This is a genomic window from Shewanella piezotolerans WP3, assembly GCF_000014885.1.
Taxonomy (GTDB): Bacteria; Pseudomonadota; Gammaproteobacteria; order Enterobacterales; family Shewanellaceae; genus Shewanella; species Shewanella piezotolerans.
In genome coordinates this window covers 2,122,292-2,179,962 of record NC_011566.1, presented here as the reverse complement: position 1 = coordinate 2,179,962, position 57,671 = coordinate 2,122,292, and the positions used below count along the sequence as shown (strand labels likewise).

Sequence of the window (57,671 nt, the reverse complement as noted above, 5' to 3'; positions counted from 1 at the left end):
CCTTACTGATGAGTGGCGGCTTGATGCTAGTGGGCTACCAGCTTAGCGGCTATTTCCTTAGTTAGCTCAGTCATAGACCATCATAGCCACTTAGCTTCATGCGATTCGCGAGATAAATAATTTTAGGAACAACAATGAAAAACCAACCAGAGAGCAACACCATAGATATCCCAGTTCACTCCAATATCACTTTGCTAAAAGCGAGCATTGCCGCTACCGTTATTGCCGCGGTGGTGCTAGTCACTGCAATTTTACCCGCAGAGTACAACATAGACCCTACAGGTCTTGGCAAGTCACTCGGCTTAACCAAAATAGCGACGGCGGCAGAAGCCAGCCTCCCCAGTGACAAACCGATGACAAATATCATGGCAACTACCGATGCTATCATCATAGCTCAAGCGCCTGCTGTTGCTGAGATTAAAGACCTTAGAGCCAAGGTTGAGGGGCTACGCCAAGACACTGTTGAGATAGTGATCGCTGCAGGTAAAGGGCTGGAGTACAAACTGCTACTCAATGAGGGAGAGCACCTAGAGTATGAATGGCGCACCGACGGCCAACCGCTGTATTTTGATTTTCACGGTGAGCCTCAAGGTGACAAAACAGGCTTTTATGAAAGTTTTACTATCACCACATCCGATCAAGTGAAGGGCACATTAACCACACCATTTGCGGGATCTCACGGTTGGTACTGGAAGAATAAAACCGACGAGCCGATTACAGTGACACTCTCAACCAAAGGTGCCTATCTAATTAAAGGCTAACCAGAATTTTGAGCAATAAAAAGCCCGCTACGATTGACCACGTTGCGGGCTTATATTGTCATAAGTCAAAGCGTGTTATTGGATAGACTTGTTGTCAGTCTCTTTATCTTCAACTTTAGCGAACGTGAGAATCTTCTGCTCTATCGCTTCTTTTTCGGTTTTATCTTTCAAGCGATAGATTCGCTTTATCTGCGCTTTCAGTAGTGGGTCCTGCGGAGTTGATACCGTATCAAAGCCAACCTCAACTTTACCTAAGGTTGATGTGACCAACAGCCCTTGTGTAAAATTCAAATTGTTCAAGCCACCACTCAGTACCAATAAGTAACTTTCTCGCGGTATAGAGTTAACGATTACCGTATATTTGTCGACCTCTTCCCAGCCATCCATTCGAAAGTTATCAATTGAATTAACTCGCTCTAACTCGGGAAAATTATATAGTGCTTCATGCTCCTTTGCCTTTTCTGTTGCTGCACAGCCAACTAAAGTAAGTGCAAAGCCTAGCATAACGATATTCCATATCTTCATGATTATCTCCTTATGATGAAGAACTTAAACCTAGCAGCAAACAGTAATTCTTGCAAACATCACTAATTACTGAACTAAGTAGTCGCTCGTCGCCCCTGTATCAATAGCAAGATAAAATACAGCCCACCGACAACTGACACCACAGTTCCAGCGGCAACTTGCGAAGGATAGACTACATTTTGTCCTATCCAATCCGATAGCACCATTAAGCCCGCGCCAATTATTGCGGCAGCTGGTAACTGCAATTGTACTTTTTTAGCGCCTAGAATTACCGCCATGTGCGGTGCTAGCAAACCAACAAATGCCACTGGCCCCATAGTGGCGGTCACCACACCACATAGCAATGCTACGCAGCAAAGTAACAACATAAAGGCTCTAGGCACATTTAATCCACGCGCCTTGGAAAATTCACGTCCGGTCGAGATTAACGTTAACCAGCGCGAAGTGGCAAGTGCAAAGGCAATCAGTCCTAACACACTAATGATTAACACCACTGCGGCGCTCGGCGATACCCGATAGGTTGAGCCTGCTAACCAACTCAAAATGGTGTAAGAGGTTTCATCACCACGAGCCAACGCAAATTGCACCATCGCATCAATCAGAGCCGTCAATGCGATACCGGTTAAGATCAGCATTGATGGTGCATAGCGATGACGTTTACCAAGCAAGAGCAATAAACCGAGCACAGTCATACTGCCCAAAAATGCGATAGCTGGCGCAGCATCAAAAATATTCAGCCCGACAAAGATGCTACCCGCTACTAACGCGCACGTTGCGCCTGCTGAGATCCCTAAAATATCGGGGCTCGCTAGCGGGTTATAGATGAGTCGCTGCAATAACACCCCAGCAACAGCCAACCCAGATCCAGCTGCAACAGCAGTCATAATTCTTGGCCACTGGATCTGCCAGGAAAATGCATCTGGAATTGTCCATAACCACACCGTCGCGTCATTCACTGTCGATTTGGAAAACAGTAAAACCAAAGCAATCATGGCAAAAAGGCTCAACAACATACCTAGTAAAGTGTGCGCATTCATCTGAAATCGGCTTTTAGGTAATGAGAAAGATACCTGATCTTGCGCCCCCATTTTACGGCGCGTAAACCAAATAAGCGCAGGAGCACCGATTAGTGCGGCAGCAGTGCCAGAGGGCACTAAATCAAAGGTTAGTATGCTCATCGCAATCGCTAAGGCATCAGTTATCACGAGAACAGCCGCGCCAAGCAACATACTAAAACAAAGCTCATCACGCGGAGTGCGGGCACCTAATTGCCGTGCAATATTTGGCGCGAGTAGGCCAATAAAACTGATGACCCCCACAGCGGTGATAGAGGTTGCCACCAGCCATATGCCCAAAGTAAACAGCGCTAAAATAGCGGGGATAATATTCAAGCCCCTAGCGGCAGCACCGGCCTGCCCCATTCTGAGTAACGCCAGTATTCGCGGAGCCAACAGTAAAATAAGCACAGAGACACTCAATTTAGGTAACAACCATTGCACCTGTTGCCAACCGTTTTGAGCCAGATCGCCCGCGCCCCATATAAACAGGTTTTTAGCGTATTGATCGTTGAGTAAAATAACCGCCGTCGCGATAGCACCTAATAGAATATTGACCGCCATCCCCGCAAGTACCACAGGTAAACCTGATAGATTCCGCAGCCCAGCGATCAGAATCACTAACGCCAGTGTTAACATGGCGCCAACGGTCGCTGCCACCGACGCATATTGGCCCACAAGCGAGGGGAAAAACACATTAAGCAGCACTAACGCCAACCACGCACCAGATGCAGTACCCAGTGTCATCGGTGACACCAAAGGGTTTTGGGTCAATTGCTGCATTAAGCTGCCAACAAGACCCAGCATTGCGCCTACCATCACAGCCATCACTATGCGAGGCAGTTGTGATTCGGTAAACATAATCGCCTCAAAGTTTGTGGCTAATGCCTGTCTATCGACAAAATTTACCAACAAATACCACTGCTGCGACAGAGTCATTTGGGTATCGATTTGCGCTGAAATAGTGGCAAACGTTAGCAAAGTAAGCACGGTGAGGCTGTATCGTATAAAGGTACTACTAGGCATTACTGAGATGACTCTCTGGCTGGATTAATCGGTTTATCAGGGGCGATTTCGAGCAAACTTTCGGTCAACGCTTGCGCCATGTATTCAATCGACACCGCGCCGCCATAATTCCAAGCAGGCTTAACGCTATTCATTTTTTGATGACGAACAAAGGGCATAGCGTTCCACATGACACTGCCCTTCAACTGTGACTCTTGAGCAAAAGGCTCAAAATAGAGTGCAACACCATCATCAATGTTATGCAGCTCTTTGAGGCGTTTTTGCTTAACACCCCATTGTGTAGGTGCCTGCTCAATCGCTGGCTCAATACCTAATAAAGACAAGGCATATTGCGCAGTAGAGTTATCACCAAACTGATAGATTGAGGTGACACTCGCAAAACGAAAAGTGGTCACTTTGGGCAACTGTCCTAGGTATGCTGCCAACAAATTGGTTCGCATCTGTGCAATATTTTGCTGCATCTTAACCAATCTCAGCTCTGCCTGAGCTTCTTTACCAAGCGTCTGCGCAATTAACTTAAAGTTGTCAATTGCAGCCTGACTATTATCATGATGCTCGCTGTAGGTGTGATAAAACAAAACTGGTGCGATTTTTTCGAGTCGAGGCAATAGGTCCAGTTGCGGTGAAGCGATAATAATGACATCGGGTTTAAGCGATGCTAAACGCTGCAGATTAGGCTCTACCCGGCTGCCAATATCCAATACCGAATCTGGTACTTCTGGCTGCATGACCCACTCACGATAACCGCTGATATCAGGCATAGCGACGGGGATCACCCCAAGCGCTAAAACCTGTTCGGCAATATCCCAATTAAGTGTCGCGACTCGCTTTGGTGTTGCAGTTAACTGTTGTTCTCCCCGACTGTCTATTACCGTTTTAGCGACGACGGTCCCCGTAGCAAAGACCATGCTTGGCAACGACAGCAGCAGCACAAAGGTGACACGCTTTAGCATACAATAGCTACCTTATGGTTCTGCTGTGGATGGTCAATCAAGGTCACTGGCGTGGCATATAAATCTGTTAAGCGCTGCTCATCGAGTAACAGGTCGGCATCGCCACTAAAAGCAACCTTTCCCGCTTTTAACGCGACGATTTGAGTCGCAAAGCGCAGGGCAAGATTGAGATCATGTAAAATCACAATCACCCCTTTACCGGTACTCTTGTTAAGGTTACTCAGCAGTTCCATCAACTGATATTGATGATGAATATCGAGTGCAGAGGTGGGTTCATCCAATATTAATAACTCAGCTTGCTGAGCAAGCAACATCGCCACCCAAGTGCGCTGCCTTTCACCACCTGAGAGTTGATCGGCCAGCGTATCTTTAAATGCCGTGACCCCAGTTTCCTCCATCGCTTGCGCGATGATCTGCTCATCTTCTTTACGCCAACGGCCTAACGTACCACGCCAAGGGAAACGGCCTAAACGCACTAACTCTGCCACATTAAGCCCTGCCACCTCTGGCAGCTTTTGCGGTAAATAAGCCACGGTTCTTGCCAGCTCTTTAGCGCTATAGTACTTAATGGGTTGGCCAGCTAGCGTCACCTCGCCCTCTTCTGGGTTGAATTGGTTTGCCAGCAGATTAACCAGAGTGGATTTTCCTGAGCCGTTATGTCCCAGCACCACAGTCAAAGCATGTGGATCGATATTAAGTGACTCTATATCTAGAATGGTGCGTTGATCTCGAATGACTTTGACCTGCGTCAATTGGTACATGATTTACTCTTTTGTTTAAGCCGCGGACAATTCGCGCACTTTGTGCCAGCTGTTGTTTTGTAAACACAGCAACAACTAGTGCGATTCAATGACAATTTGTTGTCCAGCTTGGAAAGACATAATGACTGTATATGTATATCTGAAAAATTGAGTGCTTCTAGCCACAACTTAGCATGGCGGCGAATAAAATTATCACTCATTTTTGGATTAGAGCGCTGCATCTGTAACAGCTTAGCAAACAGTGCATCGGCGATCAGGTGCTCAGTAAAGCGGGGACGACAACGCACCCTTTGATCCAACTCCTTACGGTAATGTTCAAACAGTTGTGACAGCTGCTTTCCCGCTTGTTTGATCAAGCATTCATAATCACCGCTTGCACAATCGGTGCAGTTAAAGCGAAAACCAGCGACTAAACCATTGTCGTGGTGCTGCTGCATATTATTCAGATCCGGCAAAATACGCAGTTGATAGATAGCGGTAAGCGTTAGATAGAGCGGCTGCCAAGTGAGCAGATCCCAGCTTCGAGTTAGCCAATAACTTCTACCAGCTTCAGGTGACTGCTGCATCAAACTACTATGTAGAGACTTAATAACAGTGATATTGGATTGATTAGCTGAAATTAACTCCTGAGTGGGATCAGAGCCTTCGTCGACAAACTCCCCTTTTAGATAAGGGGAGATCTGCTGGCACTCTTGATAGATTTGCTTAAAAACAGCCTGACTCATTAATAGATTAACCTTAACAAATACAATGAAGAGATCTCATTGATTGAGATCTCTCGCTGATACCAACAACTAGAAGTTATACTTGAAGTTAAGCTCGATATTACGCTCCGCGCCATACCAACAATTCACTGTGTCATAGCAGGTATAGTACTCTTCATTAAAGAGGTTGTTTGCCACCAAGTTAACGCTGGCGCCAAGTAGGCTGCCACTGAGTTCGCTCAAGTCATAACCTAGCGACAGATCAACCAATGTGTATGCCTCAACGGTGTCAGTATTCATGGCATCTATCTGCATTTCGCCTACGTAACGTACCCCCCCACCAATACGCATCCCCGCTAACGCACCATCTTCAATAAAGTAGTTAGACCAAAGCGATGCCGCATGTTTTGGCACATAGATAGGACTCTTGCCTTGTAAACCATTGCCGCTATCTCTGGTGATCTCCATATCGATGTAAGTGTAGTTAAGCGCCACATCAAAGTTATCTGTCATGTACCAGTGACTTTCAAATTCAGCACCGCGCGATTCAATTTCACCAATCTGCAGTTTATCGCCCCAAGGGTCATTTGGATCCGCCATTAGCGCATCACTTTTCACTATATTAAATAGCGAAACCGCCATGGTCTTGCTTTGATCATCAGAGCTGTATTTAACCCCAAACTCTAGCTGTTCAGCGAGTTCAGGTTTGTAGGTCGAACCATCTTTTTTAGTTCCCGCTACTGGCTCGAAACTGGTGGCATAGCTGGCAAATGGAGAGAAACCACTCTCGAACTCGTACATGGCGCCGACACGGTAAGAGAAGTTGTCATGATCAGCGGCATTATTGGTGTCGCCATAGGAGTCAGAGTATTCACTTGATGAGCTGTAATCATCGAATCGGCCACCAGCAATGATAATCAAATTGTCGATACGCATTTGATCTTGGAAGTAGAGGCCGAGTTGCTCCACTTGCACATTATCTCGGGCATCGTAAGTCGAGTTCAGCGCATCACGCTCAATCATGTCGTTGTTTGGGTTAAAGATATTAAAATCACCAAACTGACTGGTGGTGCCAAATTCAGAATAAGCGGAAACACCATCAAGCTTTTGATAATCAAGACCGAACAACACGTTGTGCTCAACTTTTCCGGTACTGAATGAACCAGACAGTTGGTTATCTATGGTGTAACCCGTTGAGGTTTCATCGGTGCTATAGATATTTCTATCAAGCGATCCTGTTACAGGGTCAAAACCCGACTCTAAATGGTAAGTGTTTTCTTGATAGAGCTTGGCATCCATATAGCGGAAGTTCTGTAGGAACGACCAAGTATCATTGAAATCATGATTAACTTTATAGCCCGCTAGCAGGAACTCACGCTCGAACGTCGACCAGTTTTTGTCGCCCGCGAAGGTTGACGGGCTAGTGCTGCCAGCAGGGTTATCTGAAATCATACCTGAAGAGGGTAAAGATGAGTTCATCCCCATCGCAGGATCATTTTGGTAGTAAAGGTTAAAGTTGATGTAAGTGCTGTCAGAGACATTCCAATCTAATGACGGTGCAAACACAAAACGCTCTTCTTCGGTATGATCAACTTGACCATCTTTACTGCGTGCCAATGCAATAATGCGGTAGGAAAAATCGCTATCACCAATCTGCCCAGTAGTATCAATTGACGCTTCTACTAAATTATTTGTACCAGTGGCAAAATTGACTTCTGTGCTGTCGGTTGCTTGTGGTGTTTTGGCAATCATATTGACCATGCCACCTGGCGGCATTGAGCCGTAAAGTACAGAGGTCGGCCCTTTAAAGACTTCGACCTGCTCTAATGCGATTGGGTCAATTTGCGGCTGCAAGTTCCAACCGTTTAAGTACTGTAGTACCAAGCCATCATAGTAGCTTTGGTTAACGTCGAAGCCACGAATATTAAAGGTGTCATACATGGTGACCGCGCCACCTTTTTGTTCAGTCGTCACACCTGGTACATAGCGCAATGCTTGGTTAAGTGATTTAACCCCGCGCTCGCTTAGCAGTTCGCTGTCAATAACGGTTACACCTTGAGGTGTTTCCATCGGCGTCAGAGAGGTTTTAGTCGCCGTATTACGATAGGCTTGCCCTAATACAGTGATGGTCTCCATCGGCGGAATTTCAACCGTTAACTCCTCTGCATCCGCGGCAAGAACTTGCGATGAACAAAATAACGATGCGCTATAGCGGTAGCAACTACTGTTAAGTGAAAAGCCTTATTACCCTGAACTGAGACCATACTGTCCTCTATATACCCTAATGTGATCCCAAACATGTTCGACTTTGAACTATGGAATACTAATGAGAATGATTATCAAACGCGATGGTATAGTCTTTTTTGGCGCGATATTTAACAATTTGGTGCAAAAGAGGAAGAAATAAACAGGAAATTTAGTTTATGCGAAAGCTGTCACTATTTAGATTTTACGAACTCTGTCACTTAGCTTTTATCGGTAACCAGTACTCCATATGTTTAAGGTCGGTAATGGTTGAGGTGATCTTACCGTAGCTTTCGAGTTCGTAACCATCGAGGCTCACAAAGCCTGATTCCGGCAGCCAATCACAAATAAGCCATTCCACTAACTGAGAAAATTCGTTGACTGTGCCGCTGTATGCAACAACTGCATACTCTTGTGAAGGTATCGTCAGTGAGCAAAGCTTCTCTTCCGTCAATAACGTTTGCAAAGATTGTCGCTGCTCAGCGTCAAGCTCTAATCCAGCCCAATAGCGAATACTCTGTTGTTCAGTTTTGAGTGAGAGTGTATCAACCACTCCCAGCATATTGCCGGCCAATGGCAACACCCCATCAATAATGTCGAATAAACGCAACCAAGTATCTGGCACTATTGAGGAGAAATCTGGGGCGTCAGATAACACACCCTTTATCGGAGAGGATAGACCATACACAGTAAACGCCTGACGATGTTCAATATGAGTCTGTAAGAAGGTAGTATCTATTTTTTTGTTGGCGGTAAACTCTGGCCGTATCGCTATGGGGTTTCTAAGGCCGACACGTATGCCTCTGCGCTGATACTCTCTCGGACTCACACCAAATAGCTGCTTAAAAGAACGACTAAAGCTAACTTCTGAGTTAAACCCCAGTTCATAAGCGATATCTAGCATGCGTGATTGACCAGAGAGTACTTTGTCAGCCGCAATACTAAGCTTAAGCTCCCGCACATATTGCGCCACATTTAAGCCGGTTTGTTGCTGAAATATCCGCTGTAGTTGCCACCGTGAACATTGACTATGTTCCGCTATATCTTCCAGCGAAAGAGGTTGATCTAAATGTGTGTGGATAAAGTTCAATACCCGCTCAATGCGAGAGAAAGATGAACGTATTGCCATAATTCAGCCCCCAAGCGAGTTATTTAGATATCAATGAAGTAAGCTCAGTTACAACTTAACATAGTCTTAGCACTGATATAAATCTTAGCGTGAACATTTACCTAGGTAAATCAGTACAGGCACTCATGTCACAACCACAATAGCTAAACCTGCCACAGCGTATATTTCGCAGGCTAAGATGCATTCTTTTCATCTCTAGTACTAGTACCAATTGCATTTCTAAGGCCTCTGAGCCTAGCGCTCATCACTTTCAATTGTTGCCCATAAAAAATGCCGCGATAAAGCGGCATTCTTATAATATAACAAGGTAGAACTAGTCGCGTAAATGCGATGCGTGAAAACGCATATGCTGCTCAATAAAACTGGCGATGAAGTAGTAACTATGATCATATCCATCATGCATATTTAGCGTTAATGGATAACCACTCGCTTTAGCCGCAGCTTGTAGCATCTCAGGCTTTAGTTGCTCAACTAAAAAGTTATCGCCTTCGCCTTGATCAACCAATGCAGGCACAAATTCTGTTGCTTTACGCATTAATAAACTAGCATCGTATTCAGCCCAATTATTGGTATCGCGGCCAAGATACGCCGTCAGTGCTTTCTTACCCCAAGGGCAATTAACCGGATTACTGATTGGACTAAAAGCTGATACCGACTGGTAAGAAGCGGCATTACGCATAGCGATAACCAACGCTCCATGCCCGCCCATGGAATGACCAGCAATAGAGCGCTTGTCACTCACAGGGAACATAGATTCAATCAGTCTAGGCAGCTCATTAACCACGTAGTCATACATTTGATAATGGCGACTCCAAGGTGCTTGGGTTGCATTCACATAAAAACCTGCACCTTGACCTAAATCGTAACCATCATCATCAGCCACATCTTCGCCACGAGGGCTGGTATCAGGCGCAACAATCGCTATGCCCAATTCAGCGGCAATGGCTTGCACGCCAGCTTTTTGCATAAAGTTCTCGTCAGTACAGGTTAGGCCTGACAACCAATAAAGCACCGGCACTTTTTGACCATTTGATGCCTGAGGCGGTAAATAAATAGCGAATCGCATGGCACAGTTTAGCGACTCTGATTGGTGAGTATACTGCTTGTGCCAGCCACCAAAACTCTTATTTACACTGATATTTTCAATTGTCATTAATTACCGGTTCCTTAAAGGGTTACAAATTAGCCTGTCGACTAGTGCACAAAAACAGGCGCCCGCAGGCGCTTGTTAGCGAGTGCAAATAGTTACTTATCGAAATGGATAACAGTACGAATACTCTTACCTTCATGCATCAAGTCAAAGGCTTCATTGACTTGATCAAGACCCATGGTGTGAGTAATAAAGTCGTTTAGCTTAAACTCACCCGCCATGTAACGCTCTACATATTCAGGTAGCTCAGAACGTCCCTTAACACCACCAAATGCACTGCCTTTCCATACACGACCAGTCACTAACTGGAATGGTCGGGTTGAGATCTCTTGACCTGCACCGGCAACACCGATTACCACTGACTCGCCCCAACCTTTGTGACAGCATTCAAGTGCACTACGCATAACATGCACGTTGCCGATACATTCGAATGAGTAATCTACGCCGCCGTCAGTAAGCTCAACAATCACGTCTTGAATTGGCTTGTCGTAGTCTTTTGGATTGATGCAATCTGTCGCACCTAACTGACGTGCAAGCTCAAACTTACTTTCATTAATATCGATAGCAATAATGCGTGATGCTTTAGCCATCTGTGCGCCAATAACTGCCGACAGACCAATACCGCCCATACCGAATACAGCAACTGTCGCGCCCTCTTCAACCTTGGCGGTGTTCATTACTGCGCCCATACCAGTTGTGACACCACAACCTAATAAGCAAACCTCTTCTAGCGGTGCTTCTGGATTAACTTTAGCGAGCGAAATCTCAGGTAATACCGTGTATTCAGAGAATGTTGAAGTCCCCATGTAATGGAAGATATCAACCCCATCTTTAGAGAATCGCGTCGTACCATCCGGCATTAAGCCTTTACCTTGAGTTTCACGGATCTTCTGGCAAAGGTTAGTTTTGCCAGACTTACAGAATTTACATTCGCCACACTCTGGAGTGTAAAGCGGGATGACATGGTCACCGACTTGAACGCTAGTGACACCTTCACCGATAGACTCAACAATACCGCCACCTTCGTGACCTAAGATACATGGAAAGATCCCTTCTGGATCATCGCCAGACAATGTGAACGCATCGGTGTGGCAAACACCTGTCGCAATCATCTTGACGCGAACTTCACCTTTTTGCGGTGGCATAACATCTACCACTTCCATCGTCAGTGGTTCACCTACGGCCCAAGCCACTGCTGCTTTAGATTTAATAGTCTGTGCTGTCATCTGTAATACCTACTTTAATATAGAGTTGAAAACGGTCTTATTCAGTTCAATGCCGTCATGAATATGCGAGCATTATAGCGAGACACCCAAAAATGATAATCCCTCTAATATGCAATTAACTTTTACCGTCTGGTAATAATAGAGCTAATACTTACACTACTGTTACTACAACCTTGCTAGGGCCGTGATATGTCACTCCAAGCGCCCGCTTTAGCGCAACTGACTATCTTTGCTGCCTCTTCGATTAAATAAACTCACTTTTTTTTGCTGCTCATCCAACTCGCTTTGACAAGTCACACAAAAGCGTACACCTTGGATTGCCTGTCGACGCGCTTCAGGGATCGGAGCTTCGCACTCTTCGCAAAAAAACAGGCTCGCAGCCAAGGATAATTCACTTCGAATATGCGCAACGCCATCGGCGACGCTATTATCAATCTGATCTTGCACCGCACCATCGCGTGCCCAACCACCAGCCATATCGACTCCTCAATCCAGCACGTAATGCATGGCCCTTAAGACTTAACATGGCAAACGCGGCAGAGTTAAAGTTTAGAAGAACATGACCGAATTGCCATGCTGCTTAGATTGATTGAATTATACCCAGGCCATCGATAATGATAATCCAGTTAACGTGAAAGTTTCTTTTACCACACAGTAATAATTTGCCATGGATAGGCTAGATCACTTTGCATTTCAGCCAGAGTTGGTAATAATTGACGTCATTAGAGAGTGACAATAGTAGAGAGCGTATATGTTTAACTGGGAAGGCGTGAGTGAGTTTGTTGCGGTGGCAGAAACCGAAAGCTTCACTAAGGCCGCTGGGCGCTTAGGTATCTCTACAGCGCAGGTCAGTCGCCAAGTAAGTACACTCGAGACTCGTCTCGCAGCCAAGTTATTTCATCGTACTACGCGCAAAGTGTCAGTCACTGAAGTTGGCCGAATTTATTACCAGCACTGCCGCCAAGTCTTAGATGGCTTAGATGAAGCAGAGAGGGCGATTACTAATTTACAGACCACCCCGAGAGGCTTACTAAAGATCACCGCACCCGTCACCTACGGCGAGAGCATGATTGCGCCGCTCATTAATGATTTTATAACTCAATATCCTGAGCTTGAAGTACAGATAAACTTGAGCAACCTTAAAGTCGATCTCATTGACGAAGGATACGATCTGGCCATTCGTTTAGGCCAGTTAGAAGATTCAAGCATGATGGCGAAACGCTTGGGTTCTCGTACACAACATGTTTGTGCCTCCCCCAGCTATGTTTCTACCTATGGTTTACCACACACACTATCTGAACTTGAGCAGCACAACTGCTTAATTGGCACCTTGGACTATTGGCGCTTTCAAGAGAAAGGTAAAGCCAGAAATGTACGGGTAAAAGGCAATTTAAGTTGTAATAGTGGCCATGCATTAGTGGATGCGGCAATAAAAGGCTTAGGCATTATCCAATTACCAGACTATTACGTTAACTCGTTTATTGAATCTGGTGAGCTAATGTCACTACTGGAAAACAACCGCCAGGCTGATGAAGGCATTTGGGCACTCTACCCTCATAATCGTCACCTATCACCCAAAGTACGCATGTTACTCGACTTCCTCGGTGAGAAATTAGCTTAATTTCACCGACTGTATGATACCGCAAAGAATACGCTCGCTCTCCCTCACTTTTCATTGTGGAGAGTTATCATACATGCTGTTTTGGTTTCTTGGGGATAAACGGATTTAGCCACCGTTAAAAGGTTTTACCTAGTGTCAGGTACACAGTTTTATGTTGCTGATCATTTACACCAAAACCGAGTACAGCGGGTCCAAAATCAGTCTCGGTACCCACAAAAATGCTAGCAGCATAGATCAAATCATCAAGCCCGCGCTGATCTTTGTATTGCCACACATTGCCAGCCTCAGCAGAAGCACCAATGTAAAGCGGTATGCTTATTCCACCAAAACCCTGCCAGTTAACGCGATATTGATAAACCAAAGAAGCATAACTCAGCTGAGATCCCACAAGCGCATCTTTATGTAACCCCGACAAATTTAAAAAACCACCCAATTTATGAATATGGATTAAGCTCACTTCATCACTGTTAGTGCCACTTACCTTAACTTTATTGATCAATGTATGGCGTGCAATACTGCGAGCATGCTTAAAGGAAAACTCATAGTTAAATTGTTTAGTGTCACCAAAGACATCACCCACTATCGGCAAAGTCAGTTGGTCGAGATTATCGTCGTTATAGGCCCCTTTGAAATAGATTTGAGTGCCTTTACTTGGGAAGCTATAGCTATCTAAACTGTCGTAGCTGGCAATAATGAAGCTCGAATAACTCTGATAATCGATATCTAGACTTATGATGGTTGGCCCTTCGATATTGCCGGTCTCAGCAGCAAACCCTAGCTCTACAATCATGTCATTACTGAGATTTATCCCGATAGATGAACTGATCTTATGAGACTTAGTCAGAGTCTTTAAACTGCGTTCATTATCCCAAAAGTAAAGCTGTTGCTCTTGCTTAAAACGATAGCGACTCTTCCAGTAATATTTATCTAACGAGTCCAACGGCAACAGAAACTCTGCACCGAGTACCTTCTCAAGACCTGAAGATAGCTCAAACCTAAGTCGCCCCTGAGTATCGGCTACATTATTGAGGGTATAGGCAAGATCCAGCTTAATATCAGAGATCTCACTGAAGTCTTCTTCTAACGAAAAGCCAATATCAAAGAAGTTCGGCCCCCAACTCTTTTCTTTGGCGTTAACTGTTAGTATTTTTTGTTGTGCTTCATCTTCAGTAACTTCAGCTTCTACCCGCTCAAAACTATTCAGAGCATACACACGGTCAATCGCAACGACTATCTCTTCGCGGTCAACGGTGTCACCTTTACTGATACCCAGAGCTGCTGAAATCTTCTCAATTGGTTCATAGCTATTACTAACCACCACAACCTTATCGACAGGACGCTGCTGGAAAGCCTGCAGCGATTGCTTGTATTGCTGTCGCCGCGCTTGGTAGTGAGCAAAATCATCAGTTGAAGCCGCAAGCGCTGTCAGTTGCTCTACTTGCACAGACGCTGCCAATTCTCCTTTTTCGAACCCTAACGGCATACTCGCAAAGTCGGTAGTGTCTAGTTGACTAATATCCGGACGTATAAGAATATCTTGCGGCTGTAGATTTTCAATCTGTTCAACGGCATTAGCCCGAGTCATCATCGTTGAAAGTTGCGATAAAATAGCGAAGCTATCTTGTAGGTCTTCTTTAGGCGCCAGCTCAGCGCCAATATCGACAGCAATGACAATATCAGCCCCCATAGCTCGCACTGTATCGACGGGCATATTACTCACCATTCCACCATCAACAAGATACCGACCATTGATATCAAGCGGCTGTAAAATACCAGGCACAGATGCTGAAGCTTGCATTGCCGCCAATAAATTACCAGATTCGAGCACAACGGCTCGGCCGGTGGCAATGTCTGTACTAATTGCTTTAAAGGGAATCGCCAAATCGTCAAATGAAGCGATTCGCGGCACCATACCTGCAGAACGGATATAGAGGTTAGCCATAGTTTGGCCACGCAAAACACCTTTAGGCATCAGCAATTCACCATCGAGTGACCCAAAGTCAAAGGGGAGATTAAAGCGGTCGAAATCTTGTTTGTCATGAAAATCCAGTGCCATTCTCGGAACGCTGTCATCAAAGCCACTACTCCAATCAAGCTCTAGCATAATCGCTTCAATTTCATCGGCGTTGTAGCCGAGCGCATACAAACCACCTACATAGGCACCAATACTGGTTCCTGTAATGTAATCAATGGCAATATTATTAGCTTCTAAATAGCGCAAAACTCCAACATGAGCAGCCCCTTTGGCACCGCCACCGCTGAGAGCCAAACCAATTTTTCTTCGTTTAGCTGTTGGATCAAGATCATCAACCTTAATACTTTGCTCAATGTCATTGGCAGATACTGTAGGGCTTACAAGAGTCGCGGCGACCAGTAAAGCGGTTACTCTTATTGGGAAATTGCTCACAACCACACTCAAGTTAATTTTGATGTGACTATTTTAAGGGGGAAATGATTGGCTCATTAAGTGCCCAGCGTGAGTTTTATTGTCTCAAATGAACAGACAATATTGAGTAAGCAAGCAATCCCACTGTTCGACCTTACTGTAAGCAGATGAATGCCCAACTGAATTTGTTCGCATCCTATCCGGCAACCAAAAGGCGACATAGATCACACTATTCAACCACCAGCCAGCTAACAATTAGAACAAATCACCAGCAAGACCACGCTTCTGTTAACATGCACTACACTTCTGTTACCTCCCTCCTATAGGATAAATGATGACTCGTTACACACTTGCAGCTTCTTGTATCGCCCTAGCATTAGCGGCTAATGCTAACGCTAGCCCTGTCGAAGAGGAGCTAAAAGCGCTCAAAGCACGCATTGAGCAACTAGAAGCTCAGCAGCAAAAGGCAGCCGAAAAGCCTCAACAAATCGAACAAGTAGAAGTTGAAGTCATCGAAGAGGTGGTGGAAAAGAAAGACAATGCTGTTAAGTTTGGCGGCGCTGTTCGCGTCAACTACTCCTATGAAGACTTTGATGATGACAATGCCGATCGCGGTGGTGACTTTGATTTCGATCTATTCCGCATTGACGTTTCTGGTAATTATGGAGATCTGATTTATTCGGCTCAGTATCGCTGGTTCGAATACATGAACGTGATTCAGCACGCGTGGATCGGTTATAACTTTACTGAAGAACAACAAGGCAAATTAGGTGTCACTCAGGTCCCTTTCGGTATTTTGACCTATGCATCAAACAACTACTTTTTTAGCTCTAACTTTTATTTAGGCCTAGAAGATGATTACGATATGGGTCTTAACTACACCTATAGCGGTGATAAAAACCGATTTGATTTCGCCTTCTACAAAAATGACGAACAAGGCGGACTAGACGGCTATGTCTCTGACCGAACAGACCGTTACGCATATGATGTGGTGGGTATTCGCTTAGATGGTGAAGACGCTTATGCAGCACCAAGCGACGGCTACGCGGCAGGTGAATTAAACACTTTCAATGTTCGTTATGCCCATAACTTTATCTTTAATGAGGTTGCTCTTGAGCTAGGCGCATCAATACAAGCTGGTCAGCTTGAAATTGAAAACGGCACCGATGGTGACAACGTTGCTGCCGCAATCCACGGCGTAATTAACTACGATCGCTGGAATGTTAAACTGCAAATGACTGACTATAAGTATGACGTAGACGGCATGGATGTAGACCGTGTTGTAGTAGCGGCTTATCACTTTTATGATTCTATTCCCGCTGAAGCGACTACTTACGTTGCTAACTTAGCTTATAGTCTTCCGGTTAATATTGGCCCAATCTCAAACCTTACTTTCTATAACGACTACTCATTGGTTACCGACAAGCCTGCAGCTATGGAAGATACCTTTATGAACGTTACAGGTATGGCCCTCACTGCCGGTGGTCTCTATACCTATTTTGACTTTGTGGTTGCCGAGAACCAGCCATTTATTGGCGGTACTATGGTCGGTGATGGTGATACTAATAAACGTTTCAATATTAACTTTGGTTACTATTTTTAAAGCTGCTTAAAGAACGGAATGAGCTACAGCTCATTTCACTCATCCTATAAAGCCCGCTTATCGAAAGATACACGGGCTTTTCTCAACATGTAAATAACCATGAATCCAATTATGGCTCTGGCATGTAACGCATATGTGGCCCTCTTGCAGGGTGACCCGATATCGATTCTAGAAATGCCATCAGATCTTTGATCTCACTTTGAGTCAATTTAAGCGGCTTTAAGTGGATTGAAGTTTGTGGTGCTAGCGGATCCTCACGTGTTTTTTGGCTCGCTACACCGCCCATATTATAAAAATTCAACAAGCCTTCCATGTTGACGAATAAGCCATTATGCATCCAAGGTTTGGTATTCATAACTCCTCTCAGCCCAGGCGTTCTGAACTTGCCCACATCATCATAGTTACGCGTATGATTATACAAACCTAGATCTTGATAAAATCTTTTATAGTAGGTCAGCCCGATGTTATGAAATTGGCTATCACTCATTTCAGGACCATTATGACAGTTCATACATCTGGCTTTAGTTCTAAATAGGTGTAGACCTCTGACTGATTCATCAGAAAAAGCGGCACTTAACCTTTGCTTTTGGCTTTCTTCCTCAATTTCACTTGCCATCAGGAAAATATCAAATCGACTTCGGCGCGATAGGATGGTTCGCTCAAAAGTGGCAATGGCTTGTGCAATTCGTTCTCGAGTCACCTCTTCACTGCCGAAAGTTAATTTAAAGAGCTGCACATACTGCGGATCATTACTGAGCCTTTCCTCTAGCTCATCAAGAGTAAAGTTCATTTCAACACTATCGGTAATCGGCATCAGCGCTTGTTCTTCTAAACTTGCCGCCCTACCATCCCAAAAAAGGCTGCTGTAAAAAGCGCTATTCTCAATACTGGGGGCATTACGTTTGCCTTTTAATCTATGATGACCAAAAGACACTTGCCTACCATCAGCCCAACCTAAATTCCTATCATGGCAAGAGGCGCAAGCGATATGGCCTGACCGCGAAAGCTGGGGATCATGAAATAGCTTGTCACCTAAACGCAGCTTAAGTTGGCTAAATGGATTGTCTGCAGGGAAAATGGGAGCCGGCAACAAACCTAACTCTCTTTTTGCAATGCCTACATCTAGTAAGGGTGCAGGCCAGCACTTAGGCGCTTGCATATACAAGGCCCTTAACTCGTCAATATTAGGCGCCTCCAGCCCCATAATTATGCTCGGCAAACATCGAATATTCGTTGGCTCCTCCGCGGCAGCAGCATAGTGAAAGCAACTAAAAATCATACATATAAGAGTAAGCATGAATGCATTGTGTTTGCGATAATATGTGAACTGAAAAGCACTGAAAGGGATAATTGTTATCACTAGAACGACTCAAGCTAGTAAAAAATTGAAGCTGTTAATGCAACAGCTTCTCGATAAAGCTATTTGTAGTGGTTACTTAATGACCAGTGTCGTTTGCGTAGCATCAATCGCCACCAGCAAACGAGCCTCTTTCGCTTTAGCATCGCTATCTAGATTCCAGCACGCATCAACTCTTTCACTGCTGGCTGATGCTAAAACAGAATGAAATAGGCTCGCCTTTTTTAACCACTCATGGGAGCCGATATCATTGCTCGAGATATAACACAGCTGTTGACTACCATCACTAACGATAGGCGCTTGATGGGCTTGTACTGCAGTGCTGGCTAGCAGGCTTAATAGAAAAACTGTGTTTAAAATTTTCATGTGAAACTCCTTAATTTTATAATCTAATGTTGGTATGCAACGCCTAGCCAGAAACGACGACCCAGCTCTGTGCCAGTTGCATATGGGTTAACTTGATAGGTACGGCTATTAGTGAGGTTTTCACCGTCAAAACTGAATGTAATACGATGGTTTTTAGCGATTTCAAGGTCATATTTAATACTGCCACTGAGTAACCAAAAAGCCGGTTGTTCACCTTTAATATAAAGTGGGTACTCGGTACGGCTAGTCACACAGCCCTCACAAATACTGGTCGATTGCCGTAATGACAAATACTTACCTGTAGCAAAGGCCACATCTTGTTTAGAGCTATAGCGGGCATAAGCTGATAAGCGCCAATTGCCCCAGCCTCCACCCCAACTTAAGTTCGCTATAAACGGACGGTTGTAATCCTGCTTGGCTAAATCCAAATCATGCTGAGTGATGAGATCATTGATAACCTTTGTTTGACCGGGTTTATCGGGGTCTGGCACTATTTGCTGTAAGTAAACCAGTTCACTTTCATCATAGTTAAAGTTTAGTTTCTCGTTTCGTTGTGCGTCACTTACTGTCGTTTCGCCATCAAAACTTGCTTTATCAGTTTCATTTTTTACATGGGAGATATTGAACTCTACATGCTGACTGGCAAAGCTTGCCATCCAAGATAAGGAGTATCTTTGGTATTTACTACTACCACTATTTTCAGCAAATAAAATCGCCTCTCCTTGACTGTTGACACCTTTAACTCGATTAATTTGATCTTGGCTTCTACGCGCAAGCCATTTAGCTTCAAGCGTTCCTCCAAAAAGAGACTGCCTAAATGCTAAGGTCAATTCATCGCTAAAAGGTGTTTTGGTGTCTTGGTAGACAGTACGGTAACCGTTTGAAGAAACCTCGCGTTGCCACTGCTGTGGTTGATTTTGATAGGCTCGCCTCACCTCTTTATAACTAGGTTGCACTGCTTCATTTAACTTGTGGTGGGAAAGATCGGCTTCATAATAACGATTAACACCCAATACCAGCACACTGTTGCCACTATCAAAAATATCGTATGCAGCTCTAAAACGAGGCGCTATATTGTGTTGCTGAATAAAGTCGTTGTAATCATAACGCAGACCTAAGGTGGCATTTAATGACTTCCAGTTGAACGTTTGCTCTGCATATAACGCAGCAGCCCATAAGTCGACTTTAGTGCTGGCCTTAGGTGAAACCTGTCGACTCTGAAAGTACTGACCCGTTTGCAATACGTTATTTTGATAGAGTAGCAGATCATCTAGATTGGTTAAGTCTAACGGACGGCCTAAATCTTGCTCTAGTTCTGAAATAGGTTTAGCCAACACGGTTTCGACACAATCTAAGGTGTAGCCAGCGCAGTCAACATTAGGGTTAACCACAGCGCCGTTGTATAAAACAGCATCGACAAGGCGGTCAAACTCAGTGGTTTGCTGCTTAATTTCCCCGCCAAAGCTTGTTTGAGTTTCACCCCATGAAAATGACTGCTCATTGAGCAGATAGTCCTGCTTTAACGTAATGTTTTGCTGGGTTTTATCGATACTGCCATAACCACCTTCAGCGCTAGCTTGACTGCCGTCATAGCTCCCCCAATCTTTACCTTTCAAGTTAACCCAATTAAACCAATAACTCGGTGCGGTTTTACTATTGAGACTTTGATGCCAAGACAGACTGGTTTCAATGTCAGCCCATGGATTACTATTATTCCAATCCAGTAAGATACTCTGCGAGCCGCCATCGATATCAAAGTTACTATTCAAGGCATAGGTATCAAAATATTGACCTTGATACGGCGCGTAAATAGCAGTGATTTCCAACTCATCGTTAGCGCTAATATCATGGTGATATTTAATCAGCCCATTGTAATTAGCTTGTTTTTGAGGCTTAAGTACACCCAGTTGTAACTTGGTTTCTGATGACTTTAGCATTTGCAACTGGCCCAAAAGACCAGCGTTTTCACCTATAGGTGTAGAAAACGAGGCAGACATATCTTGTTTAGAGAAACTCGGCTGATAAATCGTCTCCTCTCCCGAAAAATCAGGCGCGTAAAACTGATTGTAAGTCACAAAACTATCCGAGGTTTGCCGATAGCTAAGCGACCAACTTGGTGCATCCGTTGCTTGTTTAGTGGTAACGCTAACCACTCCGCCGGAGAACTGACCATATTTAGCAGGGACATTGGAGTCATAGACTTCAACTTCCTCTAACAACTGCAAGTTGATAAAGCTTGCTTGACTGTGACCAGAGACATCTTGCAGTAAGTTTTTATCTAAAGAGGCGTTACCAGTACTTAGACGAGAGTTGTTATTCATGCCATTAATAAAGTAGCCAGATTGATAACCATCACTGCCAGACAGTGATACTTCCGCAGGCCTAATATTACTGGCCTGTTCAGCACTGTAGCTTTCTTCTGAGTACTGCACACCCGGCAATAAACCTAGAATATCATTCAGGTTACCATTACCAAATTGATAGTCCTCAATGAGTTGCTGATTGAGTGTGTAGCTACCAGTGCTTTGGCTTGAAATCGGGGTTGGTCGTCGACCTACCACCTCAATCACTTCCATTGCCGCTTGCTCTGGCGCTGAATTTTTTTGCTTACCGGTTGCTGCGTCCTTCTTTGATGAAAGTGCTGGCTGCACTTTAGACTTAACTAACGTTTGCACGTCATTTTCAGCGCTAACAGCTGTTGATAATGTGCTCGCAAACACAATCAGCATAGTGCTGATTGTGTTAATTTTGTGAGAGTGTTTAGTCATTACTACTTCTACTCAATCACTTAATGTACTGCAGGATCTAGAGGCTTACTGTCATCTAAATCACTATAGCCATCGTTGTCACTGTCGCTATCTAAGACAAGGCCAGATGCTTGGATCTGCTCTTCAGTAGCTGATGCACTAAAGAAGTTAGGTAAACCGTCATGATCGGTATCAACTGTTGCCACCGATTGCACAGGGAAGTGATTTTGATTCGCTAATGCCGTAGCAACCTTGGTTTGGATCGCCGCTTTTTCAACGGGTCCCAAATGCTGGTTTTGCATTAATGCTTGTGCTTCTTGATAAAAAGCAGCACCGGCTAACTGAGTCGCAAAGAAGGGCACATAATTTATTTGGGTTTGATTAGAAGCGGTGTTTAATAAGGCTAAGTTCGCATCGATCAACTTTTTCAACTGCGCTCTTGTGTGGCTATATAGTGCTGCATAGTCGGCATGCAATCCTGCTTTTTGGTCAATTTTTTCGATAAATAGCGGATAGTTATTCTCACTACCTCTTTGATCTAAGAAGCGCTCAGTGATTGCACTTAAAAAGCTGTCAGCAGCGCGCTTTTCAAGCGCAATGATCAACTCAATAGTACGATCATAGTAAATGTTGGCCCGAGCATAATCGCCACCTTTAAAAGCGGAGCCCGCGATCTGCTTCAGTAGATCAATTCTTACCGATGAATCAGTGTCATACTTAGCTAGGTTGGTTTCGGCTACAGCTAAAACTTGCTCTATTTCAGCCTCTAACCCACGCGGATAGAGAAACTCAATAAGCTGCGAATTTGCTTGAACTGCATCCTCTATACTCACATCAGTGCCGTCAACGCCATCGGCATAATATTGCTTCGCGAGCGCGACACACATTTTAGCGACACGGACGGTAGCTTGTTGATATTGCGCGGCATTGTCACTGTCATCAAGCGCTAGCTCATCATAGACTTCAATTAGGTTTTGGCATCCGACATTACCTGTAACAAAACCCTGCCTAGAAAGATTTTGCTGTACATATTCTGCAGAGGAAACCAAGGCTTCCGCCTCTTCTAGCGCTAATACTGCACCAGCATAATCTGCCATACGCAAACGATAGATAGCCAAACCTGGAGTACTTGAATTGTAGTTAACTAAGTTAGTAAAGTGATTTCTTAGTTGGGCTTCATCTCTACTGTCGAGCACCAATGCTAGCGCTTTGTTTCCATCAGGCTCTATTTGCGCAAGCGCCATCAGTTTGGCATCAGCTGCCTCCGATGCTGCATATGCTCGCATCCAGCTGGCTTCTGGGATCCCCTCTATAAAAATTGCTGGGTCAATTTCAGGATAAAGCACCACAATCGGTTGGATGTTAAAAGCGACCCCCGCAGGGTACTCAACCTTAGTTACTGTGCTGTATTGGCTAGTCTCTCGTGGATATAGCGGATCGTAATTAACAACTCCATGCAGAGCTAACAGATCGGCTGCCGCGGCTTTGGCTTTATCCCTAGCATTAAGGCGAGTGTAAAACTCAATTATTTGGACTAATGCCACTTGGCGAACACTGTGAAACGGCTTACCTAGGTTGCCATTACGGTCGTTAGAGACATTTTGATAACCGATACGGTTAGCGTAATCGTAGAGCTTGTCGAGGTTAAGCAAAGCAAACGCTATGTCGTTATCACTATTAGTTTGTTCCCAAATTTTAATAAGCTCTTCAATTTGCCTGCTATAACCAAAAAATGCGACTAAAGCCGCTCGGTTATACTCTTCACTTAATACGGATGAGAACAGCAGATCAACGATATCAAAAATGCCCGTTGCCGAGATCTCGTCACCTGCCGCTCTATATGACTTAGAGAGATCGATATAAAAGATCACATCGTCACCGTTAAAGCTATTAACACCTTTAGATGCGAGATATTGGTTATAAATCGACTTAGCTTCAAGCCTTAACATTTCCGCCTCATCAACTTTTCCAAGCAGCTGATATTCATTGGCGACTCGTAGTTTTGCATCGGCAAAAACGGGAGCTGAAATTATTTTACTGGCGTTAAGCAGGCCATCCACTTGTGTCGTTAGCTCAGCAGTGGCGTAGCCAATCGCTAAACTGCGATTAATAACAGACTGATTAATATCATCATTGAGGTTCTCACTGATCACGGCAGCTTGCTTTAAGTGTGATAACTCAGAGGTATAGTAGTAATAAGCTCTATCGGCATTCGTCGCCAAGTTAGTGGTAATTTGAAAACGCTTTTGCACCTCTTCAGCGCCATCAGATACGCTAATAATTACCGCATCATCAACCTCAATCAGCTGTTCGAGTTGATAACTGACCTCTCCAGTGGTTGCGTCCAGCTTTAACTGACCATTTTCAGGTGCCTTCACTAAGACATAGCTCAATGTATCTTCATCAACATCAGTAGCACTCACCGAGCCGGCTTTAATTTCATTACCACTGACTAACAGTGTATCGCCATTAAACACAGGTGCATCATTCACCGCAGTGATGGTTAGCGACACAGTTAAACTGCTGTCTTTACTGCCATCACTCACAAGCACTTCAAAGCTATCACTGCCAAAATAGTTGCTATTAGGTGTATAACTTGCCACTCCAGTTTGAGGATTAAGCTGCAATGCGCCGCGAGCAGGAGCATTGCCTACAGAGTAAGTGAGTAGATCTCCATCGGCATCTGTAGCGCTAGTCGAAATAGTTTGCGTGCTATCTTCCGCTAAACTAACAGCCATTGATGACTCTGAAAAAATTGGAGCACTGTTGCCACTACTGCTGCCACCACAGGCAGTTAAAATAGAAAGTGACAAAGTTGTAATAAGGTAAGGCAGCAATGAGCTCTTGTTGTGATACATCTGTTTATCTCTATTCGTTAAAAACGCGCAGATGTTAATGAGAACAATTCCCATTAACAACAAAGTTTACAAAACTGTAATGTAAATACGGTAAACGAATGATTTTAGATGGGATGAAATATGCCGATGTGAAAATAGTCGTAGGATAAACAAAAGTTTAAATTTAACAATGACTAACCAATCAAGCTTACCTGATTCGATAGGTTCAAAAAATTATCCTTTACTTAGAGAAATCAATAATAAATTTGCAAAGTAAAGCTTAGAACAGGGAATAAAAATGTCGATAATTTAACAAATTAAAAGCCGTTTCGAGAAAAAATGAGAGACTATTAATATGATTTACTAGCTCTACTCTGCAGATCAATTTATAGCCAAATCTGATAATAACGACAGAAGCAGCTCTTTGCATACTTCCATAAATGCAAAAGGCTCCACATTACTGTGGAGCCTTTTGGCTTGATAGGTGAGTTGGCCGATAAGCCGGGTCCTGTCGTGGACAGTTATTCATCTAGGCCTGCAATTGCTCACAGGCTCAAGCGACCTACCCGGTCCCAACGCGAGCAGCGCCATACGGGACCCTATTTGGTCTTGCTTCGGGTAGAGTTTACCTTGCAACGGACTATTACTAGCCGCCCGGTGCGCTCTTACCGCACCCTTTCACCCTTACCAACCGAAGTTGGCGGTCTCCTCTCTGCTGCACTTGTCGTCGGTTCACACCGCCCAGGCGTTACCTGGTACCCTGCTCTTTGAAGCCCGGACTTTCCTCCCCGTTCTTACGAACGCGGCAACTGTCTAGCCAACTCGGCGCGGATTATAGCCTAAGCGAATGCAACAAACCAAGGAATTTCCCAAATCGCAGCATTTCTATACTTAATTAGAGGCCGATTGCTAATCCGTGCTTATAAAGTGCATTCTTTTTGATGCCATAGATCTGCCCAGCAATGGCTGAAGCTTTCTTTAATGGTAGCTCTTCACACAGTAATTTTAAGGTATCGATAACCACCGATGAAAACTCTGACTCTTCATCACTACGGTGACCATGACACATCAATACGATTTCACCGCGCTGTTGATTAGGATCCGCTTTAACCGTTTTCAGTACTTCGGCAACGGGTCCTGATAAGAAGGTCTCAAAGGTTTTAGTCACTTCACGTGCCATCACAATTTCACGATCATCACCAAGTGCAGCAGCAATCGACTCTAAACTGTGTACAATACGATGCGGGGATTCGTAAAAAATCAATGTGCGAGGGTCTTCTTTAAGGCCAGCGAGTTTATCTAAACGCCCCTTCTCTTTAGAAGGTAAAAAGCCTTCAAATGAGAATCGGTCTGACGGCAAACCAGAGGCGCTCAATGCTGTAATAGCAGCACATGGTCCAGGTAGAGGAACAACATCGAAACCCGCTTCACGCACTTGCTTTACCAAGTGATAACCAGGATCAGAAATAAGCGGCGTGCCTGCATCAGAAATAAGTGCAACCGCTTCACCATTACCCAACTTCTGAATGATCCACTGCGCTCTATCACGCTCGTTATGATCATGCAGTGCAGTTTTACGCGTCTCAATTCCAAAGTGGCTTAACAACTTACCACTGTGACGCGTATCCTCGCAGGCGATGAGTGATACTTGATTAAGTACCTCAATTGCACGGCTACTAATATCTCCTAAATTCCCAATTGGTGTGGGAACAATATAAAGCGCGACCGACAGGTCCATATCTACCTCTGTATTGACTAATGCCAAGAGTTTTTAACAAGACTTTCGCCAAGCGTAAGAGCAGGTTAAACTAATGACAGCATCTTACCAGAGTGAAGACCTGTGTTAAAAAGACTGAATTCAACTAAATTTATCTCAATCGCGATTTTATCTGCCGTTTTGTTCGGTTGCAGTACGCCAACAACGCCAGTAAAGACTGAAAAAACAGAGGTTTCGTTGTCAGCAGTGACGCAGGCTTCGTCGCAGTACTTAACATTAGCTGCCAATGAAAAAAACCGTGAAACTCGTGATAAGTATGTTTTATTGGCTGCCCACGCACTGCTAAACGAAGGCAATGCCAACGCTGCAGATAAGACTTTGAAGTCAATTGCACAAGATATAACCCAAAAACCTGAGTTATTAGCAGAGCACAAATATCTGTCTGCACGGGTTTTAGAAGTTATCTCGACTTACAATCACGCCCTTGAAGTTCTCAACTACCCAAGCAGTTGGCAACTGCCAAATTGGCAATGGGTCAGCTATTACCAATTCAAGGCGCGCTTATATCAGCAGATCAACCAGCCTATTGAACAGGTTCGCCAGCTAAGTTTGCTCAGCCAGTATTTACCTGCAACACAAGCTTTTGAAGTCAATAACGAAATCTGGCGCTCACTGCAGCCTATAAATGAGCAAACATTACTGAGCTTTCGCGATGATCGCAGTAACCCGATTTTTGCGGGTTGGGTTCAGCTAGCTTACATTGCCAAACACTATGCCATTAACCCTAATGATTTAGTGCGCCAATTGGGTAGCTGGCAGCAGTTAAACCCAAGCCATCCTGCGGCAGCTAAACTACCAACCGATCTTGAAAAGGCCCTCAACACTAAGCCATATCAGCCTAAAAATATCGCCGTACTATTACCACTAACAGGCTCTAGAGCAGTCGTAGCAAATGTGGTTAAACAGGGCATTATTGCCAATTACATGGCGACGGCAGACGACAGTGTTTCGCTTAAATTCTTTGATACTGCAACAGGCGCACAAGCAGCCTACCAACAAGCTGTAACTGCCGGTGCTGAGTTTATTATCGGCCCATTACTGCAGTCTGAAGTCGAACAGTTACAGGATATGGCCGTAACGCCAGCAACCACTGAGCCCACGCAATTAAGTTCAGCAGCCAATAGAGGCATTACGCCTGCTGCGACGCCAAGCACTCAGGTTGCGAAAAGCATTCCACAGCTTTACTTAAACCATATTGATAGCTTCACTCCGCAAGATGACAAATTTTTCTTCGCGCTGTCTCCTACGGATGAAGCCATTGATGCCGCTCAGAGACTTTATAATGATGGTATCGAGCAGCCTCTGCTGCTAGTGAGCAATGATGCTGTCGGCCACCGCATGGCAGAAAGTTTTAGCCAAGCCTGGCAACAGCTCACTCAAAAGCCTGCTGAAATCCATTACTATGATGCTGGTGACAAAATGAAAGTCACAGTACAAAAAGCACTAGGTGTTATTGATAGCAAAGAGCGTATAGCACGAATTAAGGCGATTTTGACACCTAAGATAGAGGCAGACTTTCGCTCTCGTCGCGATATCGATGCTATTTATATGATCTCGGCAAGTCGCGATCTGCTGCTATTAAAACCATTTATCGACGTTAACTTCAGTGTCTTTGCCGAGCCAGTACCGCTATATACCACCAGCCGTAGTCGAGTTGAAAGCAACAGTCGCGAAACTGCCAGTGAGTTGAATAACCTGACAATTAGTGACATTCCATGGTTAATTAGCCCTAATACTGAAACGCGTATGGTGAATGAGTTATGGCCAAAGTGGAGTAACAGTCGTAAACGCTTATACATTATGGGCTATGACGCATTAGATTTAGTCGGTAAACTTGCGCAAATGCGAGCATTGCCAGGTTACCAATTCTCTGGCCGCAGTGGTGTATTGTCGGTACAACCGGATGGTACGATTAACCGCCAACTTAGCTGGGGACGTTATCAGAGAGGTAACCTTCGCCCGCTATAATAGGCTTTTTAGCGATATGTAAATTTAGCTTGAGCCTTAGCTATTAAAAGGCTTTTTGCGTTATATTCAAATACCGCCACAGGGAAGAGCGAATTTGAAAGAAAAAACAGCAGTTAAAGGACAAGCAGCTGAGGTCGCCGCGCGGCAGTATTTGGAACAACATGGACTAAAGTTTGTCGAACAAAACGTTCGTTATCGTTTTGGCGAAATAGACTTAGTAATGCGCGATGGCAAAGATTGGGTATTCGTTGAGGTAAAATATCGCACTCATACTCAATTTGGCGGTGCGTTGAATGCATTAAGCTCGGCGCAAACCAACCGCATCAGAAAGGCAGCTAGTCATTACATACAATTAAACCTAATCGATGCCATTTGTCGATTTGATGTTATCGCAGCCGATCCCAGTGGCATAAACTGGATCCGCAGCGCGTTTTGACCCAAATTCATTTTAAATTGTGCGTAGATAGAAACGCGCAGGAATATAAAAAGGTAATCCCATGTTAGAGCGTATAAAAGACAGCTTTACAGAATCTATCCAAACTAAAATTGATGCTTCAGAAGCATTACCTGAATCAATTGCGAAAGCGGCAGAGATGATGGTGCAATGTTTGTTAGGTGGTAATAAGATTTTAGCCTGTGGTAATGGTGGTAGTGCAGGTGATGCACAACACTTTTCGGCTGAGCTGTTAAATCGCTATGAAATAGAGCGCCCACCTTTACCAGCGATCGCATTGAGCTGTGATACCTCAACGATTACCGCTATTGCTAACGATTATAGCTACGATGAAATCTACTCAAAACAGATTATGGCGTTAGGTCAGCCTGGTGATATTTTGCTAGCTATCTCAACCAGTGGTAACTCAGGTAACGTCATTAAGGCAATGGAAGCTGCATTGAGCCGCGATATGACGATCGTATCATTAACGGGTAAAGACGGCGGTGCGATGGCAGGCTTACTGAGCGTGAATGACGTTGAAATTCGAGTCCCTTCAAATGTGACGGCTCGCATTCAAGAAGTGCACTTATTGGCTATTCATTGCCTATGTGACAACATCGATCGCACACTGTTTCCTCAGGACGAACAAGCATGAGAAAACTGCTTTCATTAGTTACTATCTTGGTGATGCTTCAGGGCTGCGCAGGAGCCGTAATGGTCGGCGCAGTTGGAGGCGCTATGATGGTTAACGATGAACGCAGCTTTCAAACACAGCTTGATGATACCAACGCTGATTTTAATATTTCTAGCGCGCTTTCATCACATGATGACTTAAAAAACCAAGCGAATGTGACTGGCGTGGTGATGAACTCTAACGTATTGATGATAGGCCAAGCGCCTAATTCAATGTTAAGAGACAAAGCCGTACGCACAGTGCAAGAGCTTAAAATTGGCGGCAAAATCCACAATCAAATTAGGATCGGTAATCCGACTTCATTCACCACCCGTAGCAACGATACTTGGATAACGACCAAGGTCAAAAGCCGCATGCTGAGTGAAGATGGATTGGATGTCACTAATATTAAAGTGGTGACCGAAAATGGCGAAGTATTCTTAATCGGCTTAGTTGCACGCCAACAAGCTGATCTTGCCGTTGAAGTTACCCGCAATACCGCCGGTGTTCGAAAAGTGATTAAGGTATTTGAATACACCGATTCATAAGCCTAAGTACACCCGTTCGCGGATCAAATCATAAAATCATCAAGCATTGCGCTCGATGATTTTTTTTGGATTGCTGGTAACCATTTTATGATTTAGCCATGGCGAGATAAGCGACGGCAATACAATAAATGCGGCACCGACCCAACTTAATGTATCTAACCATTCCTCGAACAACAACCAACCGAAGAAGACACAAAAAAGCAGTCCACTATACTCAGCAATTGCAACCTGGCTTGCTTTTGCTTGGCGATATGCCAATACACAAAACCAATGATATGCCAGTAAAAAGCTATTGCTCAGCGCCGCAATGGCTACCAGCTGCCAACTAACGCCCGCTAATCCTTGAACTGCAACCATAACGGCCACCAGCGGAATACTCAGTGCGTTATACAGCATAAGTGTCACTGTTGGGTTCTCTGTGGTTGGCAGCTTGCGCAGTGCCAGCTGGTTAATCGCAAAGGTTAATGCAGCTATAAGTACTGCGACTCCAAACCAATTTATCTCGCTTGGTCTTAGCAAGATTAAGATCCCAATAAAGCCGAGAATAGTTGCGAGCCATTGCGACGGAGTGACTTTCTCCTTAAGCAGCACGCAGCCAAGTAAAACAATGATTAACGGCGCCGAAAAAAACAGCGAACTCACTGTTGCCATGGGTAGCGCCATTAATCCCATTATTAAGCACACAGCCCCTAACGCCCCGGTGTTAGCCCTAAATATGTGCAATTTAAAGTGCTTGGAAGTTGGGCATCGAGCAACAAACCATAATGGTAACAGCATTAAAACAGACATTACCTGACGAATGAGCAAAAACGTTGCAGCGTTACTGCCATCAGGCATCCACTTAATCGATACATCATACAGCGCGCTAAATAGATTACCGAATATCAGTAATCCAATGCCAATCATCACATTTGACTTCATCTCTAACTTCTAATCACTTAATTCAATATACGCGGATGATATAGCGCGCAAATCTGCACTAGAAATGATGTTTTTTATCGATACATGAATTAAATTAATACTATGAACAAGATCACTCATTAAGCTCATGTGAAAGTGCATTCGCTTGCGATAATAAGGATCACCCATGAGAAAAATTCCGCCGTTGCGTGCACTGCAAGTCTTTGAGGCTGCGGCAAGACAGAGCCACTTCTCCAAAGCCGCCGACGAGCTGTGCATTACCCAGAGTGCTGTATCGCATCAAGTGAGGCAGCTTGAAGAGCACTTTGGTGAGCGTCTTTTTAAACGAGAAGGACGTCAGTTAAGGCTAACAACCAAAGGCCAACACCTTTATGAATCGCTAGAGCGGATTTTTAACGAACTCAGTGATTTAAGCAAAAAAATAAGCGGTGATAGTAATGACCAGTTACGACTAGCGGTCTACAGCTCATTTGCCATTAAGTGGTTAATACCTAGGCTTAGTGACTTTAGAAGATTGCATCCAGAAATTAAAATTCGCCTCGATATGATCACTGATGACCCTGAGCTGAGTGACAGCGTAGCTGATATGTTTATCACTGGGCAAAGTGATCAACCCGGTTATTATCATCAGTCGCTACATAAAGAGCGCTTAGTGCCGGTGATCAGCCCTATTTTATTATCCTCCGATGATCCTGCACATGAGCTGGGTTCACATCCACTGCTTACCGTCGATGAAGGGCCGCTAGGACTTGACTGGGACCGCTGGTTTATTGCAAACGATATGATTTTGCCGCCAGAACAACAACAGCATATTTTTAGTCATGTGTTATTGGCAATTGAAGCAGCGATTGCAGGACAAGGAATTGCACTGGCATCAGACTTTATGGTGCAAACTGATATAGAGAAAGGTGTATTAGTTGAGCTAGCACTGCCAGATATTTTGACCGGCTTTGAATTCTACTTCAGTTGTAAGCAGCGACGTTTAAAAGAGCCTGCCCATTAAGGCCTTTACTGATTGGCTGACTGGCTAATACCAATTGCTTTAAGTATCGAGTCAATTCAGAAACACTCAAGTTTTCTAATTCAAGGCGTATTGATGAGAGAATGGTTATTCCCTTGTGAGCCAATGCAAAGCAGAAGTGGAATGAATAAGCGCTTTCCGTAGGGTGGGTTTCAAAGCGCGGCATACTACGCCGGAAACTCTCGATATAGAATATCAGTCTTAAGCCACAAAAAAGCCAGCGTATAAGCTGGCTTTAATCTATTGTAGCTCTTTAACTTTAAACGATAAGACCGATCTTTTCGTACACTTGCTTGATTGTCACTTCAGCTCGGGCTTGTGCTTTCTCTGCACCATCTTGCATCACTTGATTCAAGAATGTTTGATCAGCGCGATACTCTTTAAAGCGTTGCTGAATTGGTTCAAGCATGTTTACAACAGCTTCACCGGTAGCCACTTTTAAATGACCATACATCTTACCTTCAAACTCAGCCTCTAGCGCTGCGATTGACTGACCCGTGCAGCCTGACATTAGGCTCAGAAGGTTGGATACACCAGGCTTTTCTTGGGCGTCGAAACGCACCATTGGTGGCTCTTGGCCATCAGTCATCGCCTTTTTGATCTTCTTCATGATCGCTTTTGGATCTTCTAGCAACTCAATAACATTATTACGGTTATCGTCAGACTTAGACATCTTCTTTAGCGGATCTTGCAGCGACATCACCTTAGCGCCATGCTCAGGGATAAACGGCTCTGGTACGACAAAGGTTTCGCCGTAAGCATTGTTAAAGCGAGTCGCGATATCACGAGTCAGCTCCAAATGTTGCTTTTGATCTTGGCCTACAGGGATCTCATTAGCCTGATACAGCAGAATATCCGCAGCCATTAGCACTGGGTAACCAAACAAACCAACGTTAATGTTATTGGCATGCTTTTGTGATTTGTCTTTAAACTGCGTCATGCGGTTCAGTTCACCCATCTGGGTGTAACAATTCAACGCCCAACCTAACTGTGTATGCTGTGGCACTTGAGACTGAATAAATACCGTGCTCTTTTTAGGGTCGACACCACAGGCCAAATATAGCGCTAGAGTATCAAGACAAGCTTCACGTAATTTAACCGGATCTTGTCTCACGGTGATTGCATGCAGGTCAACGACGCAATAAAGGCAATCATGACTATCTTGCATAGCAACCCATTGACGTAACGCGCCCATATAGTTACCAATGGTAAGTGCACCTGAGGGCTGAGCACCACTTAGGACTACAGGTTTCGTTAGAGGGGTCGTCATTTTATTTATTGCTCCATTGCTTGTCGCGTTTACTTTAGTAACGCGGAAATTTCACTAAATTGTTCACATACGGCAGTCGGGCCGCTTAGGCCAATATCTTCACCGTAGTTGTAGCCATAGGTCAAGCCTATTGAGCCGATAGCCGCAGCTTTTGCCGCTAATATGTCATTTTTTGAGTCGCCAACCATTAATAGCTGCTCAGGCTTAAGCTGCCACTGCTGCATAATGTGTGTCAATGGTAGCGGATCGGGTTTCATTTTGGCTAATGAATCCCCACCTAGCACTATCGAAAAATAGCTGTCTAGGTTAAACGCTTTAAGTAATGGCACAGTAAATTCGAATGGCTTATTGGTGACGATTGCCAACTGGTAGCCAGCAGAGCGCAGTTGCTTTAGTACCTGCTCTACATTGTCATACAAGCGGCTATGCTGCTGTAAGTTTTGTTGATAAAAGTGCATAAACCTTGGCATACATGCAGCAAGCTTCGCGTCACTAACCTCGGTATTAAGCGCAAAGTTGAGTGCTCGGCGCATCAACATCTCAGCACCATTACCGACCCAACTGCGTACTTGTAACTCGGTACTCAGCGGCAATTCAAGCTCTTGCAAAGTCGCATTGGTCGCAGCAGCAAGATCAGGAACGCTATCAATTAGCGTTCCATCTAAGTCAAATGCGACGGCTTTTATTTGACTAAAATCTGTCATTAACTATGCCTCAACGCTAGCCAGTTCGGCACGCATTTCGTCGATAACCGCTTTGTAGTCTGGCTTGTTGAAAATAGCAGAGCCTGCAACAAACATATCTGCGCCTGCAGCAGCAATTTCAGCGATATTATCCACTTTAACGCCACCATCTACTTCAAGACGGATATCAAACCCACTGTCGTCAATCAACTTACGCACCTGACGTAATTTGTCTAACGTTGACGGGATAAACGACTGCCCACCAAAACCTGGGTTTACTGACATCAACAAAATGACATCTAGCTTATCCATTACATGATCTAAATAATGCAATGGCGTGCCTGGGTTAAACACTAAGCCTGCTTTACAACCAGACTCTTTGATAAGTTGTAAGCTACGATCTAAATGTTCGCTCGCTTCCGGGTGAAAGGTGATGATTGAGGCGCCCGCTTTAGCAAAATCAGGGATTAGACGATCAACAGGTTTAACCATTAAATGCACGTCAATATCTGCCGTTACACCGTAATCACGCAATGCTTTGCATACCATAGGACCTATGGTCAAATTTGGTACATAGTGGTTATCCATTACATCAAAATGGACAACATCGGCACCCGCGTTCAATACCGCATCAACGTCTTCGCCTAGGCGAGCGAAATCTGCAGACAAAATAGAGGGAGCAATCAAAAATGGACGCATATTAAAACCACCAGTATGTTTAAGAAGTGCACTATTCTACCTGCTGCAGTCCACGCTCTCTATAGCTAGGAGCCCATTTCGCTAAATTGGTTAGCTAAAATTTTTCATTGCAACAGTAAAAATGAATTTAAATGTAAAAAATGTTTAAAATATGACCTTGTTTGCTATAATGTTGCGACTGCATGATAAATAGGAGGACGACATGAAAGGATTATTCAAGAAAACAGCGACTTTTAGAGCTGCTGCTACTCTTGCTGTCGTGACTGCAGCTTTAGGAACGATTAGCTTAACATCTCAATCAACTGAAACGGCCTCTAACGCTGCTTGCGTCTGCGATACAGCAACCAGCAGTTATAATCCAGGTCTACCTGCAAGCCACCCTAGTAACCGCTGCGCTTCTCAGTCACACGACTTGAGTTGGAAGAGCTGGTTAACAGGTAAAAGCCGCACGAACCAGTTACATTTTATCGATCTTTTTGAGCTGTTATATGGCCACCAAAGTTCGCCAATCACTAGCGATAATTCTCCGATGAAGGGTGAATAACAACTCTTATGCTATATCGATGGTGGCAAGTACTCTTAAGTACCTTAGCTGCCTTTATTGGTGTGCAAACAGAGCAAAATAGACTTAGAGACTTTCAAACTTCCTCTCCGCTCCCCTACATAGTGATGGGTATTTTGCTCGCTGTGCTATTTGTATTAGGACTCATTTTTATTGTTAATCAGGTGCTCGCCTAGTCATTAACAATTAATACCAGCTCCGAAATCAATCATTTTCGCTATGATATGAATCATCGTACAGCGCCATCAATTCATCTACTTTCTTGCGGCCACTGCCTTTTTGGCTAATATTGCGCTGCACTTGAATCGAACCAAATGTTGCACCATGGTACAACTCTCTAGTTAGAGGGATATCATGATTGCTGATCAATACAGGAATACCACGCTCAATCGCTGTATGACGTGATTTTCTTGCCAATAGAGCCTGGTCATCCAACGAGAAACCAGCACCTACATAAGTGGTAAAACTCGCAGTTGATGACAATGGCGCGTAAGGCGGATCACAATAAACCACATCACCCTCTTTGGTCATATCGATTGCCTCTTCGTAACCAATACAACGAAATTCGGCGCGCTGCGCCTTTTCCGAAAATGCACGGATTTCATTTTCAGGAAAATAGGGTTTTTTATAGGAGCCAAAAGGTACGTTAAAGCCACCTTTACGGTTATAACGGCACAAACCATTAAAACCATGACGGTTCATATAGAGGAAATACACCGAGCGCTTAAAGGGATCTTTAGTCTCATTAAAGCTGCTACGAACTTTATAGTAAGCGTCTTTTTGATTCATCTCAGGGACGAACAGTGCTTTAGCGGCTTTGATGTACTTCTCAGGCTCTGACTGCACTATCTTATACAGGTTAATAAGGTCTTGATTTATATCGCACAACAGATAACGATCAAAGTCAGTATTAAGAAAAACAGAACCTGCGCCCACGAATGGTTCAACGAGTCTATCGCCTTGAGGAAGGTGCTCTTTCAGAGCTTCAATCAGTTTAAATTTTCCGCCAGCCCACTTTAAGAAGGCCCTTTGTTTTTTAATCATTTAAATTGATTGGATACTAAGAAAAAGAGAGCTGATGATTGTACTCTGTTTATTAATTAATTTCACGAGTTGGAACACTATCTTGTAACTCATATTCAGTAAGATCTTGCCACTTTCGAATCCAAGGGGCTGAAATGCTGCCATTCGCTGTTAATTTCAACGATTGTTCTCTCGCTTGATTGACTGTGGCAAATTCACCTAACAATACAACCCAACGGCTCTTATATCTTGCGACCTTAACCCCATCCTGTAGCGCTATTTTCTCTAACGTTCTCGCTAAAGAGTCTAAACGCTTAACACTCGCAAGCTGTAAGGTATAACCTTGAGTGGGCTTTTGCTGCACTTTAATGCTAGCAGTAATATCTTTAGGCTGGTTCGGTGGTGTTGGCGTTTCAATTTCTTTGATTGAGAAAGTCTCAATCGTTTGATTTGCCGCAGGCTCAACCATCTCCGCGATAACATCTTCCGAATCAACGATTGGCTCATCGACGGCGAGCACTTTTGAATCTCGAGGTTTGTCGGTCAGTTGAGTTTCTAGCTCGCTGACGAAAGCTTTATCATTCTCGACTTTACCTTCACTCAGACGAGGGTTTTCTATCGCCATAAAATGGTCAGCTAACAATCGCTTGCCATAATCGGCCAAGAAAGGCGAAGTCAAAACCGGGGCACCTGCAAACACGACCTTTGTTGACTGCTCAACCTCCTGCTCAGCCCCAACAAAAAGCCAAATAAGAAAAATGACCACCAACGCAAGACCTAGAGCCGCAATCAGTGGTTGTTTGAATTTAGATGCAGCCGTCGAGTTTTCAGCCTCTCCGTTTAACGCAAGTTCAAGCAGTTCAACAACTTCTTTCGGGGTACCACTTTGCATCTCTAATCTATTTTTAACGATATCCCTAGGGGTAAATGGCTGGGCATCGCTGCGGCTCAATAACGTATAGTAGAGGCCCTCTCTTTCAACACTATCGATTGGCTCAATATCTAAAGGCAGTAACAGTTGCCTTTGATCCACAGGAAGTTGTTGTAACACATCATTGAGGAACTCAATTGGAGCAGTCATCGTTATATTGACGGTCTTGCCAGCAAAAGACATCTGACTCAACACAATACATTCAGCCCAGATCTCCAACGGTATATAGTGCGCATCATCCAATACGATACAACTAGCAGATGGTAATGCAGAGCTCGCCCTCAGCATTGTTTCAGGCAGGGGTAACTCATCGTCAAATACTGGATCAGCTAACAATTGCACCAGTATCTTTCGGCGAATTTCAGCACTGTCGCAATATTTTGGGCAAATAACGAGGGCGGAACTAAATTCTTCTAACTCAGTTAATAACGCCGTAACAAGCGTGGTTTTACCAGCCCCTTCTTCACCCGTTAATACGATGAGCTGCTGACCATAAAGACTAATATGCTGTAAGCGGTTTAAAAGTGCTTCTTGGCTAGGCAGCAATGTTGAACTTGTTAAAGACATTTAAACTAATACTCCCACACTAGAATGCACAGAGCATGACTGATAATGACACAGCAGGAATTGCCTATGTTGAATAAACATAGGGTCTTTAGCCATTAAAGAATTTGTAAAACTGAATGTAGATTTCACCGAATACCTGCAGCATAGTTTATGCGCAGTCGATAACCTCTTGAAGTTGCTCATCAGTCACATTGCTGTAGATCCCCGCCCGGCCTAAACCTTCGGGTAATACTAAACGTAACTGCCCTTTAAGCACTTTTTTATCGCGGCGCATATGTTTAATGAACTGTTCAAAATTCATTGTTTCGGGTGCTGAAGTTGGTAGGTCGAATGCAGCGAACAACGCTGTAATACGACAAACAATTGACTCTTCAACTAGCCCAAGTTTGTTTGAGGTAATTGCAGCAAGGACTGTGCCAGCAGAAACAGCTTCGCCATGCAACCACACGCCATAACCCATTTCAGCCTCAATGGCATGTCCAAAAGTATGCCCCAGGTTGAGCAGTGCTCTGACCGCTTGTTCTGTTTCATCCTTTTCGACAACATCGGCTTTAATTTCACAACAACGACCAATAGCATATTCAAGTGCATGAGTATCAAGCGCCTTCAATGCTTCAACATTGTCTTCCAGCCAGCTGAAAAACTCTGCATCCCACATTATGCCGTATTTGATCACTTCTGCCATACCAGCAGCAAACTCTCTTTTAGGCAAAGTGCTCAAACAATCAGTATCTATCAGAACATATTTCGGCTGATAAAACGCACCGATCATATTCTTACCAAGAGGGTGGTTGACCGCGGTTTTGCCACCAACGGAAGAGTCAACTTGTGAAAGTAGAGTGGTTGGGATTTGAATAAAGTCGATACCGCGTTGGTAGCTTGCCGCGGCAAAGCCGGTCATGTCACCAATAACACCGCCGCCCAACGCAATCAGTACCGTGTCACGGCCCAAATTTTGTTGCAGCAAAGAGGTGAAAATTGAATCCATCTGGCTTAGCGTTTTGTATTGCTCGCCATCAGGTAAAATCACGGGGGTCACACAGCTGAAATCGGACAGCATGGCTTGTACTTTTTCAAGATACAGTGGCGCTATCGTTTCATTAGTGACAATGAGAATATTTTTATTTTTAAGATAGCGAGCCAGAGGCTCGCCATTACTTAACAATTTCTGGCCAATTACGATTGGGTAACTACGTTCACCGAGTTCAACCAGAACTTGTTTAGTCATATCTTAAAAACCTAATTGCTCAATTATTTGGTTTGCAACAACTTTTGCGCTTTGCTCATCGGTTTTAACGATAACATCAGCGATCTCTTCATAAAGAGGGTTACGAACCTCTGCTAGGTTTTCTAGCACTTCTCTTGGATCATCTACTTGAAGTAGTGGACGTCGCTTATCTCTTTGCGTACGCGCTACTTGCTTGTCGATTGTCGTTTCTAGGTAGACAACAATCCCACGAGCAGAAAGGTTATTACGGATCTCTTTGCTCTGAATTGAACCACCACCCGTTGCTAACACGATACCTTGCTTTTCGGTTAAATCAGCAACAACTTGTGTCTCGCGAACGCGGAAACCCTCTTCGCCTTCGACATCAAAAACCCACGCAATGTCAGCGCCTGTACGGCTTTCAATTTCTTGATCTGAATCGTGGAACTCTAAGTGCAGCATCTGTGCCAGATGACGGCCTATAGTGCTTTTACCAGCCCCCATAGGGCCTACTAGGAAAATATTACGTTTTTCGGCCATTGCTATATATGTCTGAATCTTATTTGAAGTTTGCCTACGCCAACTCGAAAACGATGAGTTGACCTTAAATGTTACCTTGCTCTATTGAGACTTGACCGCTGATTATCTCAGCTAACCGCTATTGATGGCAAGCGAAGTAGCACATTTCTATCAAAAATCTATTTCACATTGCTAAAAGCCAGCGCTAAGCGCTGGCTTTTATTTACTTATTACGGTTAAAGCGCTTCGGAAACAATTTTAGGAGTGACAAAGATAAGCAGCTCTTGTCGCTCATTCTTATCTGATGTACTTCTAAACATAAATCCAAGGTAGGGAATATCACCTAAAAGCGGAACTTTACTTACACGGCTAATTAATTGCTGTTGGTAAATACCACCCAATACGATGGTTTCACCATGATCCACCAGCACTTGAGTACCAATACGTTGGGTATCAATAGAGACTGCCTCCCCCGTTGGTGTGGCAACTACTTTACCTTGAGAATCTTGAGTGATTTCTAAATCAAGAATGACCCGGTTATCTGGCGTTATTTGTGGGGTCACCCGTAGTGATAATACCGCTTTCTTAAATGTTACAGTCGTAGCGCCGCTTGAGCTGGCTTCGACATAAGGGATCTCGACCCCCTGTTCAATATAAGCCGCTTTCTGATTTGACGTCATAATACGCGGGCTAGCAATAATCTCACCTTTGTTTTCTTGCTCAAGCGCACTTAATTCAAGATCAAGCACAGTGCCATCCGCAAGCTTGGCAACAGAAAAAGCAATACTCGTTGCATTGACAGGCGCTGCCGGTAAGTTAACGTTTAGCCTATCGTTAAGACTAGGCAAAATACCAGCAGCAATATCATTAGCTCCCTCTAAGCTCCCTGACGTACCTTTCGTTCCTTGCTGGTCTGTAACCCCCCAACGTACACCGAGATCTTCCGCTACGTCGTCTTTCACTGTGACCATACGTGCTTCAATGAGTACCTGCTTAATCGGAATGTCTAGCACTTCGATTAAACGATAGATACTCTCAAGTGTTTCTTCAGTATCTTTGACCAATAAAGTATTGGTGCGCTCGTCGACAGCTACGCTACCGCGACTCGATAATAAACTAGAATCCTCACCCTTTAGCAGAATGGCAATATCGGCCGCTTTCGCATAATTAATCTGCAAATACTCTGAGTAAAGCGGTGCAAGCTCTTTCACTTCCTGGCGATTTTTAAGCTCTTGGCTCTCTCTTATGGCAATTTCTTCACTTGGAGCAATCATCAAGATATTACCTTCGATACGCTTGTCCAATCCTTTAGTTTGTAATATCAGGTCAAGTGCTTGATCCCAAGGCACATCGTCGAGCCTTAAGGTAATGTCGCCTTCTACTGTATCACTTACAACCAAGTTGAAATTGTTGTAGTCCGCAATGATCTGCAATACCGTTCTAACCGCCATATTTTGAAAGTTTAGTGACAGTGAGCGGCCATCATAGGTTTTCTCTTCTTTGGCAATATCAAGACGCGCTGCCTTTTCCATGCTCAAGATAAAAACGCGACCATCTTGTTGATAGTCATATTCATAACTACCTTCAATATCGATAAGAAAACGGCTGGTAAGATTTTCTTTAAACGTTTCAAAGCTATTAACTGGGGTGGCAAAGTCATGTACATCCATGACGTACAGTAGATCAGAACGTATATCGGTATTATACAATTTAAGCTCTAGTTTAGAGCCAACCTGCTCTACATTTGCAGCTACAGTGCTATTGTCTAATTTAACTAACAACTGGCCACCACCATTAGCAGTGCGTTTAAAGTCAATACTTTCGATCCCATTTACAAACGGATTATTACCACCAGCATGACGATTAATGACTTCGTCATTAATCGTCAGTCGATAAGTATTACCAACAACCCGGCCTTGATAGGCCTTAACGTCTTGTAGACCAACAAAGACTTGAAGATTGGCGCCGTTTTGCACTGTACTCACAGTTTCAACATCGACTGTATCAATCGGCAATGTTTGTTTCTCTAACCCTGAAATACTATCTGCAAACCCCAAAATGATCTGTGCTGGGTCGGCATTTAAGTCTATTTCAGGTTCTTCAATTGGCTGTTCAAACACCAACTGTAGCTCTAGCTGGTGATCAACTACTGCATGATATTTAACATCGATAAGCTTATTGGCAGCATTAGCAAGCGGAGCCATCCCTAATAGGAGCGCAAGGCTAAAAATAACCTTCATAAAAGACGCGCTAATGTCGCGGGCGCGGTGCGTGATAGACAATCTCATGATTCCCTCTGTCATCCTTATCATTCTCCTGTAAGTTCCATGCTGCTAGAGCGTTCTGTCCAGCAACCAGAACCATCTGGGATCAACTCTATAATTTCGATCGTTTGCGGCGTTACTTTGGCTATTTTTCCATGGTAAAGCCCCACATATTGACCAGTTCCGAGGCGGTAAACACTGCCGTCACTCGTCTCAAGTAGGGCCCAAATAGTATCAGCTTCACTTAGTGTTCCACGCATCTTCAAGTTATCTAGTGCATAGGTTTCTAAGCGGCCTTTTCGACGTTTTAAATCTGGCTGTAAACAATCCTTAGTGGTATCGATAACCTCTTCAGTCAACTCTCTTGACGGCGGCATATATGGGCTACGCATCAGGTCTGCTTGATAATCAAAATGTTCAAATTTGGGCGTTGCCTTAAGTGGCTTGATATGCGCTACATGTTGCGCTTTAGTTGTGGTGACAAATAGCTCTAAATCACTACGATCTCCGACACAACCTGTGAGCATGATAGCGAGCACAATCGCAGTATAAGATCTCATCATTTTGATGCACCCTTCTCTGCAGGCAGCTCCGCGCCCTCTTTAAAACGATAAGTCTTGGCGAGAATATCCATAGCGAGCCCGCCGCTGTCGTCTCGCTTAATCACGAAATCATGCAGGCTTACAATTCGAGGTAACTTTGCTACCCCACTAACAAGGTGTCCAAGTTGGTGATAATCACCACTTACAGCAATATTTATCGGAAATTCGATATAAAACTCTCTGACTATTTCAGAGTCCCAATCTAGGCTATTGATTCTAAGACCTGCATCAGTAGCCACAAATGTGATGTCATCGAGTAAGCCTGGCATCTCATTTTGAGAAGGTAGCATCTTTAATAGTTCAGCAAACTGTACTTCCATTACCGCCAGCTGTTCGCGATATAATTTAAGGTTAGCGGCCAGTTGGTACTTTGACTTGAAGTCACTCTTTAACTGTTGCTCTTTTTGCTGCTCAGCATTGAGTGCATCAAGTGCATCAGAGACAAACAAAAAATAACTGCCAACAAACACACAAATGGCAAGCAATGTTGCAAACACCACTTTAACCAATTTTGGCCAAGCACCTATGTTTTCAAAATCGATATCGTTAAATTGACTCAGATCGAGATTCATTTACTCGCCCCTTTAACCACACTCAAATCTGCGCTATCGCCATCGGTAATAGTGACTCTCAGCGTGAATCGTTGTAACTGCCTCAACTCTTCGTTCTGCGCAACAATAGATTGCATATTTGGATCTTGTAGCCAATCAGAGGTCTTAACTTTACGCATCATATTAGCGACATTATTATTTGACTCACTGCGACCTTCTATCCACAACATACTGCCTTTCTTTTCAATACTTGAAAGGTAGATCCCCGCAGGTACGATACGTACCAATTCATCTAAAACATGTGTCGGCAGGTTTCTAGATTGCTGTAGTCCTAAAATAATCTCGGTTCGGCGTTCAATATCTTTCTTGCGGGTTCTAATTTTGGTGATTTCTGCAATTTGCGCTTCAAGCAATTGAATTTCTGATTGTAAGTAGGCATTACGGCTTTTTTGATCATCAGAAACGACATCAATTGCCATTAAAGAGAGATAAACAACGAGACCAGAAACCAAGAAAACCAGTGCGAGTACACCGGTGTAGTCTCTCTTTTGTTTTTCGCGCGCTTCTTCTCGCCAAGGTAAGAGGTTTATGTTCGCCATTCAGCATAACTCCTTAACGCTAATCCACATGCCAACATATATTTACCAATGTCAGGTTGGAGCTGTTGCTTAACTGCATCATCGGCGTGCAAACAACCTTTAAACGGATCGCCTATAACAGTATTCACACCCAATTCATTAATCATCAGGTTTGTCATACCTTCAAGCTTGGCTGTTCCACCACACAATACGATATGGTCCACTCTGTCTTTGCCGCTAGAGGTACAATAGATTTGTAACGTGCGCTTTATCTGCTGAAGCAATTGAGTTTGAAAAGGGGATAACACTTCAAACATGTAATTACGTGGTAAATCACCCGCAAGCTTAGCTTGTTCTGCTTGCTCATAGGTCATGCCATAAAAAGAGAGTATCGACTGAGTAAATTGCTCTCCGCCAAATGCCTGCTCTCGGACAAATGTTGTTTCGCCATTTTCGACCACTGAAAATGTGGTGATGTTTGCACCAATATCAACCAGAGCCACGACTTTATTGTCTGCACCTTTTGGTAACTGCGCCGATATCATTTCAAAAGCACGGCCTAACGCATAACCTTCAACATCGACAACTTTTACTTCAAGGTTAGTTTCCTCAAGGGCATCGATTCGGCTATCAATATTTTCAGAGCGGCAAGCACTAAGTAGTACGTCGACTTTACTTGGATCTGTTTTATTGGCACTAAGCGTTTCAAAATCGATATTAACTTCGTCTAAGGAATAAGGAATAAGATTATCAGCTTCGATCTCTATCTGGGCTTCCATCTCTTCTTCACTTAAAGAAGAATCCATATAGATAACTTTGGTCATAACAGCAGAGCCAGATACGGCCACCGCGGCAAATTTCGTGGTTTTAGGAAGTGAGCGCTTAACCTGCTTCATTGCTTCGGAAACGGCTTCCGTATCACGAATTTCATGATCGTTTACCGCCCCCTTTTTTAGCGGGATAGCAGCATGACTTAGTATTTTATATCCATCAGCAGTCTTACTCAGCAGAATCGCTTTAACTTCATGGGAACCAATATCAATCCCAACCATCTGCGGAGCCTGACGCTTCCATATATTTGAAAGCATAGTCCAACGTCACTTTATTATTATTTTCAAAAATAGATTAGCACACAATCTACGCGTTATAGCTATTTGTACAAAATGTTTCTGGATTTTACAATTGCCATTTTATTGACTTTAAATAACTACTTATATCGCCCTATACTGTGTCAGACTAAAAACCTATATCATTTTTACTATCCACACTAATTTACAGCGATATACAGACATTAATGCTGACAAAAGCCGCTACACCAGTATTTATAACTAACGCCACAGTTCTGACGGAGGTTGATTTTCAGTCGTATTTATTTTCAATAAGATCGAATACCGCACAATTTAGGCGCTTCAATTTCTATTTAAGTCCTAATGTATGGCTATGTAATCAGTTGCATCTTAAGTACTCCCTTAATTCAAAGAAAAAACTTTGATAGGCAGAACTCTCGCCTATTTACACTTTTCTAGGTAATTTTGCAGCCAATCAAGCTAATTTGGTTAATCTAAACATTAATCCTTAGGCTTTTACTTCACCATTTCTTCAACGGCTTATATACTACGGGTCTTATTTACATTCATGGAATCTTCCTTTGAAGTGGTTAAAACGTTTAGTTATTGCTTTCTTTAGCCTTGGGCTACTTGGCATTGGTGCTATTGTGGCAGCGTATTTTTATGTGCTTCCTGAGCTACCCGATGTCACTACGCTTAAGACGGTAAAACTACAAACGCCATTGAGGATTTATAGTAGTGACGGCAAATTGATCTCTCAATTTGGTGAGAAACGCCGTATTCCAGTTCATTATGAAGATGTACCTGAACAACTCATTAACGCGGTACTGGATACTGAGGATGCACGCTTTTTCGAACATAAAGGTATCGACCCAATTGGTATCATTCGTGCAGCATTTATTTTGGTGACCACAGGCAAAAAGAGTCAGGGTGCAAGTACAATTACCCAGCAAGTCGCTCGAGGCTTCTTTTTAACCCGAGACAAAACCTATATCCGTAAGACAAAAGAGATCTTTCTCGCCTTAAAAATTGAGAAAGCGCTCAATAAAGAAGAGATCTTAACTCTCTACCTTAACCGTTCTTTTCTTGGCAACCGTGCTTACGGTGTTGGAGCTGCAGCTCAAGTTTATTACGGTAAAGAACTAAACGAACTGACTCTTCCTGAAATGGCGATGATTGCCGGCTTACCGCAATCACCTTCTGCGGCTAATCCAATTAGAAATTCAACTCGTGCTCTCAATCGTCGGAACTGGGTGCTCAGTCGTATGCTTGAGAAACGAAATATCACCCAAGCCCTATATGAAGAAGCGATACAGGCACCAATCACCGCGAAATACCATGGCGCAGTCATCGATTTATATGCCCCTTATATTTCGGAAATGGCACGTGATTACTTAGTTGAAAAGTACGGTGAAGAGGAAGCGTATACCGGCGGCTACGACATCTACACCACCGTCGACTCTAAACTGCAGATGGATGCACAAAAAGCCCTCCGTAATAATGTTTATGCTTACGATGAGCGTCATGGTTACCGCGGGCGAACCAAAGTACTTTGGAGCGATGTTCAGCCTGACGATGAAGAGATAAAGGCCAAATTAAAGCAGACTGGTTCATTTCAAGGGATGTATCCTGCAGCAGTGCTCAGCGTTGATGAGCAGAGTGCGAAGGTGGTGACCGCTAAAGGGGAGATATACGAACTTCCATGGGATGGCATTAAGTGGGCACGAAAGTTCATCACTAATAAACGTCAAGGCAAGGCGCCTAAACTTGCAACCGAGGTACTAACCGCAGGGCAACAAGTTTGGATCCGTAACAATGGCAGTATTTGGCAACTCAGCCAGGTACCGTTAGTCGCTAGCGCTATTGTGTCAGTTGACCCACATGATGGTGCGATTCGTAATTTAGTCGGTGGCTTTAGCTTTTACATGAGCCAGTATAACCGTGTCACTCAAGCTAAACGTCAGCTAGGTTCTAACATCAAGCCATTTATCTATACTGCGGCTTTAGAGAAGGGCTATACCTTATCAACCTTGATCAACAACGCGCCGATTAATAAACCTGATACACGCCAAGGCACTGCTTGGCGCCCTAAAAACTCTCCAGATGTCTATGGCGGTCCAACAAGACTTCGTGTCGGTCTCGCTCAGTCAATTAACGTAATGTCGGTTCGCGCTATGCGCTATAGCGGATTAGATGCAACCATTGCGCAGCTAGTGAAGTTTGGTTTTGATCCTGCTGATTTACCTCGTAATGAATCTATAGCATTGGGTTCACCATCGGTAACTCCACTACAAGTGGTCACCGCCTTTTCAACCTTTGCTAATGGCGGCTACCTAGTCGAACCTTACTTTATTGAAAGAGTAGAATCGGCCAATGGTGATTTGATTGAATCTGCTAATCCGACCCTTGCTTGTACACCTACAGCAACAGAACCGCTATTAGCTGATGATCCTTTTGCAGCTATGGCCAATGAACTACAGAGTGAAGTGCCAGAAGAAATGGATAGTACAACCCCAGCCACAATGCAGTGTGGTAATGAGGACTCACGTTTTGCGCCACAAATTATTTCCGAGCAAACAGCTTTCCTTATTACCGAGTCGCTCAAAAGCGTTATTTGGGGCGGCGGTGATTGGAGTAAAGGCACTGGTTGGAATGGTACAGCCTGGCGTGCAGCAAGAGTGGTTAAACGCCGAGATATTGCCGGCAAAACCGGTACTACTAACGAATCTCGCGACACTTGGTTTAGTGGCTTTAACCCTAAACTGGCCACCACGGTTTGGGTTGGTTTCGATGATCATAGCCAAGAGCTAGGCCGAACAAGCTGGAATGCTAATGGTGCCAAAGATCAGATATCACTGGCAGAAGCTGGCGCAAAAACAGCTGGCCCCGCTTGGAATGAGTTTATGAAGGATGCACTGGCAGGTACACCTGTTGAACCGACCAAAACACCTGAAGGCATTGTTTCTGCGCGTATCGATTTAGCCACAGGCAAGTTAAGCCGTAAAACGGACTATACCACCCGATTTGAGTACTTTATTGCTGGTACTGAGCCGACTGAATATGTTACTGAACAAGAGGAAGACAACAGCGATATCTTTATCGATAAGTCTGAGGAAGAAGATCTGTTTCAGTAATTACATCAATTAAAAAGGCGGCTATTTCTATAGAAATAGCCGCCTTTTATTATTGACCTAATCGTGGTTTAACTTATACCAATTGCATTAAAAGTTTGACCATTCAACGGGAATTCAAAACGTTGTAGGCAAGTAGTGGGATTTGAGCTAATAGTTATTCTATATCCAAATCCCATAGCGAAGCATACAGCGTTTTGAAACCCGCACTACGTGAGCCCTTCAGTCTTTCCACTTCTGCTTTGCATTGGCTTAAAAGGGAATAACCATTTCTTTACCAATGCGCTTTGAATTGAAAAGGCTGAGGGGCTCTGAAATGGTCAAATACTTAATGCAATTGGTATTACTTGTTTTCCCGCAAGTGCAGATTTAACTTGTGGAAGCGAAGTACCACCTAATGCTTCACGTTTAGCCAAACAAGACTCAATCGTTAGGCACTCATACACATCCGCTTCAATAATTGCGCTAAAGCTCTGCAGCTCTTCTAAAGGCAAGTCTTCCAGCGGTGTTTGTTTCGCAATAGCATTAACAACGGCTTCACCGACCACATGGTGCGCCTCTCTAAACGGCATACCTTTAGCCACTAAGTAATCAGCCAGCTCCGTCGAGTTTGCATAGCCTTGCTGCGCAGCGCTTAATGTTCTTTCACGATTAACTTGTAAACCACTTAGCACTAATGCTGCCATCTCTAGACAAATCGCCCAGCTGTCCATAACATCAAACAGCCCCTCTTTATCCTCTTGCATATCTTTATTATAAGCCAGTGGCAGAGCTTTCATCGTAGTAAGAATACCGATTAAGCTGCCATACACCCTACCCGTCTTGCCCCTAATCAGCTCAAGAGCATCAGGGTTTTTCTTTTGTGGCATTAGCGACGAGCCCGATGTCACTTCGTCATCTAATTCGATAAAGCCCGCTTCACCACTGTTAAAGAAGATAAGATCTTCAGCCATACGGCTCAAATGCATCATGCTAATTGAGGCATCGCTACAGATCTCTACCACATGATCTCTATCAGAGACAGTATCTAAACTGTTAAGCGTTGGGCTTGCGAAACCGAGCGACTGCGCAAGCTTTACTCTGTCCATTGGATAAGCAGTACCCGCTAACGCACCAGTCCCTAAAGGACAAGTATCGGCGCGCTTCAAAGCATCTTGCAGTCGACTGATATCACGCTCAAACATCTCAACATAGGCGAGACACCAGTGGCCGAATAAAACCGGCTGCGCTCTTTGCAAATGAGTGTAACCAGGCATAACAGCATCGATTTCACGCTCCGCGAGTTCGATAAGTGCAGTTCTTAATTTGCCTAGCAGTTCAAGTAGCTCCTGGCCCTCTTTTTTACACCAAAGCTTAAGATCGGTTGCGACCTGATCGTTACGCGAACGACCTGTGTGTAACTTTTTACCTAAATCACCCACTTTCGCTATTAGAGATTGCTCAACAAAGCTATGAATATCTTCTGCACCTGAAGCGATAATCAACTCAGGGTTCGTCGATGTTTCCGCTAACAGCTCGTTTAACGCAGCATGTAATTGGGTGCACTCGTCAGTGGTTAATACCCCAACTTGAGTAATAGCACTTGCCCACGCAATCGAACCGATAATATCTTGCTCAATCAGGCGGTAATCCACAGGCAATGAGTCGTTAAAAAGTTTGAACAGTGCGCTGCTCTCTTGGCTAAATCTGCCACCCCATAATGCCATGCTGGCTTCCTCTTAAATGCTGGGCGGACTGCTCGTCCGCCATTTAAATATTAAAATTGATGAGTAATTTTACGAATATTACTTGTTGTGACCGTGTAACGCTCTGATCCGGCTAGACAGAGAATACAAACGGATAAAGCCCTCAGCATCCTTCTGGTTATAAACATCATCTTCACCAAAAGTAGCAAACTCTTCAGAATATAAGCTGTTAGGTGAACGTTTTTTCACTGCACTCGCTTGGCCTTTGTAGAGTTTAATGACCACTTCACCATTAACCAGATCCGCCAGCGGCTTTGAAGCACCCAGTAGTGACTCACAAAGCGGTGTAAACCAACGGCCATCATAAACAAGGTGAGCCATTTGAGCGCCAACTTGCTCTCGCCATTCACGGCTCGTTTTATCCAGTACCAACTCTTCAATTGCACGTAGTGCAGCGAACATCACTGTGCCGCCTGGCGTTTCGTAACAGCCACGAGACTTCATGCCCACCAGCCTGTTCTCAGTAATATCGATCCGTCCCACGCCATGTGCGCCAGCAAGGTCATTAAGTAACATTAAAGCCTTGTAAGGGGACAATGCCTCACCGTTTACCTTAGTGATCTTGCCTTGCTCTAACTCTAATGCCACATATTCTGGTGTATTCGGTGCGTCTTCTGGTGCAACGGTCATGGTCCACACGCCTTGAGTCGGCTCGTTCCATGGATCTTCTAATTCACCACCTTCATGGGAGATATGCCAAGCGTTAGCGTCACGGCTATAAATCTTAGTCGCAGAAGCTGTCGTTTCGATATTACGTTCAGCAAGGTAATCAAGCAGATCTTCACGGCTTACCATCTCCCACTCACGCCAAGGGGCTATCACCTTAAGATCGGGGGCTAATGCCGCAAAACAACCTTCGAAACGTACTTGGTCATTACCTTTACCTGTACAACCATGACATACAGCATCTGCACCAACTTTACGGGCTACTTCTACCTGAGCTTTAGCGATAATAGGTCTCGCCATCGAGGTACCTAGCAGGTATGTACCCTCATAAATGGCGCCAGTTGCAATCGTTGGGTAGATATAATCAGCCACCAGCTCTTCTTTCAAGTCGACGATATAACACTCGGAAGCGCCAGATGCGATTGCCTTTTCATGCAAACCTTCAAGCTCTTCTGAGCCTTGACCCACATCGGCACAGAAAGCGACGATCTCGCAGTTATCATAAGTTTCCTTAAGCCAAGGGATAATCGCCGAAGTATCAAGGCCACCTGAGTACGCAAGTACAACTTTTTTAACGTCTGTTTTCTTTGTTTCTGCTGACATTTTATTTCCTACCACTTTATTTCTGGTTTAGCTCGCCAACGCGAACCCACACAAATTATTGACTAAATAGAGTTACAAGCACGGCATTTTGCGCATGCATACGATTCTCAGCCTGTTGCAGTATTAATGAACACTCACCATCTACAATCTCTGCTGTTGCTTCGACTTCTCTATACGCTGGCAAGCAATGCATGAAGTGCTTAGCACCCGCCGCGGCCATTAACTCGGCATTAACTTGATAAGGCTTAAATTTGGCTTCAATCTCTTCCATTGATGCATTGTCTCCCATCGAAATCCATGTATCGGTATAGATGGCATCATGGTTTGCTATCGCCTCAATGTCTGAGCTAAGCACTAACGTGCCACCATGCTTTGCAGCTAATGCTTGAGCTTCACAAACAAGGTTACCATCAGGGAAATGACCTGGTGGGCACAACACTGTGAGGTGCGCACCTAATATTGCGGCGCCAAACATCAATGAGTGTGTCACGTTGTTACCATCACCAACGTAAGCAAGCTTTACTTTACTCACATCGCCATACTGCTCAGACAAGGTTAAAAAGTCGGCTAAACCCTGACAAGGGTGATAAAGATCAGATAATGCATTTATCACAGGTACCGAACCGTGCTCTGCTAGCTGCTCAATGGTTGAGTGCAAGAAAGTTCTCGCAACTATAGCGTCTGCCCAACAAGAGATGTTGGCGGCAAAATCAGATACAGGCTCACGTTTACCCAGCGCACCATTTTGTTGATCGAGGTACAAACAGTGACCACCTAGCTTATTGATACCAATATCAAAGCTGACACGGGTTCTTAGTGAAGGCTTTTCAAATAGCATCACCACACTTTTACCGTCGAGAGCTTTTCTGTAATCCGCTGGGTTTGCTTTAATATTTTTTGCTAACGCTAGCAAGTCTAAAAGCTGCTGTTGCGATAGGTCTTTAATTGATAATAGATGGTTCATGAAACCGCTCCCTAAGGTTGAATCTGAGTACCAACGGCTTCACCGTTGCTTAGTGCAATAAGTTGTTCGGCATGACGCCAAGATGCGATTTGAACGGCTTGCCCCATCGACTCCGCAACATCAAGAGCGGCTTCGACCTTAACTTTCATGCCTTTTTCAATCACACCAATCTTAGTTAGTTCGTTAATTTCTTTACGATTCAAGCTGCTGATCAGTTGTCCTTTGCCATCAAGTACACCTGAAACATCAGACAACAACACAAGGTTGCCGGCAACAAGTTTTGCTAGTGCAGTGGCCGCTTGATCTGCATTCACATTCAGCATTTCGCCTTGGCTACTGATGGCAATGGAGCTCACAATTGGCATCCAGCCTTTAGCTAATACAAACTCTAAGTAACTGGCATCATTTGGCTCAACTTCACCAACGAATCCGAGTTGTGGATCTTTAATGCTCGCTGTCATCATGTCAGCATCGGCAAGGCTCATACCTAAACAGGTGATGCCAGCTTTGATTGCTGCAGCCTGCAGGATTTTATTCGAGGTACCAGCGAGTGCGCCGACAATAACCGGAACCTGTTCAGCAGGAGTAATCCTTAACCCGTCTAACTTTTCAGTGACCATGTTATTGGCTTTAAGCTGCTCATCGACCAAGCATCCACCACCGTGCACCATAATCAATGGTTGACCATCTGCAAGGATCTTTGCCGCAGTCTCCATTAAACGTGCCATGCCCATTTCACACTGTAACAGTGCTCCACCGACTTTCAGTACCATGACAGGTTTAGTATTCAGCTCTGTATTTAATGTTGCCATTTTAGGATCCAAAGTTGTTATTTTAACAATTCGTTAAAATGAATCTTTATGCATTGCAAGGCTTGACTCGCAGCCCCCTTCATTAAGTTGTCAATTGCACTTGTGACCACGAGGTAATTTGTTTCAGGGTCAAACTTCCAACCGATAAGGCAGTTAGGTGTTTGCACCACATCATCAACTTTCGGAAATTGATTCTGCTTTACCGTTACAAGGGGCGCATTGTCATAACACTGATAAGCCGCTTCAATATCTTTAGCCGTGGTGCCTTGAGCCAATTGCACCGTAATGGTGGCAAGTATGCCGCGTTTAAAATTTCCCAGATGAGGAGTAAAGATAACTTCTTGGCCTAGCTGGGTCGCAATTTCAGGTTGATGCCTATGCCCAAGTACGCCGTATGGCGTTAAGCTCACCTCACAAAAGCTAGTATGCAGTTGCGCTTTTCTACCCGCCCCTGTCACACCACTGACTGCATTAATCACCGGCATTACATCGGTAAGTAAATCGGCCAGAGGCTTAAGTGCCGTGAGTGATGCAGTAGGATAACAACCCGGTACCGCGATCATTTTACTGGTTGCGATTTTCTCTGCATTCCATTCCGCTAAACCATAAACAGCATCAGCAAGCACTTGTGGATATTCATGAGTAAAACCATACCACTTAGGATATTTATCTAACGCTTCAAACCGATAAGCACCACTTAAGTCAAACACCGCTAGACCTTGCTGATAAAACCAAGCCGCTAAGTGTAAACTCACTACATGGTCTGTCGCTAACACGACAGCGTCAGCCTGCTCAACAATTGCGGCTTTAGCATCATCGTTTAGTGGGCTTAAACAAAGATGAATATGGCTGTATGTAGGGTACAACTCTGCAAGAGCTTTACCTTTATCTAAGCTATTTTCAGAAACATAAAGACCTTGAATGGATAAGCCCATTTCAGCATTTATGAGAGAGGTAATCTGCGCTCCGGTATAACCGCTAGCGCCAATAATGGCTATATTTTTCATAGTCTATGACTTTAAAACCTTTATCTTGAATTTAGATGACAAAACGAAAAAAAGAGTGGGCACAACTTAAGCCCTGGCTGAACACCATTAAAGACAAGTTTATCGTCGCAGGAATTGGGTAGGATTGACCTTAATACTTAATAATTGAACTAGGTTAAACATATATACTCTCATCTAAAGGCCATCAAAATATGGTACTTATCTTAGCTGTTTGATAGACTAACATACAAATTTAATTATGCAATATATTTGAATATATATTTAGGTATTTTTTAATGACTACACTCCCTACATTAAAAAGCAGCTTCACTCAGCTAATCGGTTCACCATCGATCAGCGCATTAGAAGCACAACATGACATGAGCAATAAGGCCGTTATTGCACTACTGCATAATTGGTTTACAGATTTAGGCATGAGCTGCCAAGCACATCCCGTTGCTAATACTCGTGATAAACACAACTTTGTCGCCTCTTATGGTAACGGCCAAGGTGGGCTTTTATTGGCAGGCCATACAGACACAGTACCATTTGATGAAGGGCGCTGGAGTCAAGATCCTTTTCAACTGGTTGAGAAAAATGACCGCTGGTATGGTTTAGGTACCTGTGACATGAAAGGTTTCTTTGCTTTAGTGCTAGAAGCATTAAAAGAGATGCCGATGGATAAGTTCAAGCGACCTTTGCATATATTGGCCAGCGCTGATGAAGAAACCACCATGAACGGCGCAAAAGCATTTGCCGCTGCAAAATCTATCAGCCCTGATTACGCTATTATTGGCGAGCCCACTAGCTTAAAGCCTGTATATATGCATAAAGGTCATTTTACTCAAGGTATACGGGTAACAGGTCGAAGCGGTCACTCGTCAGATCCCGCTAAAGGGCTCAATGCCATTGAGGTCATGCATATAGTCACCGGACAGCTGCTTAAACTTAAGCAGCATTTAGCTGAAAACTACCGTGAAGAGGCTTTTAGTGTGCCATACCCTACTATGAACTTTGGCCATATCCACGGTGGCGATGCAGCTAATAGAATATGTGGTTGCTGCGATCTACATATCGACCTAAGGCCAATCCCAGGTTTAGGCCTGGAAGAGTTAGAGCTGATGGTGGCAAATTACCTAGAGCCAGTTTCTAGCCAGTATCCGGGCTGTATAAGTGTCGCACCTTTGTACCCAGGCTCAGAGCCCTTTGCCGATGATAAAGACAGTAGTTGGAGCAAGTTAGTAGCACAACTTTCACAGAGTGAACCGGAAGTGGTCAACTACGCCACTGAAGCTCCCTATATTAGCCAACTCGGTTGTCAAACATTGGTGCTGGGACCAGGAAGCATTGAACAAGCTCACCAACCCGATGAGTTTCTTGATCTGCACTACTTAGATAAAACTAAAAAGCTATTAAAAGAACTGATTTATCATGCTTGTATAAAATAATTCACCTTGTCAGATTAGATATTTAGTGCAAAGTCATTCTAAGCGCCATAATTAGTATGGTTAAAGTGAGGTAGAGCACATTCAGACACGGTAACCCGAACTAGATCATTGCCTAGTGTGCTATCGCTAGGTATTGTGATCGATTAGCTTACTGATATGGAGCACGTATGGTTGATATGTATGCGTCGTTAAGGTCAAACGTTGGTACCTTAGGACAGATTTTAGGTGATACAATTCGTACCGATCTCGATGACACTTTTTTGGATAAAATCGAGCAGATCCGCCACCTCTCAAAAAGTTCACGTCAAGGCAACGATGCTGCCCGCGAAGAGATGCTGACCCTACTATCGGCATTAAGTGATGACGAACTAGTGCCATTCGCCAAAGCCTTTAACCAGTTTCTAAACTTGGCAAACATTGCCGAACAATTCCATACAATTAGCCGTAATTGCGATGAGCTTGTCTGTGTACCGGATCCTGTAGAGCAGCTTTTAGGCAGAATGCTCGGCGGTAATATCGATCAAGAAAAAATGCTTGAGTGTTTAAAGAGCCTCGATATTGACCTAGTACTCACAGCCCACCCAACAGAGATCTCAAGACGAACTTTAATTCAAAAGTATTCTGCCGTCGTCGACTCACTTACTGCGCTAGAAAACCCTCAGTTAACTGAGCAAGAGAAAAAGCAGCATCATCTGCGTTTACGTCAACTTATCGCTCAGATTTGGCATACCAATGAGATCCGTAATGAGCGTCCGACTCCGGTAGATGAAGCTCGTTGGGGATTAAGCACCATTGAAGTGTCATTATGGCAAGCGATTCCAGATTTCTTGCGTCAGCTAAACCAGCAAGTAGAAGAACGTACCAATACTCAACTGCCCATTGATATCGCTCCGGTAAGATTCTCTAGCTGGATGGGGGGTGATCGCGATGGTAACCCTTTTGTAACTTCAGTTGTCACTCAAGAGGTGCTCGACCGTAATCGCCATTCCGCTGCCAGGCTCTACCTCAAAGACGTAGTTCTTCTGGTTAACGACCTGTCTATGGAAACCGCAAACGATGAACTACTTGCCTATACCAACAACAGCAACGAGCCTTATCGAGACGTCTTAAGAGATCTTCGTGGCAAACTAAGAAATACCATCGATTACCTCAATGCCAGACTTGAAGGTCATAAGCCCGAGGTCGACTTAGCTGACATCATTTGGGATGAAAGAGATCTCAAAGAACCGCTAATGATGCTTTATAGGAGCTTAAGTGATTGTGGCATGAGCCTTATTGCTAATGGTCTATTGCTCGATATGCTGCGCCGAATAGCCTGTTTTGGTATCCATATGCTGAGACTCGATATTCGCCAAGATGCACAGCGCCACGCTGATGTTATTGCGGAACTAACACGATACTTAGGCATGGGCGACTATGCACATTGGGGGGAAGCTGAAAAGCAATCTTTCCTACTTAGAGAGCTAACTAGCAAGCGACCGCTAATCCCATCAAATTGGCAAGGTAGTGATGAGGTTGCAGAAGTACTGCGTACCTGTCGATTGGTCGCTACACAACCAGCACGAGCCATGGGGTCTTATGTTATTTCGATGGCCAGCCAGCCCTCCGATGTTTTAACAGTATTACTGTTACTCAAAGAAACAGGTTGCCCACATCCAATGCGTGTTGTACCGCTGTTTGAGACATTAGACGATCTTAACAATGCGTCTCAGTGTATGTCTTCACTCTTTAGCATCGATTGGTATCGTGGCTATACCAAAGGCATACAGGAGGTGATGATCGGTTATTCCGATTCAGCTAAGGATGCTGGAGTGATGGCTGCGGCTTGGGCGCAGTACAGTGCCCAAGAAAAACTAGTCGCTGTCAGTCAGGACGCCGATATCAAGCTTACCCTCTTCCATGGACGTGGCGGTACAATCGGTCGAGGAGGCGGGCCTGCACATGAAGCGATTCTATCGCAACCGCCTGGTTCTGTTGATGGTCGTATACGTGTAACAGAGCAAGGAGAGATGATCCGCTTCAAGTTTGGTCTGCCTAAGCTCGCGGTACAAAGTCTCGCGCTATATACCTCAGCGGTGATGGAAGCAACACTGCTGCCACCGCCAGAGCCCAAACCAGAGTGGCGCAGGTGCATGGAGCTACTTGCCGATGAGTCAGTACTCGCTTACCGCGCTATCGTACGGGAAGAAGCTGATTTCGTTTCCTACTTTAGAGCAGCAACCCCAGAGGTTGAACTTGGTAAACTGCCATTAGGTAGCCGCCCAGCAAAACGCCGTATCGATGGCGGTATTGAAAGCCTGCGTGCGATTCCATGGATCTTTGCTTGGTCACAAAACCGCTTAATGTTACCAGCGTGGCTCGGAGCCGGTGAAGCACTACAAGCTGCATCCTTGAGAGGCGAACTGCCATTACTTCAAGAGATGGAGCAAGAGTGGCCATTCTTTAAAACCCGCATTTCGATGCTAGAGATGGTTTACGCAAAAGCTGAGCCAAACTTAGCCAAATACTATGAAACCAGCTTAGTGCCCAAAGAGCTACATCACTTAGGGGTACAACTGCGTGAACGTCTAGCGATTGGTGTCGATGCAGTGCTTGAGCTCACTCAAGCGGAAAGCTTAATGTCTCACACTCCTTGGAACAGAGAATCTGTCGAGTTGAGAAATCCCTATATTGATCCGCTTAACTTCCTGCAAGCTGAGCTATTAGCTCGTACCCGCAGAGAAGAAGAGACCTCAAAAAATGTAGAGCTTGCTTTAATGCTGACTATTGCAGGTGTCGCTGCCGGTATGAGAAACACAGGTTAATGAAGATGCTTAAAATCACGCTTTGCGCACTATCGCTATTGCTGACAGGTTGTGTCAGTCAGTACAGCATTACTGAAAGTGAGTTAGAAGGCTACTTAAGTGATGAGATGCACTTTGAGATCAACCAAGGTAACCAGATCTTTGGTATTGAACTCAAAGTAAATGACATTGATGTTACTTTAGGTGCTAAGCCC

Annotated in this window: 48 protein-coding genes, 1 other RNA gene and 1 pseudogene (2 of these 50 running past the window's edge); 15 read left to right on the top strand and 35 right to left on the bottom strand. The window is 44.3% G+C overall.

What is annotated here, in order from left to right; genetic code table 11:
* Nucleotides 1-65, top strand: the final stretch of a protein-coding gene (locus tag SWP_RS09395) for a HupE/UreJ family protein (protein ID WP_020912221.1). It extends 643 nt beyond the left edge of the window; 65 of the gene's 708 nt are visible here — the last part of the coding sequence; the start codon falls outside the window, past its left edge; the stop codon is at nt 63-65.
* Nucleotides 66-134: 69 nt separating this feature from the next.
* Nucleotides 135-761: a hypothetical protein gene (locus tag SWP_RS09390; protein ID WP_020912219.1), complete on the top strand. Its 627-nt coding sequence runs from the start codon at nt 135-137 to the stop codon at nt 759-761.
* A gap of 75 nt (nt 762-836) precedes the next feature.
* On the opposite strand, the gene SWP_RS09385 is transcribed toward SWP_RS09390, so the two are convergent.
* From SWP_RS09385 to SWP_RS09340, 10 genes are all read right to left on the bottom strand, one after another.
* Nucleotides 837-1,286 carry a DUF6491 family protein gene (locus SWP_RS09385; protein WP_020912218.1) on the bottom strand — a complete coding sequence of 150 codons (450 nt, stop codon included), beginning with the start codon at nt 1,284-1,286 and terminating at the stop codon, nt 837-839.
* A gap of 74 nt (nt 1,287-1,360) precedes the next feature.
* Nucleotides 1,361-3,367 (bottom strand): Fe(3+)-hydroxamate ABC transporter permease FhuB, encoded by a 2,007-nt coding sequence (fhuB, locus tag SWP_RS09380; RefSeq protein ID WP_020912217.1) that lies wholly within the window; start codon nt 3,365-3,367, stop codon nt 1,361-1,363.
* Nucleotides 3,367-4,320: an iron-siderophore ABC transporter substrate-binding protein gene (locus SWP_RS09375; RefSeq protein ID WP_020912216.1), complete on the bottom strand. Its 954-nt coding sequence runs from the start codon at nt 4,318-4,320 to the stop codon at nt 3,367-3,369. The genes fhuB and SWP_RS09375 overlap by 1 nt, the downstream gene beginning before the upstream one ends.
* Nucleotides 4,314-5,081 carry an ABC transporter ATP-binding protein gene (locus SWP_RS09370; RefSeq protein ID WP_020912215.1) on the bottom strand — a complete coding sequence of 256 codons (768 nt, stop codon included), beginning with the start codon at nt 5,079-5,081 and terminating at the stop codon, nt 4,314-4,316. The genes SWP_RS09375 and SWP_RS09370 overlap by 7 nt, the downstream gene beginning before the upstream one ends.
* Nucleotides 5,069-5,806 (bottom strand): siderophore ferric iron reductase, encoded by a 738-nt coding sequence (locus SWP_RS09365; protein ID WP_020912214.1) that lies wholly within the window; start codon nt 5,804-5,806, stop codon nt 5,069-5,071. The genes SWP_RS09370 and SWP_RS09365 overlap by 13 nt, the downstream gene beginning before the upstream one ends.
* 69 nt (nt 5,807-5,875) lie before the next feature.
* Entirely contained in the window at nt 5,876-7,921 is a 2,046-nt protein-coding gene (locus SWP_RS09360; protein ID WP_020912213.1) for a TonB-dependent siderophore receptor, read from the bottom strand.
* Between the two features lie 325 nt (nt 7,922-8,246).
* On the bottom strand, nt 8,247-9,158 hold the full coding sequence (locus SWP_RS09355) for an AraC family transcriptional regulator (protein WP_020912212.1): 912 nt from the start codon (nt 9,156-9,158) through the stop codon (nt 8,247-8,249).
* A gap of 313 nt (nt 9,159-9,471) precedes the next feature.
* The gene (fghA, locus tag SWP_RS09350) at nt 9,472-10,311 is read right to left on the bottom strand and encodes an S-formylglutathione hydrolase (protein ID WP_020912210.1); all 840 of its coding nucleotides are present in this window, start codon (nt 10,309-10,311) and stop codon (nt 9,472-9,474) included.
* 92 nt (nt 10,312-10,403) lie between these two features.
* On the bottom strand, nt 10,404-11,534 hold the full coding sequence (locus SWP_RS09345; protein WP_020912209.1) for an S-(hydroxymethyl)glutathione dehydrogenase/class III alcohol dehydrogenase: 1,131 nt from the start codon (nt 11,532-11,534) through the stop codon (nt 10,404-10,406).
* A gap of 210 nt (nt 11,535-11,744) precedes the next feature.
* Nucleotides 11,745-12,011, bottom strand: coding sequence for a DksA/TraR family C4-type zinc finger protein (locus SWP_RS09340; RefSeq protein ID WP_020912208.1), 267 nt, complete (start codon nt 12,009-12,011; stop codon nt 11,745-11,747).
* Nucleotides 12,012-12,285: 274 nt separating this feature from the next.
* Between SWP_RS09340 and SWP_RS09335 the strand changes: the two genes are divergently transcribed.
* A complete protein-coding gene (locus SWP_RS09335) occupies nt 12,286-13,155 on the top strand; it encodes a LysR family transcriptional regulator (protein WP_020912207.1) in 870 nt (289 codons plus the stop codon).
* A 115-nt stretch (nt 13,156-13,270) separates the two neighbouring features.
* Here the strand turns inward: SWP_RS09335 and SWP_RS09330 are convergent, their stop codons facing one another.
* Nucleotides 13,271-15,562, bottom strand: coding sequence for a patatin-like phospholipase family protein (locus tag SWP_RS09330; protein ID WP_020912206.1), 2,292 nt, complete (start codon nt 15,560-15,562; stop codon nt 13,271-13,273).
* Nucleotides 15,563-15,875: 313 nt separating this feature from the next.
* On the opposite strand from SWP_RS09330, the gene SWP_RS09325 reads away from it, so the two are divergent.
* Nucleotides 15,876-17,144, top strand: coding sequence for a hypothetical protein (locus tag SWP_RS09325; RefSeq protein ID WP_020912205.1), 1,269 nt, complete (start codon nt 15,876-15,878; stop codon nt 17,142-17,144).
* Between the two features lie 109 nt (nt 17,145-17,253).
* Here the strand turns inward: SWP_RS09325 and SWP_RS09320 are convergent, their stop codons facing one another.
* The 6 genes from SWP_RS09320 to rsmI form a co-directional block, all read right to left on the bottom strand.
* Nucleotides 17,254-18,303: a cytochrome-c peroxidase gene (locus SWP_RS09320; protein WP_228371124.1), complete on the bottom strand. Its 1,050-nt coding sequence runs from the start codon at nt 18,301-18,303 to the stop codon at nt 17,254-17,256.
* A gap of 273 nt (nt 18,304-18,576) precedes the next feature.
* Entirely contained in the window at nt 18,577-18,867 is a 291-nt protein-coding gene (locus SWP_RS09315; RefSeq protein WP_020912203.1) for a hypothetical protein, read from the bottom strand.
* 23 nt (nt 18,868-18,890) lie between these two features.
* A complete protein-coding gene (locus tag SWP_RS09310) occupies nt 18,891-21,635 on the bottom strand; it encodes a TonB-dependent receptor plug domain-containing protein (RefSeq protein ID WP_020912202.1) in 2,745 nt (914 codons plus the stop codon).
* 20 nt (nt 21,636-21,655) lie between these two features.
* Nucleotides 21,656-24,472, bottom strand: a complete 2,817-nt coding sequence (locus tag SWP_RS09305) for an Ig-like domain-containing protein (RefSeq protein WP_044555806.1) — start codon at nt 24,470-24,472, stop codon at nt 21,656-21,658.
* 460 nt (nt 24,473-24,932) lie between these two features.
* Nucleotides 24,933-25,276: RNase P RNA component class A (rnpB, locus tag SWP_RS23245), an RNA gene on the bottom strand.
* A gap of 70 nt (nt 25,277-25,346) precedes the next feature.
* On the bottom strand, nt 25,347-26,189 hold the full coding sequence (rsmI, locus tag SWP_RS09300) for a 16S rRNA (cytidine(1402)-2'-O)-methyltransferase (protein WP_020912200.1): 843 nt from the start codon (nt 26,187-26,189) through the stop codon (nt 25,347-25,349).
* A gap of 102 nt (nt 26,190-26,291) precedes the next feature.
* Here rsmI and SWP_RS09295 point away from each other — a divergent pair, with 102 nt between their 5' ends.
* The 4 genes from SWP_RS09295 (at nt 26,292) to SWP_RS09280 (ending at nt 29,853) form a co-directional block, all read left to right on the top strand.
* Nucleotides 26,292-28,196, top strand: coding sequence for a penicillin-binding protein activator (locus SWP_RS09295; RefSeq protein WP_044555805.1), 1,905 nt, complete (start codon nt 26,292-26,294; stop codon nt 28,194-28,196).
* Nucleotides 28,197-28,290: 94 nt separating this feature from the next.
* A complete protein-coding gene (locus tag SWP_RS09290) occupies nt 28,291-28,632 on the top strand; it encodes a YraN family protein (RefSeq protein ID WP_020912197.1) in 342 nt (113 codons plus the stop codon).
* 61 nt (nt 28,633-28,693) lie between these two features.
* Entirely contained in the window at nt 28,694-29,287 is a 594-nt protein-coding gene (locus SWP_RS09285) for a phosphoheptose isomerase (RefSeq protein WP_020912196.1), read from the top strand.
* Nucleotides 29,284-29,853, top strand: coding sequence for a BON domain-containing protein (locus tag SWP_RS09280; RefSeq protein WP_044555804.1), 570 nt, complete (start codon nt 29,284-29,286; stop codon nt 29,851-29,853). Before SWP_RS09285 ends, SWP_RS09280 begins: the two co-directional genes overlap by 4 nt.
* 39 nt (nt 29,854-29,892) lie before the next feature.
* On the opposite strand, the gene SWP_RS09275 is transcribed toward SWP_RS09280, so the two are convergent.
* A complete protein-coding gene (locus tag SWP_RS09275) occupies nt 29,893-30,774 on the bottom strand; it encodes a DMT family transporter (RefSeq protein WP_020912194.1) in 882 nt (293 codons plus the stop codon).
* Between the two features lie 166 nt (nt 30,775-30,940).
* On the opposite strand from SWP_RS09275, the pseudogene SWP_RS09270 reads away from it, so the two are divergent.
* A pseudogene (locus SWP_RS09270) lies at nt 30,941-31,805 on the top strand (LysR substrate-binding domain-containing protein).
* Nucleotides 31,806-32,054: 249 nt separating this feature from the next.
* On the opposite strand, the gene trpS reads toward SWP_RS09270, so the two are convergent.
* Genes trpS through rpe form a run of 3 tightly spaced genes read right to left on the bottom strand, consistent with a single transcriptional unit; the run spans nt 32,055 to nt 34,447 of the window.
* Nucleotides 32,055-33,065, bottom strand: a complete 1,011-nt coding sequence (trpS, locus tag SWP_RS09265) for a tryptophan--tRNA ligase (protein WP_020912192.1) — start codon at nt 33,063-33,065, stop codon at nt 32,055-32,057.
* A gap of 29 nt (nt 33,066-33,094) precedes the next feature.
* The gene (locus SWP_RS09260) at nt 33,095-33,769 is read right to left on the bottom strand and encodes a phosphoglycolate phosphatase (protein ID WP_020912191.1); all 675 of its coding nucleotides are present in this window, start codon (nt 33,767-33,769) and stop codon (nt 33,095-33,097) included.
* A gap of 3 nt (nt 33,770-33,772) precedes the next feature.
* Nucleotides 33,773-34,447 (bottom strand): ribulose-phosphate 3-epimerase, encoded by a 675-nt coding sequence (gene rpe / locus SWP_RS09255; RefSeq protein ID WP_020912190.1) that lies wholly within the window; start codon nt 34,445-34,447, stop codon nt 33,773-33,775.
* Nucleotides 34,448-34,649: 202 nt separating this feature from the next.
* Between rpe and SWP_RS09250 the strand changes: the two genes are divergently transcribed.
* Nucleotides 34,650-34,991, top strand: coding sequence for a hypothetical protein (locus SWP_RS09250; protein ID WP_020912189.1), 342 nt, complete (start codon nt 34,650-34,652; stop codon nt 34,989-34,991).
* An 8-nt stretch (nt 34,992-34,999) separates the two neighbouring features.
* Entirely contained in the window at nt 35,000-35,185 is a 186-nt protein-coding gene (locus SWP_RS09245) for a DUF2970 domain-containing protein (RefSeq protein ID WP_020912188.1), read from the top strand.
* A gap of 28 nt (nt 35,186-35,213) precedes the next feature.
* Here SWP_RS09245 and SWP_RS09240 read toward each other — a convergent pair whose 3' ends face one another.
* The 9 genes from SWP_RS09240 to SWP_RS09200 form a co-directional block, all read right to left on the bottom strand.
* A complete protein-coding gene (locus SWP_RS09240) occupies nt 35,214-36,053 on the bottom strand; it encodes a Dam family site-specific DNA-(adenine-N6)-methyltransferase (RefSeq protein WP_020912187.1) in 840 nt (279 codons plus the stop codon).
* A gap of 52 nt (nt 36,054-36,105) precedes the next feature.
* Nucleotides 36,106-37,530 (bottom strand): AAA family ATPase, encoded by a 1,425-nt coding sequence (locus SWP_RS09235; protein WP_020912186.1) that lies wholly within the window; start codon nt 37,528-37,530, stop codon nt 36,106-36,108.
* 148 nt (nt 37,531-37,678) lie between these two features.
* Nucleotides 37,679-38,758, bottom strand: a complete 1,080-nt coding sequence (aroB, locus tag SWP_RS09230) for a 3-dehydroquinate synthase (protein WP_020912185.1) — start codon at nt 38,756-38,758, stop codon at nt 37,679-37,681.
* Between the two features lie 3 nt (nt 38,759-38,761).
* On the bottom strand, nt 38,762-39,277 hold the full coding sequence (aroK, locus tag SWP_RS09225) for a shikimate kinase AroK (RefSeq protein WP_044555803.1): 516 nt from the start codon (nt 39,275-39,277) through the stop codon (nt 38,762-38,764).
* Between the two features lie 215 nt (nt 39,278-39,492).
* Nucleotides 39,493-41,496 (bottom strand): type IV pilus secretin PilQ, encoded by a 2,004-nt coding sequence (locus SWP_RS09220; protein ID WP_228371150.1) that lies wholly within the window; start codon nt 41,494-41,496, stop codon nt 39,493-39,495.
* A 68-nt stretch (nt 41,497-41,564) separates the two neighbouring features.
* The gene (locus tag SWP_RS09215) at nt 41,565-42,080 is read right to left on the bottom strand and encodes a pilus assembly protein PilP (RefSeq protein WP_044556356.1); all 516 of its coding nucleotides are present in this window, start codon (nt 42,078-42,080) and stop codon (nt 41,565-41,567) included.
* On the bottom strand, nt 42,080-42,694 hold the full coding sequence (locus SWP_RS09210; RefSeq protein WP_020912181.1) for a type IV pilus inner membrane component PilO: 615 nt from the start codon (nt 42,692-42,694) through the stop codon (nt 42,080-42,082). The genes SWP_RS09215 and SWP_RS09210 overlap by 1 nt, the downstream gene beginning before the upstream one ends.
* Complete coding sequence (locus SWP_RS09205) at nt 42,691-43,272, bottom strand: PilN domain-containing protein (RefSeq protein ID WP_020912180.1); 582 nt, start codon at nt 43,270-43,272, stop codon at nt 42,691-42,693. Before SWP_RS09205 ends, SWP_RS09210 begins: the two co-directional genes overlap by 4 nt.
* Nucleotides 43,260-44,339, bottom strand: a complete 1,080-nt coding sequence (locus SWP_RS09200; protein ID WP_020912179.1) for a pilus assembly protein PilM — start codon at nt 44,337-44,339, stop codon at nt 43,260-43,262. The genes SWP_RS09205 and SWP_RS09200 overlap by 13 nt, the downstream gene beginning before the upstream one ends.
* Before the next feature lie 560 nt (nt 44,340-44,899).
* Here SWP_RS09200 and SWP_RS09195 point away from each other — a divergent pair.
* Nucleotides 44,900-47,452: a penicillin-binding protein 1A gene (locus SWP_RS09195; RefSeq protein WP_020912178.1), complete on the top strand. Its 2,553-nt coding sequence runs from the start codon at nt 44,900-44,902 to the stop codon at nt 47,450-47,452.
* Nucleotides 47,453-47,769: 317 nt separating this feature from the next.
* Here SWP_RS09195 and argH read toward each other — a convergent pair whose 3' ends face one another.
* The 5 genes from argH to argC form a co-directional block, all read right to left on the bottom strand.
* Nucleotides 47,770-49,155 carry an argininosuccinate lyase gene (gene argH / locus SWP_RS09190; RefSeq protein WP_020912177.1) on the bottom strand — a complete coding sequence of 462 codons (1,386 nt, stop codon included), beginning with the start codon at nt 49,153-49,155 and terminating at the stop codon, nt 47,770-47,772.
* Between the two features lie 78 nt (nt 49,156-49,233).
* Nucleotides 49,234-50,463 (bottom strand): argininosuccinate synthase, encoded by a 1,230-nt coding sequence (locus tag SWP_RS09185; protein ID WP_020912176.1) that lies wholly within the window; start codon nt 50,461-50,463, stop codon nt 49,234-49,236.
* A gap of 55 nt (nt 50,464-50,518) precedes the next feature.
* A complete protein-coding gene (locus tag SWP_RS09180) occupies nt 50,519-51,427 on the bottom strand; it encodes an ornithine carbamoyltransferase (RefSeq protein ID WP_020912175.1) in 909 nt (302 codons plus the stop codon).
* Between the two features lie 11 nt (nt 51,428-51,438).
* Entirely contained in the window at nt 51,439-52,239 is an 801-nt protein-coding gene (argB, locus tag SWP_RS09175; protein WP_020912174.1) for an acetylglutamate kinase, read from the bottom strand.
* Nucleotides 52,240-52,256: 17 nt separating this feature from the next.
* Nucleotides 52,257-53,246 carry an N-acetyl-gamma-glutamyl-phosphate reductase gene (argC, locus tag SWP_RS09170; RefSeq protein ID WP_020912173.1) on the bottom strand — a complete coding sequence of 330 codons (990 nt, stop codon included), beginning with the start codon at nt 53,244-53,246 and terminating at the stop codon, nt 52,257-52,259.
* A 275-nt stretch (nt 53,247-53,521) separates the two neighbouring features.
* On the opposite strand from argC, the gene argE reads away from it, so the two are divergent.
* The 3 genes from argE to SWP_RS09155 form a co-directional block, all read left to right on the top strand.
* A complete protein-coding gene (gene argE / locus SWP_RS09165) occupies nt 53,522-54,673 on the top strand; it encodes an acetylornithine deacetylase (protein ID WP_020912172.1) in 1,152 nt (383 codons plus the stop codon).
* Nucleotides 54,674-54,840: 167 nt separating this feature from the next.
* Nucleotides 54,841-57,477, top strand: coding sequence for a phosphoenolpyruvate carboxylase (ppc, locus tag SWP_RS09160; RefSeq protein WP_020912171.1), 2,637 nt, complete (start codon nt 54,841-54,843; stop codon nt 57,475-57,477).
* Nucleotides 57,477-57,671 carry the start of a YceB family lipoprotein gene (locus SWP_RS09155; RefSeq protein WP_020912170.1) on the top strand. 348 nt of this gene lie beyond the right edge of the window, so 195 of the gene's 543 nt are visible here — the first part of the coding sequence; its start codon is at nt 57,477-57,479; its stop codon lies beyond the right edge, outside the window. Before ppc ends, SWP_RS09155 begins: the two co-directional genes overlap by 1 nt.

Excerpts from the sequence above, each read along its gene's own strand:
- argE (WP_020912172.1), top strand. The coding sequence starts at position 53,522 with ATGACTACACTCCCTACATTAAAAAGCAGCTTCACTCAGCTAATCGGT.
- SWP_RS09215 (WP_044556356.1), bottom strand. The coding sequence starts at position 42,080 with ATGAGATCTTATACTGCGATTGTGCTCGCTATCATGCTCACAGGTTGT.
- SWP_RS09320 (WP_228371124.1), bottom strand. The coding sequence starts at position 18,303 with ATGCAAGCGCCTAAGTGCTGGCCTGCACCCTTACTAGATGTAGGCATT.
- SWP_RS09280 (WP_044555804.1), top strand. The coding sequence starts at position 29,284 with ATGAGAAAACTGCTTTCATTAGTTACTATCTTGGTGATGCTTCAGGGC.
- SWP_RS09305 (WP_044555806.1), bottom strand. The coding sequence starts at position 24,472 with ATGTATCACAACAAGAGCTCATTGCTGCCTTACCTTATTACAACTTTG.
- SWP_RS09355 (WP_020912212.1), bottom strand. The coding sequence starts at position 9,158 with ATGGCAATACGTTCATCTTTCTCTCGCATTGAGCGGGTATTGAACTTT.
- SWP_RS09235 (WP_020912186.1), bottom strand. The coding sequence starts at position 37,530 with ATGTCTTTAACAAGTTCAACATTGCTGCCTAGCCAAGAAGCACTTTTA.
- aroB (WP_020912185.1), bottom strand. The coding sequence starts at position 38,758 with ATGACTAAACAAGTTCTGGTTGAACTCGGTGAACGTAGTTACCCAATC.
- fghA (WP_020912210.1), bottom strand. The coding sequence starts at position 10,311 with ATGACAATTGAAAATATCAGTGTAAATAAGAGTTTTGGTGGCTGGCAC.
- trpS (WP_020912192.1), bottom strand. The coding sequence starts at position 33,065 with ATGACGACCCCTCTAACGAAACCTGTAGTCCTAAGTGGTGCTCAGCCC.
- SWP_RS09345 (WP_020912209.1), bottom strand. The coding sequence starts at position 11,534 with ATGACAGCACAGACTATTAAATCTAAAGCAGCAGTGGCTTGGGCCGTA.
- fhuB (WP_020912217.1), bottom strand. The coding sequence starts at position 3,367 with ATGCCTAGTAGTACCTTTATACGATACAGCCTCACCGTGCTTACTTTG.
- SWP_RS09310 (WP_020912202.1), bottom strand. The coding sequence starts at position 21,635 with ATGACTAAACACTCTCACAAAATTAACACAATCAGCACTATGCTGATT.
- SWP_RS09325 (WP_020912205.1), top strand. The coding sequence starts at position 15,876 with ATGACTCGTTACACACTTGCAGCTTCTTGTATCGCCCTAGCATTAGCG.
- SWP_RS09240 (WP_020912187.1), bottom strand. The coding sequence starts at position 36,053 with ATGATTAAAAAACAAAGGGCCTTCTTAAAGTGGGCTGGCGGAAAATTT.
- SWP_RS09370 (WP_020912215.1), bottom strand. The coding sequence starts at position 5,081 with ATGTACCAATTGACGCAGGTCAAAGTCATTCGAGATCAACGCACCATT.
- SWP_RS09365 (WP_020912214.1), bottom strand. The coding sequence starts at position 5,806 with ATGAGTCAGGCTGTTTTTAAGCAAATCTATCAAGAGTGCCAGCAGATC.
- argC (WP_020912173.1), bottom strand. The coding sequence starts at position 53,246 with ATGAAAAATATAGCCATTATTGGCGCTAGCGGTTATACCGGAGCGCAG.
- SWP_RS09180 (WP_020912175.1), bottom strand. The coding sequence starts at position 51,427 with ATGAACCATCTATTATCAATTAAAGACCTATCGCAACAGCAGCTTTTA.
- SWP_RS09275 (WP_020912194.1), bottom strand. The coding sequence starts at position 30,774 with ATGAAGTCAAATGTGATGATTGGCATTGGATTACTGATATTCGGTAAT.
- SWP_RS09340 (WP_020912208.1), bottom strand. The coding sequence starts at position 12,011 with ATGGCTGGTGGTTGGGCACGCGATGGTGCGGTGCAAGATCAGATTGAT.
- SWP_RS09285 (WP_020912196.1), top strand. The coding sequence starts at position 28,694 with ATGTTAGAGCGTATAAAAGACAGCTTTACAGAATCTATCCAAACTAAA.
- argH (WP_020912177.1), bottom strand. The coding sequence starts at position 49,155 with ATGGCATTATGGGGTGGCAGATTTAGCCAAGAGAGCAGCGCACTGTTC.
- rpe (WP_020912190.1), bottom strand. The coding sequence starts at position 34,447 with ATGCGTCCATTTTTGATTGCTCCCTCTATTTTGTCTGCAGATTTCGCT.
- SWP_RS09185 (WP_020912176.1), bottom strand. The coding sequence starts at position 50,463 with ATGTCAGCAGAAACAAAGAAAACAGACGTTAAAAAAGTTGTACTTGCG.
- SWP_RS09375 (WP_020912216.1), bottom strand. The coding sequence starts at position 4,320 with ATGCTAAAGCGTGTCACCTTTGTGCTGCTGCTGTCGTTGCCAAGCATG.
- SWP_RS09200 (WP_020912179.1), bottom strand. The coding sequence starts at position 44,339 with ATGCTTTCAAATATATGGAAGCGTCAGGCTCCGCAGATGGTTGGGATT.
- ppc (WP_020912171.1), top strand. The coding sequence starts at position 54,841 with ATGGTTGATATGTATGCGTCGTTAAGGTCAAACGTTGGTACCTTAGGA.
- SWP_RS09260 (WP_020912191.1), bottom strand. The coding sequence starts at position 33,769 with ATGACAGATTTTAGTCAAATAAAAGCCGTCGCATTTGACTTAGATGGA.
- SWP_RS09220 (WP_228371150.1), bottom strand. The coding sequence starts at position 41,496 with ATGAAGGTTATTTTTAGCCTTGCGCTCCTATTAGGGATGGCTCCGCTT.
- SWP_RS09360 (WP_020912213.1), bottom strand. The coding sequence starts at position 7,921 with ATGGAGACCATCACTGTATTAGGGCAAGCCTATCGTAATACGGCGACT.
- SWP_RS09335 (WP_020912207.1), top strand. The coding sequence starts at position 12,286 with ATGTTTAACTGGGAAGGCGTGAGTGAGTTTGTTGCGGTGGCAGAAACC.
- argB (WP_020912174.1), bottom strand. The coding sequence starts at position 52,239 with ATGGCAACATTAAATACAGAGCTGAATACTAAACCTGTCATGGTACTG.
- aroK (WP_044555803.1), bottom strand. The coding sequence starts at position 39,277 with ATGGCCGAAAAACGTAATATTTTCCTAGTAGGCCCTATGGGGGCTGGT.
- SWP_RS09250 (WP_020912189.1), top strand. The coding sequence starts at position 34,650 with ATGAAAGGATTATTCAAGAAAACAGCGACTTTTAGAGCTGCTGCTACT.
- SWP_RS09205 (WP_020912180.1), bottom strand. The coding sequence starts at position 43,272 with ATGGCGAACATAAACCTCTTACCTTGGCGAGAAGAAGCGCGCGAAAAA.
- rsmI (WP_020912200.1), bottom strand. The coding sequence starts at position 26,189 with ATGGACCTGTCGGTCGCGCTTTATATTGTTCCCACACCAATTGGGAAT.
- SWP_RS09390 (WP_020912219.1), top strand. The coding sequence starts at position 135 with ATGAAAAACCAACCAGAGAGCAACACCATAGATATCCCAGTTCACTCC.
- SWP_RS09245 (WP_020912188.1), top strand. The coding sequence starts at position 35,000 with ATGCTATATCGATGGTGGCAAGTACTCTTAAGTACCTTAGCTGCCTTT.
- SWP_RS09210 (WP_020912181.1), bottom strand. The coding sequence starts at position 42,694 with ATGAATCTCGATCTGAGTCAATTTAACGATATCGATTTTGAAAACATA.
- SWP_RS09315 (WP_020912203.1), bottom strand. The coding sequence starts at position 18,867 with ATGAAAATTTTAAACACAGTTTTTCTATTAAGCCTGCTAGCCAGCACT.
- SWP_RS09385 (WP_020912218.1), bottom strand. The coding sequence starts at position 1,286 with ATGAAGATATGGAATATCGTTATGCTAGGCTTTGCACTTACTTTAGTT.